The sequence below is a fragment of the Mesorhizobium sp. M1396 genome (assembly GCF_040317725.1).
In the GTDB taxonomy this organism is placed as follows: domain Bacteria; phylum Pseudomonadota; class Alphaproteobacteria; order Rhizobiales; family Rhizobiaceae; genus Mesorhizobium.
In genome coordinates this window covers 1-56,210 of record NZ_JAMYLA010000019.1, presented here as the reverse complement: position 1 = coordinate 56,210, position 56,210 = coordinate 1, and the positions used below count along the sequence as shown (strand labels likewise).

Genomic DNA, 56,210 nt, shown 5'->3' with positions numbered 1-56,210 from the left:
CAAGTTTTTTGCGAGCTGTCGAAGCGGCACATTCGCCATGGCTGGGCAAAGCGCCAGCATGCCTTGGCGATCAGCGGAAACGCCCATCGCTTCGTCATCCTCGGGTCTGCGCCGCCATCGCTTCGCTCCTTGCCCCGCCCGTGGATGACGAAGTGCGGAAGGCTTAGGCTGATCAGGACGTCAGGGATGGTCCAACGGAACGATCTTGGCTGCCAATAGGCCTCGTCTGCTCCGCGCCGCTAGCCGTCGCCACCGCCGCTGCGCCGGCGGCAACGCCAGTTCCAGTCGCGCTCGGGCCCGACATCGACGTGAACCGATTCTGTGTGGCAATAGGTGCCGACGCCGCCGCGGCCGGGCATGGTTCTGATGTAGCTCGCCAGTTCCCATTTCGAAACGCCGGGGACCTGGATGTCGGCTGCGGCGCAATACATGTGCAGCGAATTCTTGGCGCCGTTGGCGCGGCGGTTGCGGGCCGGGTCGCGATAGCCCGAAGTCACCGTCATCTTGCGGCCGTAGTGGCCTTCGATCGTCTTGAGCACGCGGACCAGCGACGGCTTCAGGCAAGCCACATCGACGCTCTCGTTCTGCTTGAGCAGCCCGTTGGGCGCCAACCGGGCCATGCCGGCGGCGGACGCCATCTGATAGGCGCCAGCGCCTGTACCTTCGTCCTCGTTGAGGTCGACGTCGCTTTCATCGTCGAGGCCGGACTTGCGCTTGATTTCGAACAGGGCTGTCTGGCGCACGCCGGGCAGGGCGTCGCTACCGGTGATGTGGCCGGTATCGCCACCAAGCGAAGCCAGTTGCACCGGCTTTGCCGCGGAATTGGCCGAGGCAAGCGTGATGATCGGCTTTGCCGCCGCTGGCGCTTCTTTGGCCTGCACTGTTGGCTGCTCGCCCGACCGGGTGTTGATGAGGGGTGCTGATGTCGCCGAGGCCGGTGTGGTGCCAAACATCGAGGCCAGGAAACCTCTTTTCTTCGGTGCTTCGGGCTGCGGCATCTCGCCAGCCGTCACATAGACCGGATTGTCCATTGCTGGTGCGGCTGCCGGCTTCGGCGCATTCACGCCGGCATCGGCGGCAGCGATCTTTTCGGCGACCGCGTCGCTCTGCTGGGTCGCCGGTGCCTGCTGCTGCAAGGACTGAGGCGTTTGTCCGATAATCGTCTCGGTGCCGGCCGGCGTGGTCAGCGGAAAGGCGGCTTGGGGCTTGGCTATAGGGACATAGGCGACCTTCTCGGGAAGTGCCGTATCGCTCGCCGTCATCACGGTCGTCTGCTCGGTCGTGACCTCGGACGAATCGGCGACCGCGGTCGGCGTGGCGCTGGAGGCGGCATTTATGTCCGATGCCGTGGCGTTATAACCGGGCATTCCAACCGACATTGTCGGGTCACCAGCCGAGGTGCAGGAGGCCAGAAGCAATGAACAGAGCGCTGCCACGATGGCGCGGCGTTCTCCCTTTGCGAGGCTCCATCCTGCTGATTTCAAAGCCAAATTCCCCCTCGATGTCCGGTCGGTATATCCCTGGTGCGGCACCGATACGCCGCGTCAAGGTGACCTTTGTCTCCGATCCGGAAACGAGACCTGTGTCAAATCCGCAAGCCTGGAAGTATTTTTGCGGCGATTGCCGAATTACGGCTGCTTGATGGTTGACTACACCATCTCGCCCGCTTTTGCCGGTGCGTCAACTCACCAGACATTACAGTCCGTTACACACGCACCTTCACATAGGTCCCGGGAGCATCTCCCAAGGTTTTCATATGCTTGCCGGGTTTGCGGGCGGGCACGCGGGTGTTGTCCTTGGTCTCTATCCAGTCTTGCCAGTGCGGCCACCAGGACCCTGGATGCTCGGTGGCCTTGGCAAACCACTGGCCGAAATCGCCCGTCGGCGTATCCCCGGTCCAGTACTGATATTTGTTGGATGCCGGCGGATTGACGACGCCGGCGATATGACCGGATCCGGCCATCACGTATTCGACCTTGCCGCCGAAATATTTCGAGCCGAGGAACACCGAAAGCGCCGGTGCGATGTGATCTTCCTTTGAGGCGAGGTTGTAGACCGGGATGGTGATGTCGCCGAGCGAGACCGTGTGGCCCGCCAGTTCCATCATGCCTCGCGAGAGGTTGTTCTCGAGATAGCAGTTGCGCAGGTAGAAAGAGTGATTGGCCGCGCCCATGCGGGTCGAATCGGCATTCCAGTAGAGCAGATCGAAGGGCAGGGGATCCTTGCCGCGCATGTAGTTGTTGACGACATAGGGCCAGATCAGGTCGCCGGAACGCAGCATGTTGAAGGCGGTCGCCATCTTGGTGCCGTCGAGATAGCCCTTTTCGCTCATCGACTTTTCGACCGCCGCGACCTGCTCTTCGTCGACGAACACTTTCAGGTCGCCGGCATGGGTGAAGTCGACCTGCGTGGTGAAGAAGGTCGCCGACTTGATGCGGTCGTCGCCTTCGCGTGCCATCAGCGCCAGTGCCGCCGCCAAGAGCGTGCCGCCGACACAATAGCCGATCGCATTGACGTCGCTTTCGCCGGTGGCCTTCTCGACCGTGTCGAGGCCGTATTGAAGGCCCTCGCGGATGTAAGCCTCCCAGCCCTTGGTGCCGTGGCGCTCGTCCGGGTTGATCCAGGAGATGACGAAGACGGTATGACCCTGTTCGATCGCCCAGCGGATGAAGGATTTCTGCGGGTTCAGATCGAGGATGTAGAACTTGTTGATCCATGGCGGGCAAATCAGCAGCGGTCGCTTGAGCACCGTTTCGGTCGCCGGATCGTACTGGATGATCTCGGCGACATCGCTGCGGCCAACCACCTTGCCGGGGGTGGTGGCGATGTTCCTGCCGATCTCGAAGGGCGAGTAGTCTGCCTGGCGCAGCTTCAGGTCGCCCTTGCCGGCGGCGATGTCCTCGGCCAGCATTTTCATGCCGCGCACCAGGTTCTCACCGTTCGAGGCGACGGTTTCGCGAAACAGTTCCGGATTGGTCAGGATGAAATTCGACGGCGAGATGGCGTTGGACACCTGCTTGACGTAGAAGCCGGCCTTGTGGCGGGTGTGCTCGTCGAGGCCCTCGGCGTGCTCGACCAGATCGGCCGCCCAGCGCGAGGTGACGAGATAGGCCTGCTTGAGGAAATCGAAGAAGGCGTTGCGGCCCCATTCCGGGTCGAGGAAGCGCTTGTCGCCGCGCTCCGGCTTGACGGCGTCTTCGGTCTCTTCCGCGGCGTTGCTGGTGCGCTGAATGGCGTTGGCCCAGACCGTCATGTAGCCGGAGAACAACCGCGTCTGCGCCTCCAGCGCGCGCTGCGGATCGGACAGCCAGTATTCGCTGAGCTTGGAAAATGTCTTCACCATGTCGACGACCGGCTCGGCGACGTGATCGCGTACCTCGCCTTTTTCACGCGGCTCGGCCCAGGCGGAAGCGGCCTTGCCGGCCTGCTCGATCATGCGCGCCATGTTCAGGGCGAAGCGTTCCGGGTCCTTCACCAGATATTGCTCGACGGTCGAAGGCTCGTCATCTTCCGCTTTGCCCGAATCGGGTGTTTTGGACATGGTTGGCGGGGTTCCTCCCGAGGCCTTTTCTTGACATATTAACATGGGACATCCGACCGGGTCCAATCTCGCTCTACCCCGGCTGCCAAGGAAACAATATGACGATTAATTTTGGCGAGACTGTTTTTTTCGGCGCCGGACGTTTTTGCCGCATCGGCGCGGCGATCGTCCTCATGGGGATTGCCGGGTGCTCGAGCACCAACACCAGTGGCCCGACGCCGGTTGCCGTGAGCGCGGGACCGAAGGATACCGGTACCTTTCCGAACCTGAACATCAAGCCGCAAGTGGCGGCGCCGCAGTTCACCGAAGCCGAGAAGAACGCCAAGCTTGCGCAATTGAAGGCGGATGAGAATTCGCAGGCGGCAAAAGGCGGCGGTCCGAAGGTCGCCAATCAGGCGGCGCTGACGGATCTCGCCAAGAAGCACGGCGACGAAACGCTGAAGCAGATCGAAGCCAAATGCGACCCCGCCCTCGACCCTACCTGCAAATAAGTATATAGCGCGCGCCCAATACCCCTTTGCTGTCTGGAACTGCCATGGAAGAATTTCACAAGGTCCGCCGGCTTCCGCCTTACGTCTTCGAGCAGGTCAACCGGCTCAAGGCCAGCGCTCGTTCGCGCGGCGCCGACATCATCGACCTCGGCATGGGCAATCCGGACCTGCCGACGCCCAAGGCCATCGTCGACAAACTGTGCGAGGTCGTGCGCGATCCGCGTACTCATCGCTATTCCTCGTCGCGCGGCATTCCAGGCTTGCGCCGCGCCCAGGCCAACTATTACGCCCGCCGCTTCGGCGTGAAGCTCAACCCCGACACGCAAGTGGTGGCCACGCTTGGTTCGAAGGAAGGCTTCGCCAACATGGCGCAGGCGATCACCGCGCCGGGCGACGTGATCCTGTGCCCGAACCCAACCTATCCGATCCACGCCTTCGGCTTCATCATGTCGGGCGGCGTCATCCGCTCGTTGCAGGTGGAGCCCGATGACGGCTTCATCCCGGCGCTCGAGCGCGGTGTCAAGCATTCGATCCCGAAACCCCTTGCGCTGATCCTCAACTATCCGTCGAACCCGACGGCGCTGGTCGCCTCGCTCGACTTCTACAAGGATGTGGTGGCGTTCGCCAAGAAGAACGACATCATCATCCTGTCCGACCTTGCCTATTCGGAAATCTATTTCGACGGCAATCCGCCGCCTTCGGTGCTGCAGGTGCCGGGCGCGATCGACGTCTGCGTCGAGTTCACCTCGATGTCGAAGACCTTCTCGATGCCTGGCTGGCGCATGGGCTTTGCGGTCGGCAACGAGCGGCTGATCTCGGCGCTGACCAGGGTGAAATCCTATCTCGACTACGGCGCCTTCACGCCGATCCAGGTGGCGGCGGCACACGCGCTCAACGGCGACGGCGCCGACATCGCCGAAGTCCGCGACATCTACCACAAGCGCCGCGACGTGATGGTCGATGCCTTCGGCCGCGCCGGCTGGACCATCCCGGCACCGGCGGCATCGATGTTCGCCTGGGCGCCGATCCCGGAGCCGTTCAGGCATCTCGGCTCGCTCGAATTCTCCAAGCTGCTGATCGAACATGCCGACGTGGCGGTAGCGCCGGGTGTCGGCTTCGGCGAACATGGCGACGATCACGTGCGCATTGCGCTGGTCGAGAACGAGCACCGGATCCGGCAGGCGGCGCGCAACATCAAGCGCTTCCTGGCAACCAGCGCCAAGCAGCCTAACAATGTCGTGCCGCTCTCCGCTCATCGGTAAGCTTGCCGCAGACAATTTCGAATTTTGAGGGACGTCGCCGGACATGGCTGAAGCATTGCGTGTTGGAATTGCCGGTCTCGGTACCGTCGGCGCGTCGGTGACGCGCGTGCTGCGTGACAAGGCGGCGGAACTGACCCGGCAATGCGGGCGCGATATCGTCGTCACCACGGTCTCGGCGCGCGACCGGAAGCGTGATCGCGGCGTTGATCTCAGTGCCGCAAAATGGTTCGACGATCCGGTCAAGATGGCCCAGACCGCCGAAATCGACGTGTTCGTCGAACTGATCGGCGGCGACGAGGGGCCGGCGCGCCTATCGGTGAAAGCAGCACTCGAAGCCGGCCGTCACGTCGTTACCGCCAACAAGGCGCTGCTCGCCAAGCATGGCGTGGCGCTGGCCGAGATCGCCGAGAAGAAGGGCGTGCTGCTCAACTACGAGGCGGCTGTGGCGGGCGGTATTCCCGTCATCAAGACGATGCGTGAGGCGATGGCCGGCAATTCGGTCACCCGCGTTTTTGGCATCCTCAACGGCACCTGCAACTACATCCTGACCCGCATGGAGGCCGAGGGCATTTCGTTCGACGCTTGCCTGAAGGACGCGCAGCGGCTGGGCTATGCCGAGGCCGATCCGACCTTCGACATCGAGGGCCACGACACCGCGCACAAGCTGTCGATTCTGACCAGCCTTGCCTTCGGGACCAGGATTGCCGCCAACGACATCTACATGGAAGGCATTTCCAACATCACCCAGGCTGACATCCGCGCGGCAGGCGATCTTGGCTACCGGATCAAGCTGCTTGGTGTCGCCCAGCGCACCGAGAGCGGCATCGAACAGCGCGTGCATCCGACCATGGTGCCGACGGCCTCGGTCATCGCGCAGGTGCATGGCGTCACCAACGCGGTGGCGATCGAGACCGACATTCTTGGCGAGCTGCTGCTGTCCGGCCCGGGTGCTGGCGGCAACGCCACCGCGTCGGCCGTCATCGGCGACATCGCCGACATCGCCAAGAGCCGGCCCGGTTTCCAGCACGGTCCGGTCTTCGGCCAGCCGGCGAAGGAGCTGAGACCCTACAAGAAGGCGCAGATGCGCAGCCATGCCGGCGGCTATTTCATCCGGCTGACCGTGCATGACCGCATCGGCGTGTTTGCGGCAATAGCCAAGCGCATGGCCGACAATGACATCTCGCTGGAATCGATCGTCCAGCACGCGGTCAACGGCGAGGCGGCGGCACAGAAGACAGTGATCCTCGTCACCCATGAGACGACGGAGGCAGCCGTGCGCAAGGCCGTCGACGGCATCACCAAGGACGGCCATCTGACCGACAAGCCGCAGGTCATCCGCATCGAGCGGGCAGGGTAGTTTTCCGCCCGGTAGCCGAGCGGGGCCACGAAGCTAGCGGGCGTTGGATGTCGGTCCGATGGCGATGGCCACGACCGGAACGAATTCGCGTCGGAGCCGTTCTCTTGGTCAGCAACCAGAGGGAGCCGCTTCATGGCCGATACCAACAAATCCGATACCCCTGATATCAACGACATCCAGAAGACGCTGGAAAAGCAGATTGCCGAACTGCGCAAGGAGATCACCAAGATCAACAAGAGCATTTCGGCACGGGGCGCGGAAATGCTCGATGACGCCAGCGAGCAGGCTTCCGAGTTCTATGACACGGCGGCTACCCGCGCGTCGCGAACCGCACAGCAGTTGCGTAGCCAAGCTCAGGCTGTCTCGGAAGTAGCGCGCGAAAATCCCGGCACCACGACTGCCCTGGTCGGCGTGATCGGTTTGCTCGGCTTTATGGCCGGCTTCGCCATTGGTCAGTCGACGAACGATACGTCGCGCCGCTGGTATTGACCGCGGCGCGATAGGGCCGGGTTTGCCGGCACATTTCCCTGTTTCAGCAGATCATTTTTAAGGAGGGCACTATGGCTTCATCCGCCTTGATCAGCATCCTGATCACATTCCTCGTCATCATCCTCGTTCTCTATCTGGTTCAGCGCTTGCCGCTCGACGGGCGAATGAGGCAGATCGTCCAGATCATCGTCATCATCATCGGCATCGTTTCATTGCTCAGATATCTCGCGGTCTTCTAGGCCGCAAAGGGCGCCGACTTCCATTTTTTCAACCCGGCCCGGTTCATTGCGATCGGGCCGGCGTCGTTTTGAAATACGGTTTAATCGATTGATATTGCTGGTTATTCGATAATATTCTTGGCGGGTCTTGCCGTTGTCATGCTCGTTTGACAAAACAGGCCCGCCTCCGGCGGGAGGCAGCATTGCCAACGAGGAAATCACCAGATGAATGTGGCCCAGAACATCGTCGCCGGCCTTGACCGGATACTCACCATGGAACTGGTGCGCGTCACCGAGCGGGCCGCCGTCGCGGCCGCCAGGCTACGCGGGCGCGGCGACGAAATGGCGGCCGACCAGGTCGCCGTGGATGCCATGCGCCAGGAGCTCAACCGGCTTGCCATCAAGGGTACGGTGGTGATCGGCGAGGGCGAACGGGACGAGGCACCGATGCTCTATATCGGCGAGGAGGTCGGCACCGGGAAAGGTCCGGCCGTCGATATCGCGCTCGATCCGCTGGAAGGCACGACGATCTGCGCCAAGAACCTGCCCAATGCGCTCGCCGTCATCGCCATCGCCGAGAAGGGCAGCCTGCTGTTCGCGCCCGATGTCTACATGGACAAGATCGCCATCGGTCCGGGCTACGAAGACGGCGTCATCGACATCGATGCCTCGCCGGCCGAAAACATCGCCAATCTCGCCCGCGCCAAGGGCGTCGCCGTGTCGGACATCACCGCCTGCATTCTCGACCGGCCACGTCATGCCAAGCTGATCGACGCCGTGCGCGCCACGGGCGCAGCGATCCGGCTGATCGGCGACGGTGATGTCGCCGGCGTCATCCACACCACCGATTCTGAGGAAACCGGCATCGATATCTATCTCGGCACTGGCGGCGCGCCGGAGGGCGTTCTGGCCGCGGCGGCGTTGCGCTGCACCGGCGGCCAGATGCAGGGCCGGCTGATCCTCGACACGCCGGAAAAGGTCGCTCGCGCGGCGAAGATGGGTATTTCCAATCCGAAACGGGTCTATCGGGCCGAAGACATGGCGCGCGGCGACGTGCTGTTCGCGGCCACCGGCGTCACCGACGGCAACATGCTGGCAGGGGTCAAGTTCGGCCGCAACACCATCACCACCCACACGATCGTGCTGCGCTCGTCGTCGCGGACGGTGCGCGAGATCAAGGCCCGCCATCAGGACCTGGATAAGTTCTAGGTTCACTGTTGTTGGCTCGGGTGCTTGCGGACCGGCATCGCAGTTGTTAGCCCTGGGGCTGCATAGGATGATGCTGGGCGCAGGGATTTGACGATGAAACCGTTCGACTGGCACGCGGATCCGATTTCGCGCGCCACCGCCATCACGAAGTCCTATCGCAACACCCAGAACGTGCGCCGCTTTCTCATCCGGGAATGCGGCGACGCGTTCAGGTTCGACCGGCCTTTCATGGCCTGGCTCAAGGACAGTGCCGACAAGACGATGGGCGATGCGGTCGACGAATGGCTTCGTCGCCAGGCTGAAAAGCGGAAAGCGTAGTTTTCTTGAAATCTCCCGGGACGGCGCGCGAATCGCTTGGCTTTGCCAGCCTCTGGCCTAAAGCGCGTCGCGTTCACGCGACGCGCTTTAGATTGTTGTTTATGCATGTCGTCGTCCCAAAACCGCTGCGCACTTTCGGGGCGACATGCACTATCCTGCGGCCAACCATGAGTTGGCAAACCGTATGACCGGCGAAAAACGCCTCTTCCTCGATGTCAGGCAGTCGGTATCAGGGGTTTCCTGGGAGCACCGGCTGAGCGAGCGCCAGGACATGATCGCGCTCGCGATCGCGCAAGGCCATGGCGTGCCCGACATCGTCGCGCGGGTGCTTGCCGGTCGCGGCGTCACCGCTGAGCAGACCGAGCGATTTCTCGATCCGAGGATCCGCGACCTTCTGCCGGATCCGGCATCGCTGACCGACATGGACAGGGCGGCGGCCCGCATCGCCGCCGCAGTGATGGCCAGGGAAAAAGTGGCGATCTTCGGCGACTATGATGTCGACGGTGCCGCCTCGTCTGCCTTGCTGAAACGGTTCCTCACGCATTTCTCCGTGCCGTCGGAAATCTACATCCCGGATCGCATTTTCGAGGGCTATGGTCCCAATCCAGACGCCATGCGCGAATTGGTTTCGCGTGGCGCAACGCTGATCGTCACCGTCGATTGCGGCACCAACAGCGCCGCCTCCATAGATGCCGCCAACGAGGCCGGGGCCGATGTCGTCGTGCTCGACCACCATCAGGTCGGCGGCGCCTTGCCGGCGGCAATTGCCGTCGTCAATCCCAACCGCGACGACGACCTTTCCGGGCAGGGTCATCTCTGTGCCGCCGGCGTGGTCTTCCTCGCCCTTGTGCAGACCGCCAAAATCCTACGCGGCCGCATGGCCGATGCCACGCCGCCGGACCTGCTTTTGCTGCTCGATCTCGTCGCCCTTGCCACCGTTTGCGACGTGGTGCCGCTGACCGGCGTCAACCGCGCCTTCGTGGTCAAGGGGTTGCAGATGGCACGCCAGCAGAAGAACGAAGGGCTGGCGGCACTCGCACGGGTCTCGCGTATCGGCGAGCCGATCAACACCTTCCATCTGGCCTATTTGATCGGCCCGCGCATCAATGCCGGCGGACGCATCGGCGATGCCGCACTCGGCAGCCGCCTGCTCGCGACCGACGATCCGGTCGAGGCGCGCACCATTGCCGAAACGCTCGACCGGCTCAACCAGGAACGGCAGCTGATGGAGCAGGAGATGCTCGCGGCGGCGCGCGCCGAGGCCGATACCGAGCTTGCCGGCGGCAATGGCCCGGCCATCGTCGTCACCGCCAGCAACAACTGGCATCCGGGCATTGTCGGATTGCTGGCCTCGCGATTGAAGGATCATGCGCGCCGGCCCGCCTTCGCTATTGCCTTCAATGCAAACGGCACCGGCACCGGCTCAGGCCGCTCGGTCTCGGGCTTCGACCTCGGCCGGCTGGTGCGCGAGGCGGCCGATGCCGGGCTGATCGTCAAGGGCGGCGGCCACGGCATGGCGGCGGGCATCACCGTGGAGCGGGCGAAGCTCGGCGAGCTCAGGGCGTTTTTCGAAGAGCGGGCGGCGGCCGATGTCTTCCGGCTGCAAGGCGAGGAAAGCCTAGCGATCGACGGCGCGCTTGCCGCCGAAGGCGCGACGCTCGGCCTGCTCGACGCGCTGGAAAAGGCCGGACCTTTCGGTGCCGGGCATGCAGCCCCCGTTTTCGTGCTGCCGCGTCATCGGCTGGCCGATGCGCGGCCGGTCGGCACCAACCACATCCGCGTCGAGCTGCAGTCGGAAAGCGGCGGCCGCATCCAGGCGATCGCCTTTCGCGCCGTCGATACCGCACTCGGCGAATTCCTGTTCAAGAACCGCGGCAAAACAATCCACGTCGCCGGCTCGCTGTCGGGTAACCATTGGAACGGCAACCGCACCGTACAGTTTCGCATCACCGATGCGGCGCGCGCGTAAGGTTCTTGTGGGGCCATGATCTTCTTTGAACCGCGGGTTAGTGCGGCAAAATCATGGCAGGGGCGGGCATCCGAGAAACGCTATGATCGTATCTGCTTGCGAAATTCGCCCGGCGCCATGCCGGTCGTTTTGGAAAAAGTGCGGCTGAACGAAGCGACATCCTGGTAGCCCACCCGATAGCAGATTTCTGAAATACTCAGCTTTGTTCCCTCAAGCAGCGACCTTGCCAATTCAAGCCGCTTTTCCTGGATCCATTTTCCCGGCGTCGTCTTGAGCTCGCTGGCAAACCTGCGGGATAGCGTACGCGCAGACATGCCAAGTCCCGCCGCGAGAAAGCTCAAATCGATTTCCCGTATCTTGTTTTCCGCGAGTCCACGCAGTTTGTACTCCAGTGGATTTGTCTCTTTCGGTAATTCTTCGAGAGGGAATTCGTAGGGGCTCTGATATTTGCGCGAAGGCGGAAGAACCAAGAGCTTTCGGACAATCCGCTCCTCCTTCGAGAAGCCAAGATCGACCAGCAATGCCTTGGCGAGTTCCAGTCCAGAAAATCCGCCGCCGCAGGTGTAAAGGCGACCGTCGCGAACAAGCATGCGCGACGAGTCCCATTGGACTTGCGGAAATCGGCTGCTTGCGTGGGACTTCAACCACCAGGATATCGTCGCACGCTTGCCATCCAACAGGCCCGTATCGGCGAGCAGATAACATGCGCCGCAATGTGCCGCGATGATCGCTTGCTGTTGCCGCGCGAGCGCGATCAGCGGTTTTGAGTGTTCACTCTCCTCGTCGAGCGAGCGCAGAAGCTCGGGAATCTCGGCGCCCGGCATCGCGATGAGAATCAGCACATCCATTTTTCGGGACGGTTGCGTCTTCGCAGGGAAGGAAATTCCGGCCGTCGAAATTGCAGGCGACGTCCTGGAAACGAACTCGCATGAAAGAACCTGCGAACCGCGGACGTCATTCACGAGCTGAAACATTTCGACCAGCGTCGAGACAACCGCCGAATAGAAATCGGAAGGCAGCCAGATCACAACGTGGAGGGCCTTTGCAGTCATTCGCCGCACTCCGGGTAGCGTTTCTCCGGTTGGCAAGTTTAACACAATCTTTGTCAAAAATGCCAATTCCGAAACGGCCGTGGCGCCTCCAGGGTGGCCGTATGCGGGCCTCCCTGCCGAAGGGCGGCGGAATCGAAAGCTGGGAAAGATGCAAATGCAGAAATCGCCAAATCAAACCGATAAGAACGCGTTGAGTGCGCTGGACGTAACCGGCGTCACGCGACCGCCACGTTGGTCCGGGCTGAGGCTCGCGCTGCTGGCGTTCGCGCAGTTCATAATCGCGATCGACTACAACATCGTCTATGTCGCCCTGCCGGATATCGGCCAGGATCTCGGCTTTACGCCGCAGTCGCTGCAATGGGTGGTAAGTGCTTATGCCGTGGCCTTTGGCGGTTTTCTGTTGCTCGGCGGACGGGCGGCTGACCGGCTCGGCCCACGGCGCATGTTCATCCTGGCCCTCGTGCTCTATGGCGTCTCGTCCTTTGCAGGCGGATTTGCACCTGACGCACTCACGCTGGTGATCGCCCGGGCCGTTCAGGGCCTGGGTGGGGCGCTTCTATTTCCTGCAACGCTGGCGCTGATCAATACGAGCTTCGCGGAAGGTGCCGAACGCAATCGGGCACTGGCGGTCTGGGGTGCCACGGGGAGTGGCGGCCTGGCGGCCGGTGCCATCATCGGAGGCGTCCTGACCAATGGCTGGGGTTGGCAAGCGGTCTTCTTCTTCACCGTTCCACTGGCTCTGGGCGCCGCTCTTATCGCCGCGCCGGCTCTTCTGGCGCCCGATCCGGCAGGTAAAGGCCAGCGGCGGAGTTTTGATCTACCGGGCGCGCTGGTGGTTACCGCAGCAGCAACATTGCTGGTGTTCGGCCTGGCCAGCGGACCCGAGGTGGGGTGGAACACGGTTCGCAGCACCGGATCGCTTGTAATCGGCGTGCTGCTGCTTTGTGCCTTCATTCTCATCGAAAGACGCGTGCGCGATCCGCTCGCGCCACTGCGGCTGTTTGCCAATCGCAGCCTCGCTACGGCCATGGGGGTGAGCTTCTTTCATCACATGGCGCTGAGTTCCGGGTACTACATTCTCACGACCTATTTTCAGAACCTGCTCGGCTACAACGCACTTGCCGCCGGCTTGGCATTCGTCCCGCTCGGGATGCTGGCGATGATCGGTGGAGGGAAGGGCGCTGCATTGCTGCTTACCAATTGGGGGACTCGCGCCACGATGTTCACCGGCATGTCGATCTATGGGATCGGACTGGTGGCGATTGCTCTCGCCTTGTCGCCGGGTGGTTCGTACTGGGCCGTTCTGCCCGGGATCCTCGTCTATGGTTTTGGTGGCGGCATCGCCTTTACGACGCTGTTCGTAGCCGCCGCTTCCGGGGTTGCCGCCAACGAACAGGGGGTCGCGTCGGCGCTGGGGTCGACCTCCTTGCAGATCGGCGCGGCCTTGGGCCTGGCCGCCGTTCTTGTCGTGGCCAATGTTGGTTTGGGTGGCGAGGCCACTGCCGCATCGGATGTCGTCGACGGATTGCGTATGGCCGGATTGTTCGCCGCCGCCGCGGTTTTCCTTGGCGCGGTTCTGGCTCTGATGCTTAGGCAGAATCCGGCAATACCTCAGGATGCCGCTCCGTCCGCCGAAGCTGCGTGCTGATCCGTCATCAGCCACCTGTGCTTGAAGCGCGTCGTGTTGAGTTTAGGCGACGCGCTTCAAGTGGTTGTTTCCTGCATTGGAAAACCTGCATCAGGCGAGGACCGTTTGCAGCCGGGTCAGTTCGCCGATCTGCGCCATCGTCGCCTGATAGCCGAGGTTGATCGCCTCGTCGGCACGGTGGAACTCGGTCAGGCCGATATGGCTGAGCTTCGGCTGCAGCGACATGTCTGGCGGATCGCCCGCAAGCCTGGCGCGCGAAATGCGGTCCTGGATGATGTTGAAGGCCTCGACCATGACGCCAGTGATGCCGAGCCGGGTCTGATGCGACCGGTGCTCGGCGTCGATCTGGCCGGGCCTCGGCGCATCCTTTTCGATGACCAGCTCGCCGGCGCTGTGTTTTATCACCGCGGCGCGCCCGAACAGGTCGTAGTGAAGATTGACCGCCACTACGAGGGGCTGCTCATAGGCGCGGCAGACCGACACCGGAACCGGATTGACCAGCGCGCCGTCAACCAGCACGCGGCCGTTGCAATCCACCGGCTCGAACACGCCGGGCAGCGCATAGGAGGCGCGCATGGCGGTGATCAATGAGCCGCTCGACAGCCAGATTTCATGGCCGGTACGGATTTCGGACGTGACTGCGACGAACGGCTTGGCCAAGTCCTCGAAACGAATGCCGGCCATGTGCTCGCGCAGCCGGGCGTCGAGCTTCATGCCGCCGAACAGGCCGCTGCCGCGCAGGTTGAGATCGAGCAGGCCGAAGATGCGGCGCTTGGTCAGGCTGCGGGCGAATTCTTCCAGTTCGTCCAGTTTGCCGGCGAGATAGCAGCCGCCGACCAGCGCGCCGATCGAGGTGCCGGCGATCATCGACACTTCGATGCCGGCTTCGTCGAGCGCGCGCAACACGCCGATATGCGCCCAGCCGCGGGCGCAACCTCCGCCCAAGGCGAGCGAAATGCCGGTCTTCCTTGGTGGTTGTGTCCCCGAAGCGCCGCCGGACGAGGACAGGCCGTTGGCCTCCCTGACATCTGGTCTGCTACGCGATGACGCCCACTCGAGCATCACGATCTCCCTTGTCCCACGGCTAATATACTGGCGGGCCGTATCGAAATGATGAATCTGTGTCGCTGGTGTCAGGCAGAAGGTTCAAGCTGGTTTCCGATATGTGTTTTCCGCATCGAACAGCGGCTTGCTGCCATCGTCGGCAAGCGTCCCCTTGCCGTCGATCAGCCCCACAGTCCGATAAAAGCATGAACGCCGGCCGGTGTGACAGGTTGCGTCGTGGCCCAACACTTTGACGCGCAACCATATGGCGTCCTGGTCACAATCCGTGAGCATCTCGACGACATGCTGAAAATTGCCTGACGTTTCGCCCTTTTTCCACAGCGCGTTGCGCGAACGCGACCAATAGTGGGCGATGCCTGTCTCCAGCGTCAGCGCCAGCGCTTGCGCATTCATGTGCGCCACCATCAACAGCATGCCGTCTTCGGCATCGGTGACGACGACTGTGACGTGGCCGGCTGCGTCGAAGCGCGGTGAAAACACCGCGCCTTCCTCCAACGCTTTCTTGTCCGACGGAGCTTTTGGAAATTCCAGTCCCGACATCGCCGGTCCTTATCTAGCGAAGTCGGTGGGGCTATCAGATCCGCCGCCACGCACCATGGTGACGAAACGAACCTGCTCTTCGGGCGTATCCTTGAAGACGCCGGTGAAGGTCGAGGTCAGCGTGGTTGAACCCTGCTTGCGGATGCCGCGCATGGCCATGCACATGTGCTCGGCCTCGATCATCACGGCGACGCCGCGCGGATTGAGCACATCCTGGATGACGCCGGCGATCTGCGCGGTCAGGGCCTCCTGCGTCTGCAGGCGATGGGCGAAGATATCGACCACGCGCGCGATCTTGGACAGGCCGACGACCTTGCCGTCGGGCAGATAGCCGACATGCGCCTTGCCGATGATCGGCACCATGTGGTGTTCGCAGTGCGAGTGGAATGTGATGTCCTTGACGATGACCAGGTCGTCGTAGCCGGCGACCTCCTCGAAGGTGCGGCCAAGCTCCTCGGCCGGGCACATATCGTATCCGCCGAACATTTCGCGAAAGGCCTTGGCCACCCGCTTTGGCGTGTCGATCAGCCCTTCGCGGTCCGGATTGTCGCCGGTCCAGCGCAAAAGCGTGCGCACGGCGGCTTCGACTTCGGCTTCGCTCGGCCGGTCGGTAACCGGCTTCTCCATATAGGCTGACTGGGGCATGAGTTTCTTGATGACGGCATCCATAAAGGCGTCTCCCGTAGTTCCTCTCGGCGGAGGAACGAGTTGAACGGACCACGACCTTTCGGTGTCGGAAACTCGCCCCGTTTCCAGCCCCGCAAGTGGCGTGAACTTCCCGGCAAGAACACTGACTTTCGTTGTCTTGTCGATACCGGACTGCCAGCATTATATAAGATCGTGACGAGCGAAAGGAAGACACGTCAGCGGCAATCGCTGTTCGCTTGGCGGCGACGGATTGGAAAATAATGATAAACGATGTCTACAATGCGAAAATTCTGGGTTTCGCCGGAAACATCGCCCGCATCGGCCGTCTCGATCATCCCGACGCGACCGCCAAGGCGCATTCCAAGCTGTGCGGCTCGACCGTCACGGTGGACCTCAAGATGCAGGACGGCGTGGTCACTGACTTCGCCCATGACGTGAAGGCTTGCGCGCTCGGCCAGGCATCGTCCTCGATCATGGCGCGGCACGTCGTCGGCGCGAATGCCGAGGAACTGCGTGCGGTGCGCGAAACGATGCTGAAAATGCTGAAGGAAAATGGCGCGCCGCCTGACGGCCGCTTCGCGGATTTGAAATATCTGGAGCCGGTGCGCGACTACAAGGCGCGCCACGCCTCGACCATGCTGACTTTCGATGCCGTCGTCGATGCCATCGGCCAGATCGAGAAGAAGCGCGCCGAAGAACAAGCGGCCTGAGGGCCGATGATCGACCGCCGGCGACCGTTTCGCCGTTTCCGTCCGTGACAGGAGGGGATTGCGTTCTCCAGTGGAAGCTCACATCTATCGCCTGGGAAACGCGATCGTATGAGCATGGTCTTTGACAAACGGTTTCCGTTCGTCGGAGAAAACCGGTTTCCACTTTTCGGGATCATGCTCTGGAACGGAGACTATGGTGCGCGACCAGCATGGACATGCGCGTAGCGCCGGACCGCCAAAGCGCGGTCGCAACTGGCCCGGCCCGTGGCGCAAGACGCCAGGTCGTCTCCTCGGCACGTCGATTGTGCGCCTTTACCAGCTGACACTGTCCGGCTTTGTCGGCAATTCCTGCCGGCATCTGCCGACCTGTTCCGAATACGCTCATGAGGCGATCGCCCGCCATGGCCTGTGGGCCGGCGCCTGGATGGGATTTTTTCGCGTGCTGCGCTGCGGGCCATTCGGCACGCATGGCATCGACCGCGTGCCGGAAACCTTGGCTGAGCGCTATGTCTGGTTCACGCCATGGCGCTACTGGCGGATCGGCAGCAAGCCCGGCGAAGCGCAAGGCTGATCGAGCCGGTCACGCTCCGGCGGCTCTGCGAGTTTACGATCTGGTAGGGTTAACGCCAGCCTGCACAAAGACTGCGCATTTGAGACAAAATCGAGACAAGAGACCTCGCTAAGCCGCTCGAACACCCGTTCTGGAGCGAGCAAAAATGCGTAATTTCGACCGTCTTCCCTTCATCTTTGCCGGGATCCTTTTCCTGCTCGCCTGGCTGCTGGGATTTCCGCTGCGCGCGCAATCGGCGCCGCTGAAGGACGTCCAATGCACGGTGATCGCCGATGCGGCGAGCGGCAAGACGCTCTACCGGGATGGGGTGTGCGATCAGCGGTTCAGCCCGGCGTCGACGTTCAAGGTGCCGCTGTCGCTGATCGGTTATGATAGTGGGATCCTGGGTGACGAGCACACGCCGAGCTGGGACTACAAACCTGAATTCAAGGCGGTGAAGCGGGACCAGAAGACCGTCGATCCGGTGATCTGGGAGCGGGATTCGATCCTGTGGTTCTCCAGGGAAATCACCCGCCGGCTTGGGCCGCAAAGCTTTGCCGGCTATGTGTCGAAGTTCGACTACGGCAACGCCGACGTTTCCGGCAACCCCGGCAAGAATGATGGCCTGACCCAGTCCTGGGTGAACTCTTCCCTGAAGATCACCCCGGTCGAGCAGGTCGATTTCCTGCGCAAGCTTCTGACCCGCAAGCTGCCGGTCTCGGCCAAGGCCTACGACATGACATCAGCCATCGTCCCGACATTCCAGGCTGGGGGGTGGACGGTGCAAGGCAAGACCGGCAGCACCAAGCTGGCTAACGATGACGACAAGGTCAGGGATAAGCGCTCGCTCGGCTGGTTCGTCGGCTGGGCGAATAAGGACGGCCGCCAGATCGTCTTTGCGCGGCTGGTGGTCGACACCAACCGCACCGACATGCCCAAGGGCCTCAAGACGCGGGCCGCGTTCCTGAAAGATCTGCCTCAGCTGGTGAAATGAACGCCTGACACCCGAGCCGGGCTTTACGGCGGCGGAAACTGTCCATAAAAGACAGCCGCCGCCGGACGCATCCGGCTTTTCCCTATGCATGTCGTAACTCCAAAACCGCCATACACTTTTGGGGGGCATGCATTTTAACCACCCGCGCTCGTTTGCGGGACTGGATAGGAGATACATGATGCTGAATTCCGTTTCCCTGACATTTCCCGATGGCTCTATCCGCGAATACGACGCGGCGATGACCGGTGCTGGGCTGGCCGAATCGATCTCCAAATCGCTAGCCAAGAAGGCCGTCGCCTATGCCATCGACGGCACCGTGCGCGACCTCAGCGACCCGCTCGGCAAGTCCGGCAAGGTCGAGATCGTCACCCGCGACGATCCGCGCGCGCTGGAACTGATTCGCCACGACGCGGCGCATGTGCTGGCGGAAGCCGTGCAGGAACTGTGGCCGGGAACGCAGGTGACCATCGGGCCGGTGATCGAGAACGGATTCTATTACGACTTCGCCCGCAATGAGCCGTTCACGCCTGATGATTTCCCGGTGATAGAGAAGAAGATGCGCGAGATCATCGCGCGCAACAAGCCGTTCACCAGGGAAGTCTGGTCGCGCGACAAGGCGAAAAAAGTGTTTGCCGACAAGGGTGAGCGCTACAAGCTGGAGCTGATCGACGCCATTCCTGAGGACCAGGACCTCAAGATCTATGCGCAGGGCGACTGGTTCGACCTTTGCCGCGGCCCGCACATGGCCTCGACCGGGCAGATCGGCAACGCCTTTAAACTGATGAAGGTGGCCGGCGCCTATTGGCGCGGTGACTCGAACAACCCGATGCTGACGCGCATCTACGGCACCGCCTGGGCCGACCAGGCGCAGCTTGAAGCCTACCAGACGATGCTGGAGGAGGCCGAGAAGCGCGACCACAGGAAGATCGGCCGCGAGATGGACCTGTTCCATTTCCAGGAAGAGGGGCCGGGCGTCGTCTTCTGGCACGCCAAGGGCTGGAAGATGTTCCAGAACCTGGTGAACTATATGCGCCGCCGACTCGACGAGCAGGGCTACCAGGAGGTCAACGCGCCGCAGGTGCTCGACAAGAGCCTGTGGGAGACGTCAGGCCACTGGGGCTGGTATCGCGACGCCATGTTCAAGGTGACAGTCGCCGGCGACGATACCGATGACGACCGGGTCTTCGCGCTGAAACCGATGAACTGTCCGGGCCATGTGCAGATTTTCAAGCATGGGTTGAAGTCTTACCGCGATCTACCCGTAAAACTTGCGGAATTCGGCAATGTGCATCGCTATGAGCCGTCGGGCGCGCTGCACGGGCTGATGCGCGTGCGCGGCTTCACGCAGGACGACGCGCACATCTTCTGCACCGAGGAACAGCTGGCGTCGGAGTGCCTGCGGATCAACGATTTGATCCTGTCGACTTATGCCGATTTCGGCTTTGACGAGATCAGCGTCAAGCTGTCGACACGGCCGGACAAGCGCGTCGGCACCGACGAGGCGTGGGATCACGCCGAGGCGATCATGGGCAGCGTGCTGGAAGCGATCAAGACGCGTTCCGGCAATCGCATCAAGACCTCGATCAATCCAGGCGAGGGCGCCTTCTATGGGCCGAAGTTCGAATATGTGCTGAAGGACGCCATCGGCCGCGAATGGCAATGCGGCACGACGCAGGTCGACTTCAACCTGCCGGAGCGGTTTGGTGCCTTCTACATCGGCTCGGATTCGGAGAAGAAGCAGCCGGTGATGGTGCACCGCGCCATCTGCGGCTCGATGGAGCGCTTCCTCGGTATCCTGATCGAGAACTATTCCGGCCATTTCCCGCTGTGGTTCGCGCCGCTGCAGGTGGCGGTGGCGACGATCACGTCGGACGCCGACGGCTATGCGACAGAGGTCGTGGCAAAGCTGAAGGCCGCCGGCCTGTTGGCGGAAGCGGATCTGCGCAACGAGAAGATCAACTACAAGGTCCGCGAACACAGCCTAGCCAAGGTTCCGGTCATCCTCGTTTGCGGCAAGCGCGAGGCTGAGGAGCAGACCGTCAACATGCGCCGGCTGGGTTCACGCGACCAGGAATCGCTTGGTCTTGACCAGGCGATCGCGCAGTTGGCCGAAGAAGCTGTTACACCCGACCGCAGGCGCAAACGCGCGGCCTGATCGGCACAGTTCCGACCAAATGGCGGTGGAGCGATCCACCGCCATTTTCATATCCTTGTCACGCCGACCTTGTAATGAGCCCATATGCTCAAGCTGAAATTGCGCGAACGACCTTTTCCCGAGCTTTCCTATGCCAATCCGCGCCAGCCGGCGCTGACGCGCTGGTTCATTCATTCGGTCGAAGGTCTGTCGGGCCGCGACCGTTACACCGCGCTTTACGATTTCTGGCGCCGTCAGGTCGTACCGACCGGCGAACGCGTGTTCAGCCGCATGCTCGACCTGATCGATGTGCGGGTACGAGCCGCCGATCAATGGCCACCCGCACAATTGCCGGATACGCCGCTGGTGATCGTCGCCAATCATCCGTTCGGTATCGGTGACGGCATTGCGGTGCTGTCGTTGGCCGAACAACTCGGACGCCCGTTCCGGGTGATGATCCACAAAGACCTGCTCAAGATCCGCGAGATGGAGCCTTACTCGCTGCCGATCGACTTTTCCGGGACCAAGGACGCGCTGAAGAGCAACATGGCCGTGCGCCACGAGGCGGTGCGGCTGCTCAAGGAAGGCGTCACCATCGTGGTGTTTCCGGCCGGCGGCGTCGCCACCGCGCCAAAAGGTTTTGGCCGGGCGCGCGACCTGCCGTGGAAGATGTTTCCGGCGCGTCTCATTCAGGAGGCAAAGGCATCGGTCATTCCGATGCATTTTTCCGGGCAGAATGGCAGGCTGTTCCATCTGGTCAGCGGGCCGATGAACATGGCCGAACGCGACGGCCGGGTGGCGAAATTCGTCGGCAAGGCGTCGCTGACATTGCGCACGTCGCTGCTCATCCACGAATTCGCGCGGCTGTCCGGCAAGGCGATCGAGGTGCGTGTCGGCGAGGTGCTGAGCTGGAGCGAACTGGAGCCGTTGCGCGACCGCAAGGCGTTGCTCGATCGCCTTTATCGCGGTGTGTTCGACCTGGCGCCAGTCGTGGCGCGTCGCCGCATTCCGTTCCTGCCGGCGCGGACCAAGCTGGCTGCCTGAAATCAGGAAACGAAGGGCTAGTCCGCGCCTTCCTCAGGGTCCATCGCCGCGGCCTCGGTGGCCAGAACCTCGATCTCCTGGTTCTGGCCGGCCACGACCGTGAAATCCTTCTGGTAGATGCGGTCGCGGTTCTTGGCGATGATGGTGTAGTCGCCCTCGGCCAGAACCATCGAGGCGAAGGCGCCGACGGTTTCCTTGATCGGATCGCCGGATTCGTTGAGCAGCGACCAGGACGTGTCGGCGATCGCCTCGCCACCGGTTTCGCGCACCAGCTTCATCGTGATCTCGGCGGCGTGGTGCTCGACGGTGGCTTCGGTCAGCTTGCCCGCCTCGACGCGGATGTCGGAGCGGATGACCGCGTTGACCGCGCCATAGGTCGAGACGACATGGTAGATGCCAGCGTTAAGCCGCACGACGCTGTTTGGCTCGACATCGGGAATGATCAGCGCGCGGTCGCCATTGGCCTCGGCGGTGCCCTCGTAGATCGAAAAGCGCAGTTTTTTCGCCGGAATGCGCACGCCGCCAGACAGCACGGCGTCGAGCTTGAGGCCGCCGGCATCGAGCACGAGGCTCTCGCGCTTGGCGTCCTTGCCGACAGTGATACGCTTGGTGGCGCCGGCCCGGCCGTAGGAGGCGTGAACCAGATAGCTGCCAGGTTCGAGTTGGAAGACGGCGGTGCCGCCATGGGCGGAGGCGACCATCGGCAATTTGCCGTTGACGGCTTCGGGCCTGAAGACCCGCCAGACGATGCCGCGGGTGATATCCGAACCCTTGTCGGTCAGTTGGGCGGACAGCGTGATGGCGCCGCCGCCGCTCAGCGCCAGCGACCTCTCGCCTTTCGGCGTCGCATAGCTCGAGATTCCCGGGAGCTTCAGGTCGCTTACGCCATCGACGTTCTGCGCCATGGCGAACGAAACCGGCGCCATGAACAGCAGGGCGCCGAGCCAGACCAGGAAAAGACGGATAGTCCCCTCAAACATGCCTTGCGTTGAAGCTCATGGCGGTGGCAATTTCAAGGCTTAAGAGTCCGATCGATACGACTCTTCCGTCCGGCGTATACTACGCCAATGCCCGAGCCGCCCGAATTCCCGATGGTGCGCTTCAGCTCAAAACAGAATGTTTAGGAGACTTGCGCCCATGGCGTCGCCGATCATCGACTTCCTGCTGACCCGAAACTCCGCGCCGATCCCTGATTTGAAGGAGCCGGCGCCGAGCGATGCGGAGATCGCGACGATGATCGCCGCCGCCTCGCGGGTGCCCGATCATGGCCGATTGGAGCCATGGCGCTTTATCCTGTATCGTGGCGACGCTCGTATCGAGATCGGCAGACAGTTGGCCGCGCTTGCCGAGCAGCGGGAGGGACCCTTGCCGGAAGGCCGCCGTAACCAGGAACTGGCGCGGTTCTCGCGCGCGCCGCTGGTGATCGGCGTCGTGTCGATCCCCAGGGAGAATCCAAAAATCCCGCAATGGGAAATGTTCCTGTCGGGCGGCATGGCGGCGATGAACCTGATGATATCAGCCAACGCGCTGGGTTATGGCACCAACATGATCAGCAACTGGTATTCGGATGTGCCGGAGGGCAGGGCTCTGCTCGGGCTGGCGCCGCAGGAGCGCGTCGTCGGCTTCATCCATATAGGCTCCTATGCGGGGCCGGCGCCGGAGCGGCCACGGCCAGATCCGGCAACGCTTTACCGCGACTATTCGGGGCCGTGGGCGGACTGAATGTTCTACGAACCTTCAAAGGGCCACGGTCTGCCGCACGACCCTTCGAAGGCGATCGTGGCGCCGCGTCCGATCGGCTGGATTTCAACGCTGAACAAGGCCGGTGAGGTCAATCTCGCGCCGTACTCCTTCTTCAATGCCGTTTCGACACGGCCGTTCATTGTCTGGTTCTCCTCCGAGGGCGAGAAAGACAGCGCCTCCTTCGCGCAGGAAACCGGTGAGTTTGTCGCCAATCTGGTCAGCCGCGATCTCGCCGACAAGATGAACCGCACATCGGTCAGTGCACCGCGCGGCTTCAATGAATTCATTTATGCCGATCTTGCCATGGCGCCGTCGCGCCTGGTCGCGCCACCGCGGGTGGCGGCGGCGCCGGCGGCACTCGAATGCCGGGTGACGGAGGTCTTTCGGCCAAAGGCGCTGGACGGATCGCCGACAAGTGCTGTCGTCGTCGCCGGCGAAGTGGTCGGCGTATACATCGACGACGCCTTCCTGACAGACGGTCTGTTCGACATCACCAAGGCGGGCAACGTCGCTCGCCTCGGCTATATGGACTATGCCAGCGTCGACGAGGTGTTTTCGATGCGCCGGCCACGCTGGGACAAGGACTAACCGTTGGAGTCGGCCGCCGTCTGCCGCGTCGGCGGATTCCCTGCCGTGAGCACGCGAATGCGATTCCCCTTTATTTGAACACAGGCTAAGAGAGCGGCTTCGGCGATGCGCTGGCATTGGCGCATCGACCTTGGGGATATTGCGGGGCATCGGCTACATGAAGAAACGAGACTCGCTGGGAACCCGGCTGCGCTACGGGTTTGACAAGAGCATGGCCGCCGGCCCGATCGCGCTGATTGGCTGGCTTGCCGTGGTTTCCCTGCTGATCATCATCGCCGCCGCGGGTTTCCTTGCGGTGACCCGCATCGCGCCTGAAGGCGGCGAGCCGCTGAACTTTGTCGAAGCGTTCTGGGAATCACTGATGCGCACGCTCGATTCCGGTACGATGGGCGGCGACGCTGGCTGGGCCTTTCGTCTCGTTATGCTGTTTGTCACGCTTGCCGGCATCTTCGTCGTGTCGGCCCTCATCGGCGTGCTGAGCGCCGGCGTCGACAGCAAGCTCGATGAATTGCGCAAAGGCCGCTCGCGGGTGCTGGAGACCGATCACACCATCATCCTCAACTGGTCGCCGTCGATCTTCGACGTCATCTCCGAACTCGTCATCGCCAATGGCAGCCGCCGCCGTCCGCGCATCGTCGTCATGGCCAATATGGACAAGGTCGAGATGGAGGACGAGATCGCGGCCAAGGTCGGCAAACTAGGCAACACGCGCATCATCTGCCGCAGCGGCGACCCGACCGATCTCTACGACCTGGCCATCGTCAATCCGCAGACCTCGCGGTCGGTCATCGTGCTGTCGCCGGACGGTGACGATCCGGATTCGCAGGTCATCAAGACGGTGCTGGCGCTGGTCAACGACCCGAACCGGCGCACCGCCCCCTACAACATCGCCGCCGAGATCCGCGATGGCAAGAACGCCGAGGTCGCGCGCGTCGTCGGCGGAGCCGAGGTGCAGCTCGTGCTGGCCGATCAGCTGATCTCGCGCATCGTCGTGCATTCGAGCCGGCAGTCGGGCCTCAGCGGCGTCTATTCGGAGCTGCTCGATTTCGACGGCTGCGAAATCTACACGACCGAGCAGCCGGACCTCACCGGCAGGACGTTCGGCGAGGCCGTGATGGCGTATGAACACTGCGCGCTGATCGGGCTTTGCGACCAAAAGGGGCGCGTCAATCTCAATCCGCCATCGGACCTGGTGATCGGCAAGGACATGCGCGCCATCATCATCGCCGAGGACGATGCGGCGATAAAGCTGCGGAGCGCTGGGATCAAGATCGACGCGGCGGCGATCCTCGAGCCGCGGCCCGTCGAGACGAAGCCGGAGCGCACGCTTGTCCTCGGCTGGAACCGGCGCGGTCCGATCATAACCTACGAACTGTCGCGCTACGTCGCGCCTGGTTCGATCCTGACCATCGCGGCCGATACGCCCGGCCTCGAGCAGGAAGTTGCCGGCCTGCCCGTCGCCGGCGACAATCTGTCGGTTTACTGCCGCGTCACGGACACGTCGAGCAGCACCGCGCTGGCAAGTCTGGACGTGCCTTCCTACGACCACGTGCTGGTCCTCGGCTATAGCGAAACCATGGCAGCGCAGCCCGCCGATACGCGCACGCTGGTAACGCTGCTGCATCTGCGCAAGATCGCGGATGATGCCGGCATGCACATCAGCATCGTCAGCGAGATGATCGATGTGCGCAACCGAGAGCTTGCGGCAGTGACCAAGGCCGATGATTTCGTCGTCAGCAACAGGCTGGTCAGCCTGATGCTGGCGCAGGCGTCCGAGAACCAGCACCTTGCCGCGATCTTCGATGACCTGCTCGACGAGAAGGGCTCCGAAATCTACATGCGTCCGGTCGCCGACTATGTCGCCATCGATCGGCCGTTGACCTTCTGGACGATCGCGGAATCGGCGCGGTTGCGGGGCGAAATCGCCTTAGGTTACCGGCGCATTCGCGCCGGAGAGGCCGACCAGCGGGCGCTGGGCGGCGTCACCGTCAACCCGCTGAAGTCGGAAACGCTGGCCTATCTGCGGGAAGACCGGATCATCGTGCTGGCGCGGGACTGAGACCAGAGCGGTTCACCGTTTCACGAAAACGCCGAACCGCTCTAATTCCCTTTTTGACGCAGTTTCGGACAGAAAACCGTTTCACACGTTTCCTGGAGATTGCTCTAAGCGGAAACGCCGGCCGCCCTGGCCCGCGCCAGCAGCCGTTCGGCCAGTCGCAGATGCGGGCGGTCGTACATCTTGCCGTCGATGCCGACGACGCCGGGATTTCCCGCCGCCTTGAACGCCGCGACGATTGCCGCCGATTGTCTCACCGCCTCGACCGACGGCGTGAAGGCGGCGTTGATGATCGGCACCTGATCGGGGTGGATCGCCATCTTGCCGGTGAAGCCATCGCGCTCGGCTTCAGTGCATTCCGCTTCGAAGGCCGCCATGTCGCGAAAATTCGGAAAGACGGTGTCGATCGCCGCGACCTCCGCCGCACCGGCGGCGAGTATGGTCATGATGCGAACGTGGCGGAACACGTCGGTGTAGCGGCCGCGCTCGTCGCGGGCCGTGCGCGCGCCGATCGCCGCCGACAGGTCCTCGGCGCCCCAGGTGAGACCGGCAAGCCGCGCGCTTGTCCCGGCATAGGTCGCCGCCGCCAGCACGCCCGCCGGGGTTTCGGTGATGATCGGCAGGATCTTGATCACGCCGTCGGCGAGACCGTTTTCGGCCTCGTGCACCCTGAGTTTTGCCGAGAGATGCTGCACATCCTGGCCGCTGTTCGACTTGGGCAGCATGATACCGTCGAGTCTTGCCGGCACCAGAGCGGCTAGATCGTCATCGGTCAGCCCGGTCGACAGATCGTTGACCCTGACATAGATGGCCGAACTGGTTTGCGCCCTGCGCTTGGCGAGGAAGCGCGCCGCCACCTCGCGCGCCAGCGCCTTGTTGTGCGGCGCCACGGAATCCTCAAGATCGACGATGACGACATCGGCGCCGGCACCAAAACCCTTTTCCAGCTTCCTCTCGGAATCGCCGGGGACGAACAGCAGCGAACGCATGCTTCAGGCCGCCTTCTTCAGCATCATCGCTTGCCTCGTGCATTTGGCGACGAGATCGCCATGCTGGTTGTAGGCGCGATGCTCGAATTCGACGATGCCGCGATCGGGTTTCGACCTGGATTCGCGCACTGAAATGACGGTGGTTTCGACCCGGATGGTGTCGCCATGGAAGACCGGATGCGGAAACACGGTTTCCTTCATTCCGAGATTGGCCACCGTGGTGCCGACGGTAATGTCATTGACCGAGATGCCGATCATCAGGCCGAGTGTGAACAACGAGTTGACCAACGGCTTGCCCCATTCGCTCCTGGCGGCAAAATCGAAATCGATGTGCAGCGGCTGCGGGTTCAGCGTCATCACCGAAAACAGCATGTTGTCGCTTTCGGTAACGGTCTTGCGCAGCGTGTGCTGGAAGACCTGGCCGACAACGAACTCCTGGAGATAAAGCCCGGCCATATCCTGCTCCTCTGCTGCCATGGGGTTGATAAGCGCTGCATTCGGTGCTCGCAAGCCAGTTAATGAACATGGTGAACCGTTCGTAAACCATTTCTGCCTACCGTCCTGACCGGGGCCAGAAACCTTCTGGCAAGGGGCTTAAGCAGACGGGCATGGTTGTTGTTTCGCATTTCCTGAAATGGATCTACACGGCCAGGGTGTCGGAACGCGCCGCCGCCGCCAGCGCGTTGGCCCGAGCCTATGTCAATTCCGACCTGCCTTTCGAGGATCGTTGCGCCGCCGAAGCGGCGCTGACCCTGCTGCTCGACGATGCCTCGTCGAAGGTGCGTCTGGCGATGGCCGAGGCGCTGTCCATGAGCCACTACGCGCCATTGCAGATCATCAGCGTGCTGGCGTCCGACCAGCCGGAAGTCGCCGGGGTAGTGCTGGCGCGCTCGCCGCTGCTCACCGACGCCGACCTGATCAACCGCGTGGCCTCAAGTCCGAAGGCGACGCAGAAACTGATCGCCGACCGGCCGGTCGTCTCGATGGCGCTGTCGGCGGCCATCGCCGAGATCGGCGAGGCGGAAGCCTGCGCCGTGTTGCTTGCCAACAGCGGCGCCGACATCGCCTCGCTCAGCTTTCGCCGCATGGCCGAACGCCACGGCCATCTGCCTCTGGTTCGTGAGGCGCTGATCTCGGACGCCCGGCTGCCTGCCGACTGCCGGCATATGCTGCTCGTCAAGCTCGGCGAGATGCTGAAAACATCGCCGCTGGTCATGGCAATGATGGGCGCGGCGCGCGCCGATCGCGTCATGCGCGACGCTTGCGTCAAGGCTTCGGTGACGCTGATCGAGGGCACGCGCCAGGAAGAACATGCCGCACTGATCGAGCATCTCAGGCTGCGTGGCGATCTCACCGCCAGCTTCCTCATCCGCACCATCGCGCATGGCAAGGTCGATTTCTTCGGCTCGGCGCTGGTCGCGCTCAGCCAGCAGTCCGAACAAAGGGTGAGGGCGCTGCTTGCTGGCGGGCACGATGTCGCCTTGCAGGCGCTGTTCCGCAGCGCCGGCCTCGCCGCCGCAACGCACGCCATCATCCTGCGCGCACTGAAGATCTGGCGCGAGGTCGCCAACGGCAAGCGCGTCGCCGGTGTGCAGGAGGTCAGCTGGCTGATGCTGAAGGAGGTGGGTGGACAGTCGGCGGAAGGCGATCTGGCCGCGCTGGTCAAGTCGATCCATCTCGATGCGCTGCGCGAGAACGCGCGAGGCCACGCGCTGGCGATCGCCGCCGCCTAGCTTTGGATCCATTTGACGGCTGGACGGTTTCGATGCCATTGCGTTGTCGAAGTAAAGAATTGGTATTATGTTTTGAGCATGCGCCATCCATCCTCAAAGCGTCTCGCGGTACCGACCGAGATCAAGCCGCTGATCGATAAAATCCGGGTTCGCCTGAACCCCGATTCTATCTGGCTGTTCGGCAGCCGAGCACGGGGCGACAATCGGCCCGATAGCGACTGGGATATTCTCGTTGCGTTGCCGGATGATGCTAGGCCGGAACTCCTGGACCCGCTCATTGGTTGGGAAATCCAGCACGAAATCGGAATTCCAGCGACTATCCTGTCCACTACATCGAGCGCTTTGGCGGCAAGTTGGGATTCGCGAAATACGATCGCGTATGACGTTGCTCGGGACGGGCGTCGATTGGATGTCTGACCAGTGGACCATCGCCAGCGCTCTTCGATTGGCGAATGGTTGTATCAGGGATGCACGCACTCTGGCTGCATCAGGGTCTCGCAACGCCGCCTATCTCAGCCAACAGGCGATCGAGCATAATCCGGGCGCTGGCGACCTCGGAGGCAATTCACATCGAACGTCACGATGCACATCAGCTGGACAAGATTGTAAGGCGATTTCCGGACGATCACGCCGAGAAAACGGCGTTGAAGTCACTCGTTTGGCTGGAGGCGTATGCGACCACTTTCAGATATACGTTGCCTTCAGGCCAGATACCTCGTGCGCCTGACAAGGCAAAGCTTCAGGAAGCCATAGGCGGTATCTCGAGCCTTATCGCGCGGGTCGCGGAGCACTTCAAGGTCGATCTTGACGATGAATCAAAGCCAGCCGAGAACGGGACGCCTATGCGCAGATCCAGCCAGCAATGACATTCGCTAAGGCCTGTTGCTCGCGAAGAAATCAGGGAAATCCTCCATCGCCGCGGCGATGATGCGCAACGATGCCGCTATCTGCAGCAATTCGCCGGCGCCGTTTCGTTGGGCGATGCTCGCCGCATATTGGCGGGCGACGGCGACGGTCGACGTCCGCGGATCGCCGGGGGCGCGGAAGAGGAGTTCGCGCGCCAGCCCCCGCAGGAAGTTCGTGATCGAAAGCGCGGTCTCGGATGGGATGGCATGGCTTTGGCTTGCTCCGCGCAGCCGCAGGATCTCCAGGCCGACGGTGACGGCGGCGACGCCACCGCCCAGGACCGCATCGCCCTTGCTGCCGGCGTTCTGCACCAGCGGCATCAGTTGATTGATGCGGTCATAGGCGAGGCTCTCGAAGGCCGAGCGCCTCGGCACCCGCTCATGCAGGCAAAGCCGCGCCAAATCCTCGCGCATGGCGCGCACGATGCGGTTGGCCGCAAGCCACGGATCGGCGGGCAGCACGACGATGAAGACGCCGATCGCCAGCAGAATGCCGACTAGGATCGACGCCGAGCCGGCGAAGAAGGGCACGGGATCATAGGTCATCGCCTGATGCGGACTGAGGAAGGCGAGGAAGTTGATAGCGAAGGCCGTCGCCACGCCGACATAGCGTGGATTGGCCATCGCCAGCGCCGTGGGCACCAGGATCGGCACGACAAACAGCATGAACCAGCCGAAGCCGGGCAAAGCGGGCAACGCGATCTGACCGACAAGAAAGGCAAAGGGCAAAGCGAGCAGTGTTCCCTTGAAGAAGCCCCAGGCGACTTGCACGGGATCGGGGCGGGCAGCAAACAGGCTCGATACGACGGCAACGAGAATGACCGTGCCGGCCGCTTCCGACCATTTCGTCGTCAGCCAGAAGGCCGCGACTAGCAAGGTGGCAAGGGAAGCGCGGATAGCGTTGCGCGATGCGCCGGAGTAATCGCGATGCACGACCAGCGCAGGCTGCCTGCTGCCCCGGATCGGGCGCGTCGCAGGCGCGCGCAAGGCGTCGAGGCCGCGCAGCACCTGCTTGAACGCCTCGGCGAAATCGGCGGCGATGGTGAGGCGTGTGATGGTGCCGACCCTGTCGTCACCCTGGTCGATCGAGGCATCGGGCATTTGCCGGGCCTTGGCCGTGATGGCGTCGAGCCGCGCTACCCAGGGCGTGGTGTCGTCCAGCGCGCCGGGCTTTGTCGACAGCTCGCCGACCAGCGACTGCAATTCCGAGCGCACCGGAATGAGTGCGGCGTTCCTGGGGGCGGCGTGCGAATGCAAAGCACGGGCCGCCGAGAGGGCCGAGAGCAGCTGTCCGATGGTGAGCCGGACCGGATGGGCGCGCGGCGCGAAGCTCGGCGCTTCGAGCCTTGCATAGGCGCGCATCTCGCCGAGCGTCTGGGTATCGGCGACCAGCTTTCGATGCAGGCCGGACAGCGTTGCCGGGTCGCCGCCGGAGAACGCACCGGCCGCGTAAGTCGCAAGATCGAGAATGCAGCGCTTCAGGCGCGAGACGATGGCGTTGCTGGCCAGTCTTGGCAGGATCAGCCGGCTTGTCAGGCCGGCGCAGACGATGCCGAGCACGATCTCGGCACAGCGCGCGACCGCGAGGTCGACGACGAGATGCGGCTGTCCGAAGGCGGGCAGGCCGATAATCATCGCGGTGTAGCCGGCAAGGGCGGCACCATAGGCTTCGGGATTGCGCAGCAGCGACGAGACGAAGGTGCAGATGCCGATCCAGATGGCAAGCGCCGTCACCAGCACCCACGGGCCGGTGCCGAACACCGTGGTGATGCCGATCGCCGCGGCACCGCCGACCAGCGTGCCGAGCAACCGGTAGAAGCCTTTCGCCAGCACCATGCCGGCAACCGGCTGGGCGACGATAAACACCGTCATCATGGCCCATTGCGGATGGTCGAGCTTCAGCGCGTAGGCGGCCAGCAGCGCGATCAGGCCGGCCGAAACGGTGCGCAGGGCAAAAATCCAGTCCGAGCGCGTTGGTTGCGTCAACCCCGCCAAACTCGTCTCGAAATAACCCTTCAGCCGCGCCGAGATCACATGCCGGTCTCCGTATCAGAAGCGCAAGCTAGAGCAATTCCAGGAAAAGTGTGAAACGGTTTTCCCGGGAAAAGCGCATAGCGCTTTCCCTTGGGAATTGCGTCAAAACAAGGAGATAGACCGGCTGGCGGCTAGATATCCAGCACTTCCGTCTCGGCGAATTCGGCGCGTTCCTGGATGAAGCGGAAGCGAGCTTCCGGCTTGGTGCCCATCAACGCATCGACGGCGTCCTTGGTCGCCGCCTCGGCGTCGATCACATCGATCCGAAGCAGCGTCCGCTTCCTCGGGTCCATGGTGGTTTCCTTGAGCTGGGCGGCCATCATCTCGCCCAGACCCTTGAAGCGGCCAAGCTCGACCTTGCCGCGCCCGGTGAACTCGGTACGCAGAAGCTCGTCCTTGTGCGCGTCGTCACGGGCATAGGCGACCTTGCCGCCTTGCCGGATCGAGTAAAGCGGCGGCACCGCGAGATAAAGGTGGCCGCCACGCACCAGCGCCGGCATCTCCTGGTAGAAGAAGGTGATCAGCAACGAAGCGATGTGGGCGCCGTCGACGTCGGCGTCGGTCATGATGATGACGCGGTCGTAGCGCAAATCCTCGTCGCGGTATTTCGACCGCGTGCCGCAGCCGAGCGCCTGGATCAGGTCCGAGATCTGCTGGTTGCCGGCGAGCTTGTCGTTGCCGGCGCTGGCGACGTTGAGGATCTTGCCGCGCAATGGCAACACAGCCTGGCTGGCGCGGTCGCGGGCCTGCTTGGCCGAGCCACCCGCCGAGTCACCTTCGACGATGAAGAGTTCCGCACCGGCCGCGGCATTCTGCGTGCAGTCGGCGAGCTTGCCGGGCAGCCGCAGCTTGCGTACCGCGCTTTTGCGCGACACTTCCTTTTCCTGGCGGCGGCGCACCCGTTCGTCGGCGCGTGCGATCACCCATTCGAGCAGCTTCGACGCTTCCTGCGGATTGTCGGCCAGCCAATGGTCGAATGGGTCGCGGATCGCGGTCTCGACGATGCGGATCGCCTCGATCGTCGCCAGCCTGTCCTTGGTCTGGCCGACGAATTCCGGCTCGCGGATGAACACCGACAGCATGCCCGCCGCCGAGATCATGACGTCTTCCGAGGTGACGATGGAGGCGCGCTTGTTGCCGACGAGATCGGCATAGGCGCGCAGGCCCCGCGTCAGCACATTGCGGAAGCCGGCCTCGTGGGTGCCACCTTCGCCGGTCGGAATGGTGTTGCAGTAGGAATTGATGAAGCCGTCGCCGCCGAACCAGGTCACCGCCCATTCGAGCGCTCCATGGCCGCCTTGTTTCTCGCTCTTGCCGGCGAAGATTTCGCGCGTCACCTGGAACTCGTCGCCGAGCGACGCCTTGAGATAGTCCTTCAGGCCGCCGGGAAAGTGGAATTCCGCCTTGGCCGGCGTCTGGTCCTTCTCCTTGATCAGCGACGGGTCGCAGGTCCAGCGGATTTCGACGCCGCCGAACAGATAGGCCTTCGAGCGGGTCATGCGGTAGAGCCGCGCCGGCTCGAACGCCGCGCCCTTGCCGAAAATCTGCTCGTCGGGGTGGAAGCGGGTTTTTGTGCCGCGCCGGTTGTGGACCTCGCCCAAATGCTCCAGGCCGGTCACGGGAACGCCGCGCGAAAAGCGCTGGCGATAGAGTTGGCGGCCGCGCGCGACCTCGACCTCGAGATGGTCCGACAGCGCGTTGACCACGGACACGCCGACGCCATGCAGGCCGCCCGATGTCTCGTAGACCTTGGAGTCGAACTTGCCGCCCGAATGCAGAGTCGTCATGATTACTTCGAGCGCCGGCTTCTTGAACTTCGGATGCAGGTCGACCGGGATGCCGCGGCCATTATCGGTGACGGTGAGATAGCCGTCGGCCGAGAGCTCGACATCGATGAAGGTGGCATGGCCGGCCACCGCTTCGTCCATCGAATTGTCGATGACCTCGGCGAACAGATGGTGCATCGCCTTGTCGTCGGTGCCGCCGATATACATGCCTGGCCGGCGCCGCACCGGCTCCAGCCCTTCCAGCACCTCGATGTCGGCGGCGCTATAGCCCTCGCTGCCATCCTTTGTCGCGGCAGGACGCTTCGTGGCCTGCACCAGCGGATCCGCCGGACGTGCCGGTGTGCGAACCGGCTGCGGCTGCTTATCCATATTGCCGAAGAGATCGTTGTTGTCGTCCATGCCTGCCATAGGGTCCGGTGCTGCGAATCACCTCGCGATACTGCCACGCTTTTCAGCGCCAAGCGACCGAGGTTCCTGTTCCGTTCGGGGATCCGGCCCCTCTTACCCCAAAACCATTCGATAACCAAGCAGACGGAAATAGATCCAATACCGCCACACAAGATTCCTAATTCTTTAACAATGCCGCCTACCCTGAGCCCAACAAAACAAGAAACTGCGGGCATCAGGGGTTTCGGCGTGAGGGGCAAGGCCATATCGATGATCGGCATCGCCGCCGTTTTTGGCGCGATCTCGATCTTCGCCGCGGATTTCTGGATCAAGAGCCAGGCCAAGGCCGATTCCGAGGAGAAGACGTCGTCGATCCCGGCACCTGTTGTGCCCGGGGTGGAGTTCAAGACCATTGTGGTGGCCAATGCGCCGCTGCGTTACGGCATGGAACTCGACCGGGCACAGCTTAGAGAAATCCCGTGGTCGCAAGAGTCCGTGCCGCAGGGTGCCTTCACCACCATCAATGCGTTGCTCGCCGATGGCAGTCGCGTGGTGCTGTCGCCGATCGAGGTCAACGAACCGGTGCTGCTGACCAAGCTGTCCGGACCAAATGGCCGCGCCACGCTTTCCAACATGATGACGCCAGGAATGCGGGCGGTGACTATCCGAACCGATGAGATCGCCGGGGTTGGCGGCTTCATCACGCCGGGCGACAGGGTTGATGTCGTGCTGACACGCGATGCCGGCGAAATCCAGGAAGTGGCCAAGAACGCTCAGGGCGCTGCCGGTTCCACCATCACCTCCGAGATCGTTGCCGCCGACGCCAAGGTGCTGAGCGTCGGGCAGGGGGCCGACGAGCGCCAGACGACGCCGCAGATTTCCAATTCCGTGACCATCGAGGTGACGACCGACGGCGCGCAGAAGGTGGCGCTGGCCCGCACCGTCGGCACCTTGTCCTTGTCGCTTCGGTCCTCCAGCGAGGGCGGCGACGGCAAGAATGGCGTCACCACCATCTCTTCCTTCGGTGGATCGGTAGCCTCGAATGTGCAGGGCGCTGCCGGTTCGCTGTTCGATGCCGTGGTGAAAGAGCCGGAAAAACCGAAGTTCAAGACCGTCATCGTGACGCGCGGCACAAAGGCCGAGGAATACCAGGTTCCTTCGCGGGACCAGAAATAGAAGCCAGTGGGGACTGGGTGAGGGACGGGACAATGCTGGGGCTGATCATATATCGGGTCATGGGGCGGTTGCGCGTTTTGCGCACTGCGGCTGTCGCGGCTTCGGTGGCTGCCGCCGCGATGCTGGCCTTCGGCGCCTCGGCAAGGGCCGACAACGACATCGTTTATGTGTCGTCGACCAAGAACGCGTCGATCAAGGTTGCCAAGGGCAAGCCGAAGACGATCATGACCAGTGCCGCCTTCTACCAGATCGTCATCGGCGATCCGGAGATCGCCAACGTCAATCCGCTGACCGACAAATCCTTCTATGTGCTCGGCAACAATCTCGGCACCACCGGTATTGCGCTGTTCGATGAGAAGAAGCAGCTTGTCGGCACCGTCGACATCGAGGTGACGCTCGACACCGACCAGTTGGCCAGCACCATTCGAGCCAGCGTGCCGGATGCCAGGATCAAGGTCGGCTCGGCCAATGGCCGTGTCGTGCTGTCGGGCGAGGCGGATGACGCGGTCGCCGCCGAAAAGGCAAACAAGATCGCGACGCGCTTTTCCGGCACCGAGGAGGTGATCAACTCCGTCAATATCTCGTCATCGCAGCAGGTCCAGCTCAACGTCCGTTTCGTCGAAATCAACCGGCAGGCGGGCCAGGATCTCGGCGCCAAGTACGCCGCCAATTTTGCCTACGGCATCGGCGGCCGAGATGTAACGATCGATCCGGGTTCGGTGCCGACCGCCGGCACCGGCGAGATTATCGGCCGGCTTTTGTCGAATGGTGTGTCGATCGATATCGCCATCAAGGCGCTGGAAGAGCGCGGCCTGGCGCGGCGGCTGGCCGAGCCGAACCTGATCGCCCGGTCCGGCCAGACGGCGAGCTTCCTCGCCGGCGGCGAATTCCCGATCCCGGTCTCCGAGGACAACGGCAAGATCTCGGTCAGCTACAAGAAATACGGCGTCAGCCTGGATTTCACGCCGACCGTCCTGAAGGACGGGCTGGTCAGCCTGGACATCGCGCCGGAAGTCTCCTCGATCGACGCTTCGGCCTCCTATAATATTGGCACCATTTCGGTTCCCGGCTTCATTGTGCGCCGTGCCAGGACGTCGGTCGACCTGAAGAACGGCCAGAGCTTCATGATCGCCGGATTGCTGCAGTCGCAAAACGACATCACCACCTCGCGCATTCCCGGTCTCGGCAAGATGCCGGTGCTTGGGGCACTGTTCTCCTCGAAATCCTATCAGCGGCGCGAGACCGACCTGGTCATCATCGTCACCCCCTATCTGGTCAAGCCGGTCGATCCGTCGAAGAAGCTCGTCGAGCCGACCGACGGCACGCAGCCGGCCAGCAGCGCCGACTATTTTCTCAACAACACCGAGGAGGTGAAGACGTCCGATGCCAACCGCGCGCTGGCAATGGCCGACGGCAGCGTTGCTCAGCCGGCCGCCGTCACCACGGTCGGGCATTTCCTCGACCTGCCGAAGGACTGAAGCCATGCGTCTGGTCTTGAGATCGAGTATCGCCTTGCTGCTGGCCAGCCTTGCCGCCGGCTGCACCAGCGACGACTACGCGCGCAGCGAGGGGCCGACGACCGGCGCAGGTGAGGCGCAGGCCGCCAACACCGTCATGCAAATGGTCGATCCCTGGAAATATGGGGTCCAGAACACCAGACTTCTGGTGCCCGCCCAGAGAGGCAGCGCGGCGGCGGTCCCCCCCGATCAGGCGGCCGGTGCGAAAGCGTCGCAGTCCACCACGAGCAACTGATTCAACGGGCAACTGGTCAACGGGCGACCTGACAGGCTGAGAGAATGGCAAACGGCATCAAGACCAGGAAGATCCTGCTCGTATCGACCGACAGGACCTTCGTGCAGGACACGCGGACCGCGTTCGCGGCCTCCGAGATCATTCAGCTTTCGACAGTGGAGAAGAATGTCGTCGAGCTGCGCGGCGAGATCCAGGAAGCCGACTTCGGTGCGATCATCGTCGACATGGATGCGGCAAGGCTGGAGGAGGTCGAGTCGCTGCAGCGCATCATGCGCCGGCTGGAGGATAAGGTGCCGGTCGTCGTCGTCACGCAGGAGTTCAACGCGGCCGCGGTGCGCATTCTGGTGCAGCTCAAGGTCGCGGATTTCCTGGTCAAGCCGATCACCACCGCCGATCTCGTGCGCTCCGTGGTGCGTGCGCTGCAGGGCCCCGGGCGCGAGGAAAACACCGAGTCGCAGATCTACACCTTCATGCCGGCAGCAGGCGGCGTCGGCACCACGACGCTGGCGCTACAAACCGCCTTCCAGCTGCATCATTCGGTGACGCGCGGCGCGTCGACTTGCGTGGTCGACCTCAATTTCCAGCAAGGCGCCTGTGCCGAATATCTCGACCTCGAACCGCGCTTCGACATCACCGAGATCGAGAACCAGCCCGAGCGCCTCGACCGGCAACTGCTGGATGTGATGCTGTCCAAGCATGCGAGCGGGCTCTGCGTGCTGGCTGCCCCCACGCATCCATCGGAAATGCGCTCGTTCAAGACCGATGTCGTGGTGCGCATGCTCGATCTCGTCTCGGCCTATTTCGACAATGTCGTCATCGACATGCCGCGCACCTGGTTTCCATGGACGGAGACCGTGCTGCTCGGTTCCAACAAGCTCTACATCGTCGCCGAGATGACGGTGCCGTGCCTGCGCCATACGCAGCGGCTGATCCAGGCGGTCTACGAGACCGCCGGCAAGGAAGTGAAGCCGAACGTCATCGTCAATCGCTTCGAACAGAAGATGTTCGACAACGGCATCAAGCAGGCGGACGTCCAGGAAATCCTCGGCGAGCATTTCGTCGGTGGCATCGCCAACAACTACCGGCTGGTGCGCGAGGCGGTCGATCGCGGCGTGCCGTTGCACGAGATCGATCCGAACGCCAATGTCATCAACGATTTGAAGAAGATCATCCTGCCGGAGGAGGCGATCCCAACCCGAGCGAAATCGCGCTCGCTGTTTGGCATGGGCCGTGGATTGTTGAAGAGGAAGGCCGGATGACCAGCCGCTTTTCCACCCTGCAGAACCGCGACGCGCGTCCGCAGCGCGCGACTGAGCCGATGCCGGTCGCCCATCATGCTGTCGTCATTCCGACGAACCGAAAGGCTTTGCCGGCCAAGCCGGACGCAGCGCCAGCAAAGAATGCCAACAAGGTGCTTGATGCGCGCGTGCGTATCCACAGACTGCTGCTCGAGGAGATCAATCTTGTCGCGCTGGAGCGTTTGCCCAAGGATGAGATGCGCCGGCAAGTGCATGATTTCGTGTCGGAAAAGACCAAACAGGAGCGGATGGCGATCAACACCGTCGAGCTTGACGCGCTGGTCGACGACATCGTCGACGAGATGGTCGGTCTCGGTCCGCTCGAGCCGCTGCTCAAGGACCCCGACATCAACGACATCCTGATCAACGGCCACCTGAACTGCTTTGTCGAAAAGAGGGGCAAGCTGCAGCCGGTCCACATTCCATTCAAGGACGAGGCGCATCTCTTGCGCATCGTCAACAAGATCGTTGCCGCGGTCGGGCGCCGCGTCGACGAATCGCAGCCGATGGTCGATGCGCGCATGCTGGACGGCTCGCGTTTCAACGCGGCCATCCGCCCTGTGGCGGTCGACGGACCGCTGGTGTCGATCCGCAAATTCTCCAAGAACAAGCTCGGCCTGCACAAGCTGGTCGAATTCGGTGCCATCACACAGAACATGGCCGAGGTGCTGGCGGCGGCCGTGCATGCCCGCAAGACGACGATCATTTCGGGCGGCACCGGCACCGGCAAGACGACCATGCTCAATGCCCTGTCGGCCTTCATTCCGGAAGATGAGCGCCTGATCACCATCGAGGACGCGGCCGAGCTCCAGCTGCAGCAACCGCATGTCGCGCGCATGGAGACGCGCCCCGCCAACATCGAAGGCCATGGCGAGCTGAAGCAGCGCGACCTGGTCAAGAACGCGCTGCGCATGCGTCCCGACCGCGTCATCCTCGGCGAGTGCCGCGGCGAGGAAGCCTTCGACATGCTGCAGGCGATGAATACCGGCCACGAAGGCTCGATGGCGACTATCCATGCCAACACGCCGCGCGACGCCATTTCGCGGCTTGAGCAGATGCTTGGCATGACCGGCATGCCGATGACGGTGCAGTCGATCCGCAGCCAGATCGCCAGCGCGCTCGACCTCATCGTCCAGCTGACGCGCCTGTCCGACGGCAAGCGCAAGGTGACCAGTGTCGCCGAGGTGACGGGCATGGAAGGCGACGTCATCCAGATGCAGGAGATCTTCCGCTTCGTGCGCACCGGCATGGAGGCAGACGGCAAGATCCTCGGCCACTACGAGGCGACCGGCATCCGGCCGCGATTCCTCGAGGATCTGCGCGCCATGGGCATCGAGTTCCCCGGACGATATTTCGAACCCGGCCGGCCGCAGGAGTAGCCAAGTGTTCGACAGACTCAGCGCGATTTATGTCGTCTATGCCGCGGCGGCGCTGACCGGCATCCTGATCGCCGAGGCCTGCTACCTGCTTTATGCAGGCCGCAGCGACAAGCGCACCGCCATCAACCGGCGCATGAAGCTGCAGGAAAACAAGATCAGCCAGGAGCAGGTGCTTGTGCAACTGCGCAAGGAGCGCGGCCTTGACGCGGGCACGCCGCTGTTTTCGCCGGACCGGTTCCGCGCTCTGCGAACCCAGTCGGGCATGATCATGCCGCTGTCGAAATTCCTGATGATCACCTGCGGCGTGGCGATGGCCATGGCCTTGGTCGCCATCTGGTACGGCTTGCCGCCGCTGATGGGGCTTGTCCTGTTCGTGGTGCTTGTGCCGGTGCTGCCAGTGCTGACGTTGCGTTTCAAGCGCAAGCGCCGGGTGAAGCGGTTCGGCATGCAATTGCCGGAAGCATTGGAACTGATCACGCGCGGCCTGAAGGCTGGCCATCCGGTGCCGGTGGCGATCGCCATGGTGGCGCGCGAGATGCCCGACCCGATCGGCACCGAATTCGGCGTCATCGCAGACGAAGTGACCTACGGTTCCGATCTGGTTTCGGCATTGAACTCGCTGTTCGACCGGGTTGGCCAGGAGGATCTGCCGCTGTTCGTAACCGCCGTTTCGATCCAGACCAGTTCGGGCGGCAATCTGCGCGAGATCCTAGACGGCCTGGCGACGACGATCCGCGAGCGCGGCAAGCTACGCCGCAAGGTGCGCGCCATTGCGACAGAAGGCCGAATGTCGGCCTACATCCTGACTGCGGTCCCGGTGTTGCTGTTTACCGCCATCATGGCGCTGATGCCGGGATTCTACCGCGACGTCTGGGACGAGCCAAAGACATGGTACCTTATGGGTGGCTCGATCACCTGGCTGATGCTGGGCAATTGGATGATGTTCAAGATGTCGAATTTCAAGTTCTGACATGCAGGGCTTCATCGAATTCCTCGCCTCGCTCGCGCCGACCTCGTTGATGCCGGTGGCCATCCTGCTGCTGGCCGCGGGCGCTGCCGCCGTTGCCTGGCCGATGATGGCGGCGAAGGGCGATCGCAACGAGGTCAAGCGCCGGCTCAAGGTCGATGACGGTCCCGTGGCCGCGAAACCCGAACCTGCACAGAAGAAGAATTCCGGCGTCGTGCGCGAGAAGGCGGTGAAGAGGGCACAGGAATTCTACGCCAAGAGCGATCCGGAAAATGTCGCCCGGCTGCGCATGAAGCTCATCCAGGCGGGATATATGGAGCCGCGCGCTGTCGGCACGTTCTTCCTGATCCGGTTCACCGCGATGATCGGCACGGCAATCGGCGTCTTTGTGCTCAACCGCTGGATGGCCAGCCCGGACGCGACGATGGCCAGCCGCTGGACATTCGTCATCCTGTCAGGAGCGGCCGGCTATTTCCTGCCCGGCCTGGTGCTGAGCCAGAAAGTGCGGGAACGCAGGCGTGAGTACCGCAACGGCTTTCCCGATTTCATGGACCTGATGATCGTCTGCTCGGATGCCGGCATGAGCATGGAGGCCGGCATCGAGCGCGTCTCCAGGGAACTCGCCAAGACCTACCCCGCGCTCAGCCAGAACCTGCAGCTGGTGTCGCTGGAGCTGAGGGCCGGGCGCAGCCTTGACGATGCGCTGAAGGCACTTGCCGATCGCCTCAGCCTGGACGAGGTGCGTTCCTTCGCCACGCTGCTGCAACAGTCCAAGGAACTCGGCACCAGCCTGTCGGGGGCGCTGCGCGTGTTTTCCGACGACATGCGCCACAAGCGCATGTCGCTGGCCGAGGAAAAGGCGCACGCCCTGCCGGCCAAGATGTCGGTGCCGGTGGTGGTATGCATCCTGCCGGTGGTGTTGATGATCGCGGCCATTCCAGTCATCGTCAAAATGACGGCGCACTAGCGAGCGCCCACGAAAGTCCTAGTAGGGGGCTGACAACCCGTTATTCTGCCCGAACTCGGCCCCTGCGACGTGAGAAGCCCATGCGAATGCTGTTGCGCACTCTCTTCCTCTTCGTCGGCCTTAACGCGGCCAGTTTGTCGCCCGCATGGGCTGCGGCCGACGACTGCGGCGATGCTTCCGCCTTGGTGCAGCAGGCCTATCCCAAGGCTCAAAAGAGCGCCGACGGCGCCTCGTTCAAGCTCGAACCCCATATCGGCATCACCCTGACGCGTCCGGATAGCGAGATGCCATTTGGCCTGGTCTGCAAGATCTGGCCCGCCCATGACGACCTGCTGTTGGTTGCGGTGCCGCTGATCGACAGCGCCCAGTCCCGCGACGACGGGCATGTCGGCGATGTCGAGCTTCTGGTCGTCGACAGGAACAGCCTGCAGGTGCGCCAGCGCCTGCTCCAGCCCGGGCTGATCACGGACGATGCCATCGCCATCCGCAAGATCGAATTCGATACCGGCCGCTATAGGCTGGCGTTCGATGTCAGCGCCTTCGGCCTGCGCATCGAAATGGCAAACCATTCGCAGCCCAACCCCTTCAGGGAAACCGACCTGCGGCTTTATGCGCTCGCCGGCGATGCCTTGCGCCTGGTGCTCGACGGCCTCGACGTGGCCGGCTTTGGTGGCGAAGGCGACGCCAGTTGCGCGGGATCCTTTCAGTCGAGCCAGGTCGGCCTGGCGATGAGCCCCGCAAGCCACCATGGCTATCACGACATCACCGTGGCCGAGCGGGTGGATACGGACAATCCGTCCGTCGACGAGAATGGTGAGTGCCAGTCTCATCCCGGCAAGTCCGCGAAGCGCACCTACCGGCTGCGCTATGACGGCAGTCGCTACCAGTTTCCCGAGGGGCTCAAAGCCTTGGAGCCGTGAAGCCTTCGTCTTGTGCCTGGTGGTTAATGGCTGGTGTGCTCGAAACCAGATTTTAGCGGCGTTTCGGCACCGAAGTTTAATCACCGCTAATGTAGTGTGTTTCCTTGAGAACGACCCGGCAAATCGGGCGATGAGGCAGGGGCATGCGTCACAATAACTTCACGGCAATGGCCGCTATGGCGGCCGTCTTGATGATGTCTGGCTGCACGACGGGCGGCGTCGACACCACCAAGACCACCGCCATCCAGCCGGCGGCAAAGGACGTCGACACCTCCGATCTGGCGCAAGGCAAGGCGCAGTTTCGCGACGCCAATTACGGCCTCGCCGAAAAGCACTTCCGCAAGGCCGTCGAGTTGAAGGCGGACAATGCCGAGGCCTGGATGGGGCTCGCCGCTTCCTATGATGAGCTCGGCCGCTTCGACTTCGCCGACCGCGCCTACGGCCAGCTTTTGAAAGTCGCCGGCCGCAAGCCTCAGATCGTCAACAACATGGGCTATTCGCAACTGCTGCGCGGCAATCGCAAGAAGGCCAAGGCGTTGCTGCTCGAGGCGAAGGCGGGCATGGTCGATCCCACCGTCGTCAACGCCAACCTCGCCTTGCTGAACAAGGGCTGATCTGGCCGTTGCGTCCTGGGTCCGGTTTCGGGACACAGGGCATCGACGCTTTGTAAACCCTATCGGCAGGTTGCGTCGAAAGATCGGCTGAAAACTCGTATCTGACGGCTGCCGCTGACCTAGGATGCAGCGCAACCCGCCGACGCTGGAGAGGCCTTCGCCCGATATGCTGGACTTCAGTTCGCTCCTGCTCGCAGCCGCGCTGTCGGGCATCTGCCTTAGCGTCACCATGTTCGCGATCTGGTTCACCGCGCCCAAGGCGGGCTTCGTCCTGACGGCGGCGTGCGGCATTCTGATGCTCGTCGCGCATGTGATCCTGTTCTGGCGATGCACCAAAGATCCCGATCCGCTGCTTTGCCAGATCGTGCTTGCGCTGCTCACTCTGGGGTTCCTGATCCTCTGCGTGTCAGCCATGCAATATCTGGGCGTGCCCGGCTACAGACGTGCCGTTGCACCGTCGCTTGCCGCCATGGCTGTCTGTGCCGTGGTGACGTTCCTGGGCCTTGACGGCGTCGGCTTCATCGTCACCTACATCACGGTGACGGCGCTGCTGTCGGCGATCGGCGCCATGTTCTGGATCAACGGCAGTCACGATCGCCGCATCCTGCTTGTGGTTTCGTTTCTGAGCGGCACCTGCGCGGTGTCGTTCGCGCTTTGTGGCGCGGTTCTGCTGGCCAAGGGGCAATGGACGCTGGCGGTCGCGCCAGACAACTGGGCAGAACGATTGAATTCCGTCGTGGCGGTGGCCTGCATGACCGGGCTCGGCGCCTTGACGCTCTCCCTCCACCATCTGCAGGCACAGATCGAGCTGAAGGCCGAGACCATGACCGACCCGCTAACGGGTTTGTTGAACCGCCGGGCGTTGACGTCGCTCTACGGCGAGCGGAGTTTCGGTCCGTTCATGTCCGTCGTCATGTTCGACCTCGATCATTTCAAGCGGACGAACGATGTCTATGGTCACCCGGTCGGGGACCAGGTTTTGTGCCGCTTCGCCGCGGTGATCAAGAAATATGCCAGGACGGGTGTCGACGCCTTTCGCCTGGGCGGCGAGGAATTCGCCGTCGTCATGTCGCGAATGACGGAAGAGAAGGCCCATGATCTCGCCAGCAAGATCTGTGTGGCCTTCGGCACCGAGATCGTCGCCACCCAACTCGGCAAGTTGCGCAGCACGGTCAGCGGCGGCCTCGGCTTTGGCGAGGCCGACGGCAGCAGCCTCGATAAGGTGCTGACCGAGGCCGATACGGCGCTCTACGCCGCCAAGCACGCCGGTCGAAATTGCGTCGTCAGCCGCAACCGGATGGGCGAGGCCGATCCGATCAAGCCGGCCTTGCGCTCAGCGTAGTCTGAGGGCTATTCCGCCGCGCCCAGATAGTCCGACAGGGGCGGGCACGAGCAGACCAGGTTGCGGTCGCCGGCGACATTGTCGATGCGTGAGACAGGTGGCCAGTACTTGGCTGCCGTGTCGGCGTCGCCGGCGGGATAGGCCGCCTCCAGGCGCGAGTAGGGATGGGTCCACTGGCCGGCCAGCACCTCGGCGGCGGTGTGCGGCGCGTTGACCAGCGGATTGTCGGCCAAAGGCCATTCGCCCCTGGCGACTTTCGCTGCCTCGCCTGATATGGCGATCATAGCCTCGCAGAAGCGGTCGAGCTCGCGCTTGGGCTCGGACTCGGTCGGCTCGACCATCAGCGTGCCGGCGACCGGGAAGGACATGGTCGGCGCGTGGAAGCCGTAGTCGATCAGGCGTTTGGCGACGTCGTCGACGCTGATGCCGGCGCTGTCCTTGAGCACGCGGGTGTCGAGGATGCATTCATGCGCGATGCGATCGTGCCTACCCTTGTAGAGAAGCGGGAAGTGCGGCGCGAGCCGTGTCGCCACGTAGTTGGCCGAGATGATGGCGGTCTCGGTCGCTTGCTTCAGGCCGGAGGCGCCCATCATGCGAATGTACATCCAGGTGATCGGCAGGATGGAAGCGCTGCCGAACGGCGCGGCCGACACGGCGTGCGCGGAACCCTCGGTGACATGTCCCGGCAGATAGGGCTCCAGATGCGCCTTGACGCCGATCGGGCCGATGCCCGGGCCACCGCCGCCATGAGGGATGCAGAAAGTCTTGTGCAGGTTCATATGACAGACGTCGGCGCCGATATCGGCGGGCCGCGCCAAGGCGACCAGGGCGTTGAGGTTGGCGCCATCGAAATAGACCTGGCCGCCATGCTCGTGGATGAGGGCGCAGAGGTGGCGTGCACCTTCCTCGTAGACGCCATGCGTCGAGGGGTAGGTGAACATCAGCGCCGCGAGATTCTTGGAATGCTCGTTGGCCTTGGCCCTCATATCGTCCATGTCGATATTGCCGTCCTCCAGGCAGCGCACGACGACAACGCTCATGCCGGCCATCGCCGCGCTCGCCGGATTGGTGCCATGCGCGGAGGAAGGAATCAGGCAGACGGTGCGATGGCCTTCGCCGCGCGAGCGATGATAGGCGCGGATTGCGAGCAGGCCGGCATACTCGCCCTGGCTGCCGGCATTGGGCTGCAGGCTAACGGCGTCGAAGCCGGTGATCTCCGACAGCCATCCTTCCAGTTCGTCGATCATGGCGCGATAGCCGGCCGAATGGCTTGCCGGCGCGAAGGGATGCAAATTGGCGATTTCAGGCCAGCTTACCGGCATCATTTCCGCCGCCGCGTTGAGCTTCATGGTGCAGGATCCGAGCGGGATCATGGCGCGGTCCAGCGCCAGGTCCTTGTCGGCCAGCCGGCGAAGGAAGCGCATCATCTCGGTTTCCGACTTGTTTTCGTGGAAAACAGGCTGGGTCAGAAACTCCTTGCCGCGCGGCTTGCCGGGCACTGTGCTGCCGGCTGAGGAACCCGCCTTGGCGCCGAACAGGGCCGCGATCGCCTCGAGATCGACATCGGTCGAGGTTTCGTCGAAGCTGATGCCGACATGGTCGGCATCGATGACGCGCAGCAGCCGGCCGGTCTTTTCAGCCGCGGTGGCGATCTGCGCCGCCTTGCCCTTGGTCTCCACCGTCACCGTGTCGAAACGGCTGGCGCCGATCAACGACACGCCTGCCGCTTCGAGGCCGCTTGCCAGACGATTGGCCAGCGCGTGGATACGCCCGGCAATCCCCTGCAGCCCGGCGGGGCCGTGCCAGATGGCATAGGCGGTCGCCATGTTGGCAAGCAGCGCCTGCGCGGTGCAGATGTTGGATGTCGCCTTGTCACGGCGGATATGCTGCTCGCGTGTCTGCAAGGCAAGCCGGTAGCCGGGCCGGCCTTTGCTATCGGTGGATTGGCCGACCAGGCGGCCGGGCATCAGCCGCGTCAGTCTGTCGGAGACGGCGCAATAGGCGGCGTGCGGCCCGCCAAAGCCCATCGGCACGCCAAAACGCTGCATCGGGCCGACGGCAATGTCGGCGCCGAGCTTGGCCGGCGCGTCGGTCAGCGTCAGGCCGAGCGGGTCGGCGATGAAGACGACGATGGCACCGGTCGCCCGGGCCTTTTCGATGGCTGCCTTGTGGTCGCCATAGACGCCTAACGTATCCGGCCAGGAGACGAGCAGGGCGGCGGTGTTGTCGTCGATCGTGTCGCCATTGATCTCGATGCCGAGCGGCTCGGCGCGGGTGCGCACCACATCCAGCGTCTGCGGATGCGGCGTGCCGGCAAATGCGATCTTGGTGCGCTTGTCGCGGTGGTGGCGCAAGGCGATGCCGACGGCTTCGGCGACCGCGGTCGCTTCATCGAGCAAGGAGGCCGATGCCACCGGCAGGCCGGTCAGTTCAGTGACCAGCGTCTGGAAGTTGAACAGCATCTCGAGCCTGCCCTGGCTGATCTCGGCCTGATAGGGCGTGTAGGCCGTATACCAGGCTGGATTCTCGAACAGGTTGCGCTGGATCACCGGCGGCACATGGACGCCGTGATAGCCGGCGCCGATGAAGCTCTTCAGCACCGTATTCTTGGCCATGGTCGCCGACAATTCGGCCAGCGCCTCCGCTTCGCTGGCCGGCGCGGGCAGGGTCAGCGGCGAGTCGAGGCGGATCGACTGCGGCACGGCCTGGCTGATCAGCGTCTCGACGGACGGAACGCCGATCACGGCAAGCATGGCTCTGACATCGTTTATATCAGGACCGATATGGCGGGCCGAGAAGGGAGTGAGTGCTGCGGTCATGTCAATACTTCCTGATATCAGCCGATACGAGCTTTGTAGGCGGCTTCATCCATGAGGCCGGCGAGCTGGCCTTCGTCGGCAAGCTTCATCTTCCACAGCCAGCCGGCCCCGGTTGCCGCCGAGTTGACCAGTGATGGATCCGACGACAGCGTGCCGTTGGCTTCGGTGATCTCGCCATCGACCGGCGCATAGACATCGGATGCCGCCTTGACGGATTCGACGACGACGGCGGTATCGCCCTTGCTCAGCTTCTTTCCGGTCTCCGGCAGTTCGACGAAAACGAGATCGCCGAGCTGCTCCTGCGCGTAGTCGGTGATGCCGACAGTGGCGATGCCGCCCTCGACGCGGAGCCATTCGTGATCTGATGTGAAATAGGTCGTTGCCATTGAAATCATCCTTTGCGGTAGCGATGCGGTGTGAAGGGCAGGGAGCTAATATCGACGGGGATCTTCGTGCCGCGAACATCGGCGAAAACCCGTGTTCCGGGCTTGGCCAGTGATGCCGTGACATAGCCCATGGCGACCGGATGGCCGGCTGACGGGCCGAAGCCGCCTGACGTGACATGGCCGGCGGGATTGCCGTCGGCGTCAAAGAGCGCGGCACCGGCGCGCACCGGCTGGCGACCTTCCGGCTTCAGCCCGACCCGCTTTTGCGCGGGTCCCCGTTCCACGGCGGCGCGCAGCGCATCGGCGCCGATGAAAGCGCCGGTGGCACGGATCTCCTTCGGGATCGCCCACATCAGTGCGGCGCTGGCCGGGTCGGTCTCCGGCGTGATGTCCTGGCCGTGCAGGCAGAGGCCTGCTTCCAGCCGCAGGCTGTCGCGGGCGGCCAGCCCGATCCACAGCACGCGTTCATCGCCGAGCAGCTTCGCAACGAGATCGCGCGCATCGGCCTCCGGCAGGCCGATTTCAAAACCGTCCTCGCCGGTATAACCGGAGCGGCTCATGAACCAGTTCTTCCTCGGTTCGACCCCATGCATGAACAGCAGCGAGCCGGTCTCGATGCCGGCGCGGGAAAGGGCCGCCCACGCTTCAGGACCCTGGATGGCAAGGAAGACGCGGTCGAGCGGCTCGACTCTGACGTCGAAATCCGCGGCAAGCGCACGCAAATGCTTTTCGTCGGCGACGGCGTTGCCGGCGTTGGCGACCACCATGAACCTGATATCGCCCAGCCTGGTGACGATCAGATCGTCCAGAATGCCGCCGGCTTCGTTGAGGAAGAAGGACAATTTGGATTGCGAGATTTCGAGCGCGCCGGCGTCCAGCGGGCAGGCGCGGTTGAGCAGTGAAACCACCTCCGGCCCGCTGACCTCGAACAGTTTCATATGCGAGATGTCGAACAGGCCGGCCCGTTCGCGGGTGTGAAGGTGTTCCTTCATGACGCCGGCCGGATAGGTCAGCGGCATCGACCAGCCGGCAAAGGCGCCAAAGCGCGCACCTGCGGCCACATGGATATCTTCGAGGGGAAGGTGTTTTGTGTCGTCGCCCGTCATGTCATCTCCAGAGTCGCACGCAATCGGTCGCGAATGGCGACCAGTCCGTGCCCCTCTGTCTGAAGCCTGAGAGACTTGCGCAGCCGGAACTCTGTCAGCGGCGCTTACACCTTCGGCGCGGGGGCAAGCCCCGACTTTCCAGAGTGTCTTTCCCGTCTACGGTTCTTTTTGCCTGAGAGATTTCGGGCGATTTCCCCTTCGGCGGCAGCTTTCGCTGCTCTCTCCCGCAAACAGGTAGGACTCAGACCCTGAGTCCTCGACGCGCCATCCATAGCTTGTGCGCGACGGCTTGTCACCTGTCGGCGACATCTAAAGCGCGTCGCGCTGGCGATGCGCTTTAGATCCTTGTTTTGATGCCTGTCGTTCTCCCAAAACCGCGGCATACTTTTGGGCGACATGCATTGGCCGACAAGTCTTCACTAACCACGCCGTTTGCCGGTTTTTCAAGACACTGCTGATATGTTGGCGGGCATGACGCTTTGGGGCCGGCATTGGACGGCGGCGGACGGGGACGACAAATGGGCGAATTGATCATGAGTGCGCCGGTGGCCGGGCTGACCTCGAAAAGCCGCATCGCCGCGGAGGACGTGGCGATGTTGCGCCATGAGGTGTTCGGCGACGGTGTGGTGACGCGCGGCGAGGCCGAGGCGCTGTTCGCGCTCGATGCCATGGCGAAGGACAAATGCCCGGAATGGCCGCTTTTCTTCATCGAGGCGGTCACCGACTACATCGTCCACCAGGAAAAGCCGTCGGGCTATATCTCGCAGGACAATGCCGACTGGCTGATCCGTACGATCTCGCGCGACGGCATGGTCGACAGCCGGGCCGAACTCGAATTGCTGGTGCACGTGCTGGAAGCGGCGAGATCGTCACCGGGCCAGCTTTGCGTCTATGCGCTGCAACAGGTCGCCCACGCCGTTATCGACGGCAAGGGGCCGCTGATGCTCGGCGGCGCACTGGTTCCCGGGCTGATCGCCAAGGCCGAGGTCGAACTGCTGCGCCGTATCCTCCACGCCCACGGTGGCGACGGCAACATTGCCATCACGCGCGCCGAGGCAGAGGTGCTGTTCAAGATCAACGAGCGGACCGCCCAAGCCAGCAACGATCCGTCGTGGAACGACCTGTTCGTCAAGGGGATCGCCAATTTCGTCATTTGCTCGGTCGGTTATGAAGCGCCGACGCGCGATGTGGCACTACGCCGTGATGCCTTCCTCGAACACGCCGATCCGGAAATCGGCGGCTTCTTCAGCCGGATGGTCTCCGGCGGCCTTGCCGGCATCATGGAGGCCTATCGGTCCCCTGATGACATCGAAGCGGAGTGGGAAGCCAAGAACAGGGCGGCCGAGGCCCTGGCGCGCCGCGCCGAGACGATCGATGCCGGTGAAGCCGGCTGGCTGATCGAGCATATCGGCGTGGACCGGCCTCTGTATGAGAACGAACGCGCGCTGCTGACGCTGATCAAACACGCCTCGCCGGAAATCCATCCGGTGCTGAGGCCGCTGCTCGACAAGATTGCCTGACCGGTCAAGGGTCGAATGATCAAATCTGGGTTGCCTGATCAGATCTGGTCGGCGTCGATGTATATCCGGGCCAAACCTTCCCGAACGGTCGACATGGCATCGGCGACACTGATGGCGATGTGGTCATGCATCAGCCTGGCGGCCCTGTCGGCATCGCGGGTCACCATGGCTCGGGCGATCTCGCTGTGTTCGGTGTAGGTCGTCGACAGTCGCCGGTGCTTCTCCACTTCGATCTTGCGAACGAAATGGATGCGCGTGTTGATGCCTTCGAGCATGCGCGCCAGTTCGGGATTGCCCGACAGCCTGGCGATGCGGATGTGAAATTCCTCGTCCCTGGCGGTCAGTTCGGCGCTGGAAAATGAGTCGGCGCGCGCCATGGTGAGCGCCCACCAGTCGACGAGCGCGGCGAGTTCCTCATTGGTTGCGCGCTCAATCGCCAGCCTGACGGAGCGCTCCTCGAGCACGGCCCGCACGTCGGAAAGATTGACGATCTCGTCGACATCGAAGCCGCGGCAAAAGAAGCCGCGATTGGTCTGAAAGGTGATGAGTTCCTCCGTGACCAGCCGCTGGAGGGCCTCCCGGATCGGGCTGCGGCTGACATTCAGCCTCGCGGCAAGCGCCACTTCGTTGATGCGTTCGTTCGGCTTGAAGCGATAATCCATCGCCATGCGACGGATTTCTTCATAGACACGCGGGCCGGTCTTCATCGGCTTGGATGCCAACGCGGCGCTGTTGTCCTGGTTGGTTTGCCTGATGGGTCGGAGCATGGCGTCTGTCATGCCTTTGCGGCACTCGGTTCGGTGAACCGGGCCTGTGTGGGAAGGATACCATCGAGGGCGATCGGCGCGGACCGGCCGGCGATCAGATCGGCGACGATGCGGGCCGAGCCATGCGCCATGGTCCAGCCGATGTGGCCGTGGCCGGTGTTCAGCCAGAGGTTTTTGATGTTGCGCAGGCCGAGGACCGGCAGGTTGTCGGGCGTCATCGGTCTCAGGCAGGCCCGCATTTCGGCGCGATCATAGGCGATGCCGCGCGGGAACAGGTCCTGCGTCACGCGCTTCATGAAGGCGAAATCCGAGGGTTTGTGGCTGCGATCATAGCCCGCGAACTCAGCGGTCGCGGTGACGCGGATGCGATCGCCCATCGGCGTGATGGCAACGAGATTGTGCTCGTCGATAACGGGAAGTTTTGGAGCCAGGGCGGGGTCGACGATTGGAATGGTCAGCGAATATCCCTTGACCGGATAGATCGGCAGACCAAGGCCGATCTTGCGGGCGAGGATCGGGCTCTCCGCGCCCAAACACAGAACGTAGGCGTCGGCCAGAAACTCTCCCTTGTCGGTGACGACCCGCGCGATCACGTCGTTTCTGCGTTCGATCCCGACGATCCTGGTGCCGGTCAGGATATTGCCGCCCCTCGTTTCGACGATGGCCGCCAGCGCGCGCGTGAACTTTGCGGCATCGCCGGTTTCGTCGGTCGGACACAATATGCCGCCGGCAATGCTGCCGCGCGACGAAGCCAGCGCCGGCTCGCGGTGAACGATTTCCCGCGCGTCGACAATGCGGATCTCCTGGCCGTCGGCTTCCAGCAGTCGCATGTTGGCGACGCCCTTGTCGAGCGCCTGACGGCTGCGGTGGAAGTAAAGAATGCCGGCCGACGTCCTGTCGTATCGGATCGCCTCCTCCCTGACGACCGCCTGCAGGACCGATTGGGAATGGACCGCAAGCCGATGTTTGAGGAGGGTGTTGCGGCGCGCCCTGGCGGCCGTGCATTGCATGAGGAAGCGCAGCGACCAGCTGTAGAGATGCGGGTCGGCGGAGAGTTTGAAACGAAGCGCCTGGTCTTTCAGGAAAAGCGACTTCAGCAGGGTTTTGGGGGCGGACGGCGATGACCAGACGAAGGAGTGGCCGGGCGCGATCATGCCGGCATTTGCCCAGCTTGCGCCCTCGGCCACCCGCGGTGCCTGCTCGAGAACGGTGACGGCGTGGCCGTCCTTTTGCAACTGATAGGCCGTGGTGATCCCGACCACGCCCCCGCCCAAGATCAATACGCGCATTGCCGTCCCGAATGGCTGTCGTTCTATTGTCGACAATTCAATAGGAAGACGCCGGTCCTTGTCAACGGCGCATGGACAAGCGGTCCACTCAAACGCATAATGCAAGCATTTCCTGGTGCCAAATCTGCGCGGAGCCCTTGACACCTCTGGCATTGTTGCCGTTTCTATTGTCGACAATTCTGATTGGGATCAGGAAAAGGGGACTGTACCATGGACGCCCCGGGTACCCGCGCCGACAACGCGCTTGTCCTCGACAAGGAACACATTCCCTTCAAGACCGACGACGGTATCGGCACCCGCGCCAATCTCGGCCTGCTCGTGCTGCGGACCGACCAGACCATCGAGGATGAATTCCGCTACGCGCTGCCCGCGAACGACATCGCGCTGTACGAGGCTCGTCTTTACAGCGATGTCGAGATCACGCCGGAAAACCTGATGAAGATGTCGGCCGTCATCCCCGCAACGGTTGGCCTGTTGCCCGACGTCAAGTTCGATGTGATCGGCTTTGCCTGCACGTCGGGAGCGCTTGTCATTGGTGAAGACAAGGTTGCCGCGCGCGTTCACGAGGTGCTGCCGGGCGTGCAAGTGACCAACCCGGTGACGGCGGCGCGGGCCGCGCTGAAGGCCCTGGGCGTCTCGCGGATCGCGCTGCTCACCCCTTACCTCGCGAAAATCAATCACTCGCTACGGGCATCGCTGATGGTGCGGGGGATGGATATTCCGGTCATGGGCTCCTTCAACGAAGCGGACGACAATGTCGTTGCGCGCATCACGCCGGCATCGGTCAAGCAGGCCATTTTGGAGATCGGCGCGTCGAGCGACTGCGAGGCCGTGTTCGTTTCCTGCACCAGCATGCGCGTTGCCCGGGTCATCGAGGAGGTCGAGAAGGAGCTGAAGAAACCGGTCACATCGAGCAATCATGCACTTGCCTGGCATATGCTGCGACTTGGCGGCATTAGCGAGCAGATTGCCGGAAAAGGCGAGCTGTTTCGCCGCTCGCTGTAAGCGCGGTCATTTCAAGCCGAGGCGCTTGCGGTGTGCGGTTCATATCCCGCCGTACCAGTCGTAGCCATTGTCTTCCCAATAGCCGCCCCTGCCGCCGCCGATAGTGGCGAAGCCGTCGACCAGCTCGATCTTATAGAGATATTTCGGCATCTTATAGCCGAGCTGGCGTTCCACACGAACGCGCAGCGGCGCGCCGTTCTCGACCGGCAGCGGCTTGCCGTTCACGCCATAAGCGAGGATCGTCTGCGGGTGATGGGCATCGATCAGGTCGATGCTGCCGTAATATTTGATGTCTCCGGAGAGGCCGCGGTCGATCGTGTCGAGGCAATGGAACATGACGTAGCGTGCCTGCGGCTTGACCATCGCCTGGTCCAGCACCAGTGACAGCGGCGTGCCGGTCCATTTGGCGATGCAGCTCCAGCCTTCGACACAGTCATGGCGCGTGATCTGGGTGCGGCTCGGCATGTTCATCAATTGCTCACGGCTGAGCGACAGCGGCTTTTCGACCAGGCCTGAAACTTCCAGCCGCCAGTCGGCGAAGTTGTTGGCGAGCAGGCCTTTGTAGACATCATCATCGGGAGCGGTGACACCGTTCGGCCGCTGCGGCTGGCGGATGTCGGCTTCGGTGAATTCCGGCGCCAGGGCGTCACGTCCGGCGAGCAGGCGCTGTGCCCGATATGTCAGGTCATTGGCGTTTTCGAGGAAACCGCGCAAGCCGCTGCCAACGCTCAACTGGCTGTCGAAGGCATCGCAGCCCGACAGCATGATACCGGAGGCGCCGAGACTGGCACCCGTCAGGAATTTGCGGCGACTGATCTCAAACTTCGCCATGTCACGCACTCCTCTCGGTTGTCTTGTCGTCCTGTGCGGATGGATCGGTGCGGTACCAGCCGGTGATGATCGAACGCAGTTCGTTTATCGGGCCGGCGGCGAGGATCATCAGGATATGAACGACGAAGAAGGCGACCAGCAGCACCATGACGGTGAAATGGATGGTGCGTGCCGTCTGCCGGCCACCGAGCAGATCGTTGAGATACGGCAGCACTGAATTCATGCTTGGTGACATCGCCAGGCCGGTGATGATCATAAGCGGCAACAGCACGAACAGCACGCCGCCATAGGCCATCTTCTGCAGCGTGTTGTATTCCCGCGTATGATGGAATTTGAGCTTCGCGTGGTCGACGATGTCCCGCGGCAGGCGCTTGAGATCATCGAGGCGTGGCGTGAGATCGCGGCGCAGATGGCCGTTCACAGTGCTGGCGACCAGCCAGACGATCAAGGTCGTGGTCAGTATCCAGGCAAAGAAGAAGTGTACGACGCGGGCGGTGCCGAGGTCATAATAGGACGGTATGGTCGCCCAGGAAGGAAAGGCGCGGGACGTCTCCTGGCCCGCCGGCCCCGACCAGCCGAGTACGCCCGTGGTGTCGAAGCGATACCCAAGGATTTCGGTGTAGCCACGCGGTCCGGCGTCGGTGTTTTCGGCACCGATGGCGAAGATCGTATTGTTGTAGCCGAAGCCTGACTCCTTGCCGATATAGAGCTGCGGACGGGCATTGAAGATCTGCAAGCCTGACAGCAGCATGAAGAACAGCGAGATGGCCCAGAGCCAATGCGTCAGCCGCGTCCAGCGCGACTGCCGGTAGATCAGCGGTTTTTCGTTCGACGCCGAAGCACCGGGATCGGCGGCGGATTGGCTTCTGGCAACGGATTCCATCTTGTCTCGTCTCCGGGCCTCACGGCGTGGCCTGCGCGTTCATTGTCCTCCTGATACGTCGCGATCCAAACCAATGTTTCATCCGATCACGGATTTATTACGACTAGCGTAGATTGATGGCGAGATTGACGGCGGCGGCGACGATGACCGTATTGAAGAAGAAGGAAAGGATCGAATGGATAAGCACGACACGTCGCATATGCGTGGTCGTGATGTTGGTGTCGGCGGTTTGTGCCGTCATGCCGATAACCGTCGAGAAGTAGAGGAAATCCCAGCCTTCCGGCCGTTTGTCGCCCGGAAACAGCAGTCCTCCGACGGGGATATTCTTCTTGGTCTCGGCGTCGACCGCATCGCCGTCCATCCAGTAGACATGGGCATAGTGGAGCGCCGCCATGGCATGGATGGTGAACCAGCCGAGCGGGATCGAGAGCAGCGCGAAGATGAGTTCGATGGGATGGGCGCTGCCTTTCTGATTGATCAGTTGGAACAGCGAGAAGGTGGCAACGCCGACGACGACAAGCGTCACGGCGAAGATGACCAGCACCGGCTGGTCGGTGGCGCGCGCATTCTTGCTCAGATATCTGCCGGTGAATTTTGGCATATGGGCAACGACAAGACTGACGTAGGCGGCAAAGAATGCGTTGGCGCCGATCGAATAGGCGAGCGAGGCATGAAGCAGCAACGCCACGGCAAGCGCCACGACGCCGAAGCAGGCCGACACCGCGAACAGCATGTGGCGCTGCAAGGGAGACTTCATCGGGGTTTCGGCAGCCATGGCGGTTCCAACCTTGGAATGGCGCTCGGTTTCTATTGCGGTGTGACGGATTTAAGCGCCCGCCGCAAGATGCGGTCGAGTTCGCCGAGAAAGCGCGAACGGTCCTGTGGGGCGAAGCTGGCGTTGTAGCCCTTGCTCTCGCCGGTCTCTCGCAGGTGCTGTTTGAGGTCGCGCATCGCCACCGCCATGCCGATCGTTTCCGGCGTGAAGGGACGTCCGGTCGGCCCGAGCACATGCGCGCCGAGCGCCACCGCGCGGGCGGCCAGCGGAATGTCCGCGGTGATCACGATGTCGTTGGTCCGCGCATTGTCGACGATCCAGTCGTCGGCGGCATCGGCGCCCTTGGACACAACGACGTTGCGGATCATCGAGTCGCGGGAAGGGCGCAAGCCCCCATTGGAGACGTAGGTGACGACAACGCCATGGCGCTCGGCGACCTTTTCGACCTCGGCCTTGACCGGGCAGGCGTCGGCATCGACGTAGATGGCAGGTATGGGCATCGCTGGTTCCAATGAGCATGGGGCCAGACGATTTCGTCCGGCCCCATGGATACAATCCGATCGGTTGCTAAGCCGGCAAGGCGCCGGACTTCTTCGCCGTCCAGGTGGCGATATAATCCATCAAGCCGGGGTTGAGGCAGTCATAGGGTTCGAGACCGATCGACTTGAGCTGTGACCGGATGCCGTCCATGCGGCTCGGGTCGACACCGGACTCGATGATCGAGGAGACGAAGGCGGTGAAGCCCGGCGGCGACCAGCCGTCCTCCTCGAAGCGTTCGGGATGGATGAAGGACAGGCCCTTGAACGCGTGGTCGCGCTCGACCGGTCCGTGCAGGTGAACACCGCAGCCGGTGCAGGCATGGCGCTGAATCAGCGCGCTCGGATCGACCACCTTCAGCTTGTCGCCGTTTTCGGTCACGGTCACGTCGCTCGTACCGGCAACCGCCACGACCG

The 56,210-nt window shown here is 62.8% G+C and carries 52 protein-coding genes and 1 riboswitch; of the genes, 31 read left to right on the top strand and 21 right to left on the bottom strand.

Features of this window, described 5'->3' with window-relative positions:
- Positions 1 to 239: 239 nt before the first annotated feature.
- Complete coding sequence (locus tag NKH02_RS14825; protein ID WP_352872139.1) at positions 240 to 1,490, bottom strand: YcbK family protein; 1,251 nt, start codon at positions 1,488 to 1,490, stop codon at positions 240 to 242.
- A 215-nt stretch (positions 1,491 to 1,705) separates the two neighbouring features.
- On the bottom strand, positions 1,706 to 3,541 hold the full coding sequence (locus NKH02_RS14820; protein ID WP_352879652.1) for a PHA/PHB synthase family protein: 1,836 nt from the start codon (positions 3,539 to 3,541) through the stop codon (positions 1,706 to 1,708).
- Between the two features lie 98 nt (positions 3,542 to 3,639).
- Between NKH02_RS14820 and NKH02_RS14815 the strand changes: the two genes are divergently transcribed.
- The 8 genes from NKH02_RS14815 (at position 3,640) to recJ (ending at position 10,854) form a co-directional block, all read left to right on the top strand.
- The gene (locus NKH02_RS14815) at positions 3,640 to 4,032 is read left to right on the top strand and encodes a hypothetical protein (RefSeq protein ID WP_352879651.1); all 393 of its coding nucleotides are present in this window, start codon (positions 3,640 to 3,642) and stop codon (positions 4,030 to 4,032) included.
- Between the two features lie 44 nt (positions 4,033 to 4,076).
- Positions 4,077 to 5,294 (top strand): LL-diaminopimelate aminotransferase, encoded by a 1,218-nt coding sequence (locus NKH02_RS14810; protein WP_352607046.1) that lies wholly within the window; start codon positions 4,077 to 4,079, stop codon positions 5,292 to 5,294.
- 43 nt (positions 5,295 to 5,337) lie between these two features.
- The gene (locus NKH02_RS14805; protein WP_352879649.1) at positions 5,338 to 6,651 is read left to right on the top strand and encodes a homoserine dehydrogenase; all 1,314 of its coding nucleotides are present in this window, start codon (positions 5,338 to 5,340) and stop codon (positions 6,649 to 6,651) included.
- A 132-nt stretch (positions 6,652 to 6,783) separates the two neighbouring features.
- The gene (locus NKH02_RS14800) at positions 6,784 to 7,140 is read left to right on the top strand and encodes a hypothetical protein (RefSeq protein WP_352872143.1); all 357 of its coding nucleotides are present in this window, start codon (positions 6,784 to 6,786) and stop codon (positions 7,138 to 7,140) included.
- A 71-nt stretch (positions 7,141 to 7,211) separates the two neighbouring features.
- Positions 7,212 to 7,379: a Thivi_2564 family membrane protein gene (locus NKH02_RS14795; RefSeq protein WP_352872144.1), complete on the top strand. Its 168-nt coding sequence runs from the start codon at positions 7,212 to 7,214 to the stop codon at positions 7,377 to 7,379.
- Positions 7,380 to 7,583: 204 nt separating this feature from the next.
- On the top strand, positions 7,584 to 8,567 hold the full coding sequence (gene glpX / locus NKH02_RS14790; RefSeq protein ID WP_352879647.1) for a class II fructose-bisphosphatase: 984 nt from the start codon (positions 7,584 to 7,586) through the stop codon (positions 8,565 to 8,567).
- 93 nt (positions 8,568 to 8,660) lie between these two features.
- Positions 8,661 to 8,885 carry a DUF6434 domain-containing protein gene (locus NKH02_RS14785; protein WP_352879645.1) on the top strand — a complete coding sequence of 75 codons (225 nt, stop codon included), beginning with the start codon at positions 8,661 to 8,663 and terminating at the stop codon, positions 8,883 to 8,885.
- Between the two features lie 184 nt (positions 8,886 to 9,069).
- The gene (gene recJ, locus NKH02_RS14780; RefSeq protein WP_352879643.1) at positions 9,070 to 10,854 is read left to right on the top strand and encodes a single-stranded-DNA-specific exonuclease RecJ; all 1,785 of its coding nucleotides are present in this window, start codon (positions 9,070 to 9,072) and stop codon (positions 10,852 to 10,854) included.
- A gap of 80 nt (positions 10,855 to 10,934) precedes the next feature.
- Here the strand turns inward: recJ and NKH02_RS14775 are convergent, their stop codons facing one another.
- A complete protein-coding gene (locus NKH02_RS14775; protein ID WP_352879641.1) occupies positions 10,935 to 11,906 on the bottom strand; it encodes a GlxA family transcriptional regulator in 972 nt (323 codons plus the stop codon).
- A gap of 154 nt (positions 11,907 to 12,060) precedes the next feature.
- Between NKH02_RS14775 and NKH02_RS14770 the strand changes: the two genes are divergently transcribed.
- The gene (locus tag NKH02_RS14770) at positions 12,061 to 13,554 is read left to right on the top strand and encodes an MFS transporter (protein WP_352879639.1); all 1,494 of its coding nucleotides are present in this window, start codon (positions 12,061 to 12,063) and stop codon (positions 13,552 to 13,554) included.
- A 90-nt stretch (positions 13,555 to 13,644) separates the two neighbouring features.
- Here the strand turns inward: NKH02_RS14770 and NKH02_RS14765 are convergent, their stop codons facing one another.
- The 3 genes from NKH02_RS14765 to folE all read right to left on the bottom strand — a co-directional run bounded on the left by NKH02_RS14765 (position 13,645) and on the right by folE (position 15,828).
- On the bottom strand, positions 13,645 to 14,616 hold the full coding sequence (locus NKH02_RS14765; RefSeq protein WP_352879637.1) for a patatin family protein: 972 nt from the start codon (positions 14,614 to 14,616) through the stop codon (positions 13,645 to 13,647).
- A gap of 84 nt (positions 14,617 to 14,700) precedes the next feature.
- On the bottom strand, positions 14,701 to 15,159 hold the full coding sequence (hisI, locus tag NKH02_RS14760; protein ID WP_352872153.1) for a phosphoribosyl-AMP cyclohydrolase: 459 nt from the start codon (positions 15,157 to 15,159) through the stop codon (positions 14,701 to 14,703).
- Between the two features lie 9 nt (positions 15,160 to 15,168).
- A complete protein-coding gene (folE, locus tag NKH02_RS14755; protein WP_352872154.1) occupies positions 15,169 to 15,828 on the bottom strand; it encodes a GTP cyclohydrolase I FolE in 660 nt (219 codons plus the stop codon).
- 239 nt (positions 15,829 to 16,067) lie between these two features.
- Here folE and NKH02_RS14750 point away from each other — a divergent pair, with 239 nt between their 5' ends.
- The 5 genes from NKH02_RS14750 (at position 16,068) to NKH02_RS14730 (ending at position 21,239) form a co-directional block, all read left to right on the top strand.
- Positions 16,068 to 16,517, top strand: coding sequence for an iron-sulfur cluster assembly scaffold protein (locus tag NKH02_RS14750; RefSeq protein ID WP_352872155.1), 450 nt, complete (start codon positions 16,068 to 16,070; stop codon positions 16,515 to 16,517).
- 193 nt (positions 16,518 to 16,710) lie between these two features.
- Positions 16,711 to 17,088: a membrane protein insertion efficiency factor YidD gene (yidD, locus tag NKH02_RS14745; RefSeq protein ID WP_352872156.1), complete on the top strand. Its 378-nt coding sequence runs from the start codon at positions 16,711 to 16,713 to the stop codon at positions 17,086 to 17,088.
- A 145-nt stretch (positions 17,089 to 17,233) separates the two neighbouring features.
- On the top strand, positions 17,234 to 18,061 hold the full coding sequence (gene blaOXA / locus NKH02_RS14740) for a class D beta-lactamase (RefSeq protein WP_352879636.1): 828 nt from the start codon (positions 17,234 to 17,236) through the stop codon (positions 18,059 to 18,061).
- Between the two features lie 178 nt (positions 18,062 to 18,239).
- Complete coding sequence (gene thrS / locus NKH02_RS14735; RefSeq protein WP_352879761.1) at positions 18,240 to 20,216, top strand: threonine--tRNA ligase; 1,977 nt, start codon at positions 18,240 to 18,242, stop codon at positions 20,214 to 20,216.
- 84 nt (positions 20,217 to 20,300) lie between these two features.
- Positions 20,301 to 21,239 carry a lysophospholipid acyltransferase family protein gene (locus NKH02_RS14730; protein ID WP_352879634.1) on the top strand — a complete coding sequence of 313 codons (939 nt, stop codon included), beginning with the start codon at positions 20,301 to 20,303 and terminating at the stop codon, positions 21,237 to 21,239.
- Positions 21,240 to 21,256: 17 nt separating this feature from the next.
- On the opposite strand, the gene NKH02_RS14725 is transcribed toward NKH02_RS14730, so the two are convergent.
- Positions 21,257 to 22,219: an RgsD C-terminal domain-containing protein gene (locus NKH02_RS14725; protein ID WP_352879632.1), complete on the bottom strand. Its 963-nt coding sequence runs from the start codon at positions 22,217 to 22,219 to the stop codon at positions 21,257 to 21,259.
- 157 nt (positions 22,220 to 22,376) lie between these two features.
- Here NKH02_RS14725 and NKH02_RS14720 point away from each other — a divergent pair, with 157 nt between their 5' ends.
- From NKH02_RS14720 to NKH02_RS14710, 3 genes are all read left to right on the top strand, one after another.
- Positions 22,377 to 22,961: a nitroreductase family protein gene (locus NKH02_RS14720; protein WP_352872160.1), complete on the top strand. Its 585-nt coding sequence runs from the start codon at positions 22,377 to 22,379 to the stop codon at positions 22,959 to 22,961.
- The gene (locus NKH02_RS14715) at positions 22,962 to 23,570 is read left to right on the top strand and encodes a flavin reductase family protein (protein ID WP_352872161.1); all 609 of its coding nucleotides are present in this window, start codon (positions 22,962 to 22,964) and stop codon (positions 23,568 to 23,570) included. It begins immediately after the preceding gene.
- A gap of 157 nt (positions 23,571 to 23,727) precedes the next feature.
- Positions 23,728 to 25,629 carry a CASTOR/POLLUX-related putative ion channel gene (locus tag NKH02_RS14710; protein ID WP_352879631.1) on the top strand — a complete coding sequence of 634 codons (1,902 nt, stop codon included), beginning with the start codon at positions 23,728 to 23,730 and terminating at the stop codon, positions 25,627 to 25,629.
- Positions 25,630 to 25,733: 104 nt separating this feature from the next.
- On the opposite strand, the gene NKH02_RS14705 is transcribed toward NKH02_RS14710, so the two are convergent.
- Positions 25,734 to 26,615: an HpcH/HpaI aldolase/citrate lyase family protein gene (locus NKH02_RS14705; protein WP_352879630.1), complete on the bottom strand. Its 882-nt coding sequence runs from the start codon at positions 26,613 to 26,615 to the stop codon at positions 25,734 to 25,736.
- Between the two features lie 3 nt (positions 26,616 to 26,618).
- Positions 26,619 to 27,071, bottom strand: a complete 453-nt coding sequence (locus NKH02_RS14700; protein WP_352879628.1) for a MaoC family dehydratase — start codon at positions 27,069 to 27,071, stop codon at positions 26,619 to 26,621.
- A 152-nt stretch (positions 27,072 to 27,223) separates the two neighbouring features.
- On the opposite strand from NKH02_RS14700, the gene NKH02_RS14695 reads away from it, so the two are divergent.
- Entirely contained in the window at positions 27,224 to 28,348 is a 1,125-nt protein-coding gene (locus tag NKH02_RS14695; RefSeq protein WP_352879627.1) for a DUF2336 domain-containing protein, read from the top strand.
- A gap of 78 nt (positions 28,349 to 28,426) precedes the next feature.
- Positions 28,427 to 28,765: a nucleotidyltransferase domain-containing protein gene (locus NKH02_RS14690; protein ID WP_352872168.1), complete on the top strand. Its 339-nt coding sequence runs from the start codon at positions 28,427 to 28,429 to the stop codon at positions 28,763 to 28,765.
- A gap of 455 nt (positions 28,766 to 29,220) precedes the next feature.
- On the opposite strand, the gene NKH02_RS14685 is transcribed toward NKH02_RS14690, so the two are convergent.
- Positions 29,221 to 31,287 (bottom strand): FUSC family protein, encoded by a 2,067-nt coding sequence (locus NKH02_RS14685; protein WP_352879625.1) that lies wholly within the window; start codon positions 31,285 to 31,287, stop codon positions 29,221 to 29,223.
- A gap of 131 nt (positions 31,288 to 31,418) precedes the next feature.
- Positions 31,419 to 33,473 (bottom strand): DNA topoisomerase IV subunit B, encoded by a 2,055-nt coding sequence (gene parE / locus NKH02_RS14680; RefSeq protein ID WP_352879623.1) that lies wholly within the window; start codon positions 33,471 to 33,473, stop codon positions 31,419 to 31,421.
- Positions 33,474 to 33,710: 237 nt separating this feature from the next.
- On the opposite strand from parE, the gene cpaB reads away from it, so the two are divergent.
- The 10 genes from cpaB to NKH02_RS14630 all read left to right on the top strand — a co-directional run bounded on the left by cpaB (position 33,711) and on the right by NKH02_RS14630 (position 43,876).
- Positions 33,711 to 34,637 (top strand): Flp pilus assembly protein CpaB, encoded by a 927-nt coding sequence (gene cpaB / locus NKH02_RS14675; protein ID WP_352879621.1) that lies wholly within the window; start codon positions 33,711 to 33,713, stop codon positions 34,635 to 34,637.
- Between the two features lie 32 nt (positions 34,638 to 34,669).
- Positions 34,670 to 36,115: a type II and III secretion system protein family protein gene (locus NKH02_RS14670; RefSeq protein WP_352879619.1), complete on the top strand. Its 1,446-nt coding sequence runs from the start codon at positions 34,670 to 34,672 to the stop codon at positions 36,113 to 36,115.
- A 4-nt stretch (positions 36,116 to 36,119) separates the two neighbouring features.
- Positions 36,120 to 36,389 carry a hypothetical protein gene (locus NKH02_RS14665; protein WP_352872176.1) on the top strand — a complete coding sequence of 90 codons (270 nt, stop codon included), beginning with the start codon at positions 36,120 to 36,122 and terminating at the stop codon, positions 36,387 to 36,389.
- A gap of 44 nt (positions 36,390 to 36,433) precedes the next feature.
- The gene (locus NKH02_RS14660; RefSeq protein WP_352879617.1) at positions 36,434 to 37,648 is read left to right on the top strand and encodes a CpaE/TadZ family protein; all 1,215 of its coding nucleotides are present in this window, start codon (positions 36,434 to 36,436) and stop codon (positions 37,646 to 37,648) included.
- The gene (locus NKH02_RS14655) at positions 37,645 to 39,066 is read left to right on the top strand and encodes a TadA family conjugal transfer-associated ATPase (RefSeq protein ID WP_352872178.1); all 1,422 of its coding nucleotides are present in this window, start codon (positions 37,645 to 37,647) and stop codon (positions 39,064 to 39,066) included. Before NKH02_RS14660 ends, NKH02_RS14655 begins: the two co-directional genes overlap by 4 nt.
- 4 nt (positions 39,067 to 39,070) lie before the next feature.
- Positions 39,071 to 40,036 carry a type II secretion system F family protein gene (locus NKH02_RS14650; RefSeq protein WP_352879616.1) on the top strand — a complete coding sequence of 322 codons (966 nt, stop codon included), beginning with the start codon at positions 39,071 to 39,073 and terminating at the stop codon, positions 40,034 to 40,036.
- Position 40,037: 1 nt separating this feature from the next.
- Complete coding sequence (locus tag NKH02_RS14645; protein ID WP_352879614.1) at positions 40,038 to 41,000, top strand: type II secretion system F family protein; 963 nt, start codon at positions 40,038 to 40,040, stop codon at positions 40,998 to 41,000.
- A gap of 86 nt (positions 41,001 to 41,086) precedes the next feature.
- Positions 41,087 to 41,920 (top strand): PA3715 family protein, encoded by an 834-nt coding sequence (locus tag NKH02_RS14640; RefSeq protein ID WP_352879613.1) that lies wholly within the window; start codon positions 41,087 to 41,089, stop codon positions 41,918 to 41,920.
- 143 nt (positions 41,921 to 42,063) lie between these two features.
- Entirely contained in the window at positions 42,064 to 42,534 is a 471-nt protein-coding gene (locus NKH02_RS14635) for a hypothetical protein (RefSeq protein WP_352879612.1), read from the top strand.
- Between the two features lie 166 nt (positions 42,535 to 42,700).
- Positions 42,701 to 43,876 carry a GGDEF domain-containing protein gene (locus NKH02_RS14630; protein ID WP_352879610.1) on the top strand — a complete coding sequence of 392 codons (1,176 nt, stop codon included), beginning with the start codon at positions 42,701 to 42,703 and terminating at the stop codon, positions 43,874 to 43,876.
- 8 nt (positions 43,877 to 43,884) lie between these two features.
- Here the strand turns inward: NKH02_RS14630 and gcvP are convergent, their stop codons facing one another.
- Genes gcvP through gcvT form a run of 3 tightly spaced genes read right to left on the bottom strand, consistent with a single transcriptional unit; the run spans position 43,885 to position 48,187 of the window.
- Positions 43,885 to 46,695: an aminomethyl-transferring glycine dehydrogenase gene (gene gcvP, locus NKH02_RS14625; protein WP_352879608.1), complete on the bottom strand. Its 2,811-nt coding sequence runs from the start codon at positions 46,693 to 46,695 to the stop codon at positions 43,885 to 43,887.
- 17 nt (positions 46,696 to 46,712) lie between these two features.
- Positions 46,713 to 47,081 carry a glycine cleavage system protein GcvH gene (gcvH, locus tag NKH02_RS14620; RefSeq protein WP_352879607.1) on the bottom strand — a complete coding sequence of 123 codons (369 nt, stop codon included), beginning with the start codon at positions 47,079 to 47,081 and terminating at the stop codon, positions 46,713 to 46,715.
- A gap of 5 nt (positions 47,082 to 47,086) precedes the next feature.
- Positions 47,087 to 48,187 (bottom strand): glycine cleavage system aminomethyltransferase GcvT, encoded by a 1,101-nt coding sequence (gene gcvT, locus NKH02_RS14615; RefSeq protein ID WP_352879605.1) that lies wholly within the window; start codon positions 48,185 to 48,187, stop codon positions 47,087 to 47,089.
- 149 nt (positions 48,188 to 48,336) lie between these two features.
- Positions 48,337 to 48,424: riboswitch (glycine riboswitch) on the bottom strand.
- Between the two features lie 281 nt (positions 48,425 to 48,705).
- Here gcvT and NKH02_RS14610 point away from each other — a divergent pair.
- Entirely contained in the window at positions 48,706 to 49,707 is a 1,002-nt protein-coding gene (locus NKH02_RS14610; protein WP_352879604.1) for a hypothetical protein, read from the top strand.
- 38 nt (positions 49,708 to 49,745) lie between these two features.
- On the opposite strand, the gene NKH02_RS14605 is transcribed toward NKH02_RS14610, so the two are convergent.
- Both NKH02_RS14605 and NKH02_RS14600 read right to left on the bottom strand, forming a co-directional pair.
- Positions 49,746 to 50,474 carry a GntR family transcriptional regulator gene (locus NKH02_RS14605; RefSeq protein WP_352872191.1) on the bottom strand — a complete coding sequence of 243 codons (729 nt, stop codon included), beginning with the start codon at positions 50,472 to 50,474 and terminating at the stop codon, positions 49,746 to 49,748.
- An 8-nt stretch (positions 50,475 to 50,482) separates the two neighbouring features.
- A complete protein-coding gene (locus tag NKH02_RS14600; RefSeq protein WP_352879602.1) occupies positions 50,483 to 51,763 on the bottom strand; it encodes a D-amino acid dehydrogenase in 1,281 nt (426 codons plus the stop codon).
- Between the two features lie 210 nt (positions 51,764 to 51,973).
- On the opposite strand from NKH02_RS14600, the gene NKH02_RS14595 reads away from it, so the two are divergent.
- Positions 51,974 to 52,768, top strand: coding sequence for a maleate cis-trans isomerase family protein (locus tag NKH02_RS14595; protein WP_352879600.1), 795 nt, complete (start codon positions 51,974 to 51,976; stop codon positions 52,766 to 52,768).
- A gap of 39 nt (positions 52,769 to 52,807) precedes the next feature.
- On the opposite strand, the gene NKH02_RS14590 is transcribed toward NKH02_RS14595, so the two are convergent.
- The 5 genes from NKH02_RS14590 to NKH02_RS14570 form a co-directional block, all read right to left on the bottom strand.
- A complete protein-coding gene (locus tag NKH02_RS14590; protein ID WP_352879598.1) occupies positions 52,808 to 53,599 on the bottom strand; it encodes a molybdopterin-binding protein in 792 nt (263 codons plus the stop codon).
- A gap of 1 nt (position 53,600) precedes the next feature.
- Positions 53,601 to 54,482, bottom strand: coding sequence for a cytochrome b/b6 domain-containing protein (locus NKH02_RS14585; RefSeq protein WP_352879596.1), 882 nt, complete (start codon positions 54,480 to 54,482; stop codon positions 53,601 to 53,603).
- Positions 54,483 to 54,585: 103 nt separating this feature from the next.
- Positions 54,586 to 55,257, bottom strand: a complete 672-nt coding sequence (locus tag NKH02_RS14580; protein WP_352879595.1) for a DUF1345 domain-containing protein — start codon at positions 55,255 to 55,257, stop codon at positions 54,586 to 54,588.
- Between the two features lie 32 nt (positions 55,258 to 55,289).
- Positions 55,290 to 55,757, bottom strand: a complete 468-nt coding sequence (locus NKH02_RS14575) for a YaiI/YqxD family protein (protein ID WP_352872198.1) — start codon at positions 55,755 to 55,757, stop codon at positions 55,290 to 55,292.
- 67 nt (positions 55,758 to 55,824) lie between these two features.
- Positions 55,825 to 56,210, bottom strand: a 386-nt coding sequence (locus tag NKH02_RS14570) for an aldehyde-activating protein (protein WP_352879593.1), incomplete at its 5' end; no start/stop codon positions are given.

Bases quoted from the DNA above. Each gene is read 5' to 3' on its own strand.
- NKH02_RS14770 (WP_352879639.1), top strand. From the start codon at position 12,061: ATGCAGAAATCGCCAAATCAAACCGATAAGAACGCGTTGAGTGCGCTG.
- NKH02_RS14720 (WP_352872160.1), top strand. From the start codon at position 22,377: ATGGCGTCGCCGATCATCGACTTCCTGCTGACCCGAAACTCCGCGCCG.
- NKH02_RS14710 (WP_352879631.1), top strand. From the start codon at position 23,728: ATGAAGAAACGAGACTCGCTGGGAACCCGGCTGCGCTACGGGTTTGAC.
- NKH02_RS14725 (WP_352879632.1), bottom strand. From the start codon at position 22,219: ATGTTTGAGGGGACTATCCGTCTTTTCCTGGTCTGGCTCGGCGCCCTG.
- NKH02_RS14630 (WP_352879610.1), top strand. From the start codon at position 42,701: ATGCTGGACTTCAGTTCGCTCCTGCTCGCAGCCGCGCTGTCGGGCATC.
- NKH02_RS14575 (WP_352872198.1), bottom strand. From the start codon at position 55,757: ATGCCCATACCTGCCATCTACGTCGATGCCGACGCCTGCCCGGTCAAG.
- NKH02_RS14640 (WP_352879613.1), top strand. From the start codon at position 41,087: ATGCTGTTGCGCACTCTCTTCCTCTTCGTCGGCCTTAACGCGGCCAGT.
- folE (WP_352872154.1), bottom strand. From the start codon at position 15,828: ATGGATGCCGTCATCAAGAAACTCATGCCCCAGTCAGCCTATATGGAG.
- NKH02_RS14585 (WP_352879596.1), bottom strand. From the start codon at position 54,482: ATGGAATCCGTTGCCAGAAGCCAATCCGCCGCCGATCCCGGTGCTTCG.
- NKH02_RS14645 (WP_352879614.1), top strand. From the start codon at position 40,038: ATGCAGGGCTTCATCGAATTCCTCGCCTCGCTCGCGCCGACCTCGTTG.
- NKH02_RS14810 (WP_352607046.1), top strand. From the start codon at position 4,077: ATGGAAGAATTTCACAAGGTCCGCCGGCTTCCGCCTTACGTCTTCGAG.
- NKH02_RS14600 (WP_352879602.1), bottom strand. From the start codon at position 51,763: ATGCGCGTATTGATCTTGGGCGGGGGCGTGGTCGGGATCACCACGGCC.
- NKH02_RS14595 (WP_352879600.1), top strand. From the start codon at position 51,974: ATGGACGCCCCGGGTACCCGCGCCGACAACGCGCTTGTCCTCGACAAG.
- NKH02_RS14635 (WP_352879612.1), top strand. From the start codon at position 42,064: ATGCGTCACAATAACTTCACGGCAATGGCCGCTATGGCGGCCGTCTTG.
- yidD (WP_352872156.1), top strand. From the start codon at position 16,711: ATGGTGCGCGACCAGCATGGACATGCGCGTAGCGCCGGACCGCCAAAG.
- NKH02_RS14775 (WP_352879641.1), bottom strand. From the start codon at position 11,906: ATGACTGCAAAGGCCCTCCACGTTGTGATCTGGCTGCCTTCCGATTTC.
- recJ (WP_352879643.1), top strand. From the start codon at position 9,070: ATGACCGGCGAAAAACGCCTCTTCCTCGATGTCAGGCAGTCGGTATCA.
- NKH02_RS14660 (WP_352879617.1), top strand. From the start codon at position 36,434: ATGGCAAACGGCATCAAGACCAGGAAGATCCTGCTCGTATCGACCGAC.
- glpX (WP_352879647.1), top strand. From the start codon at position 7,584: ATGAATGTGGCCCAGAACATCGTCGCCGGCCTTGACCGGATACTCACC.
- parE (WP_352879623.1), bottom strand. From the start codon at position 33,473: ATGGACGACAACAACGATCTCTTCGGCAATATGGATAAGCAGCCGCAG.
- blaOXA (WP_352879636.1), top strand. From the start codon at position 17,234: ATGCGTAATTTCGACCGTCTTCCCTTCATCTTTGCCGGGATCCTTTTC.
- NKH02_RS14805 (WP_352879649.1), top strand. From the start codon at position 5,338: ATGGCTGAAGCATTGCGTGTTGGAATTGCCGGTCTCGGTACCGTCGGC.
- hisI (WP_352872153.1), bottom strand. From the start codon at position 15,159: ATGTCGGGACTGGAATTTCCAAAAGCTCCGTCGGACAAGAAAGCGTTG.
- NKH02_RS14580 (WP_352879595.1), bottom strand. From the start codon at position 55,257: ATGGCTGCCGAAACCCCGATGAAGTCTCCCTTGCAGCGCCACATGCTG.
- gcvH (WP_352879607.1), bottom strand. From the start codon at position 47,081: ATGGCAACGACCTATTTCACATCAGATCACGAATGGCTCCGCGTCGAG.
- NKH02_RS14750 (WP_352872155.1), top strand. From the start codon at position 16,068: ATGATAAACGATGTCTACAATGCGAAAATTCTGGGTTTCGCCGGAAAC.
- gcvP (WP_352879608.1), bottom strand. From the start codon at position 46,695: ATGACCGCAGCACTCACTCCCTTCTCGGCCCGCCATATCGGTCCTGAT.
- thrS (WP_352879761.1), top strand. From the start codon at position 18,240: ATGCTGAATTCCGTTTCCCTGACATTTCCCGATGGCTCTATCCGCGAA.
- NKH02_RS14800 (WP_352872143.1), top strand. From the start codon at position 6,784: ATGGCCGATACCAACAAATCCGATACCCCTGATATCAACGACATCCAG.
- NKH02_RS14655 (WP_352872178.1), top strand. From the start codon at position 37,645: ATGACCAGCCGCTTTTCCACCCTGCAGAACCGCGACGCGCGTCCGCAG.
- NKH02_RS14665 (WP_352872176.1), top strand. From the start codon at position 36,120: ATGCGTCTGGTCTTGAGATCGAGTATCGCCTTGCTGCTGGCCAGCCTT.
- NKH02_RS14785 (WP_352879645.1), top strand. From the start codon at position 8,661: ATGAAACCGTTCGACTGGCACGCGGATCCGATTTCGCGCGCCACCGCC.
- NKH02_RS14705 (WP_352879630.1), bottom strand. From the start codon at position 26,615: ATGCGTTCGCTGCTGTTCGTCCCCGGCGATTCCGAGAGGAAGCTGGAA.
- NKH02_RS14700 (WP_352879628.1), bottom strand. From the start codon at position 27,071: ATGGCCGGGCTTTATCTCCAGGAGTTCGTTGTCGGCCAGGTCTTCCAG.
- NKH02_RS14795 (WP_352872144.1), top strand. From the start codon at position 7,212: ATGGCTTCATCCGCCTTGATCAGCATCCTGATCACATTCCTCGTCATC.
- NKH02_RS14690 (WP_352872168.1), top strand. From the start codon at position 28,427: ATGCGCCATCCATCCTCAAAGCGTCTCGCGGTACCGACCGAGATCAAG.
- NKH02_RS14610 (WP_352879604.1), top strand. From the start codon at position 48,706: ATGGGCGAATTGATCATGAGTGCGCCGGTGGCCGGGCTGACCTCGAAA.
- NKH02_RS14815 (WP_352879651.1), top strand. From the start codon at position 3,640: ATGACGATTAATTTTGGCGAGACTGTTTTTTTCGGCGCCGGACGTTTT.
- NKH02_RS14695 (WP_352879627.1), top strand. From the start codon at position 27,224: ATGGTTGTTGTTTCGCATTTCCTGAAATGGATCTACACGGCCAGGGTG.
- NKH02_RS14605 (WP_352872191.1), bottom strand. From the start codon at position 50,474: ATGCTCCGACCCATCAGGCAAACCAACCAGGACAACAGCGCCGCGTTG.
- NKH02_RS14765 (WP_352879637.1), bottom strand. From the start codon at position 14,616: ATGCTCGAGTGGGCGTCATCGCGTAGCAGACCAGATGTCAGGGAGGCC.
- gcvT (WP_352879605.1), bottom strand. From the start codon at position 48,187: ATGACGGGCGACGACACAAAACACCTTCCCCTCGAAGATATCCATGTG.
- NKH02_RS14590 (WP_352879598.1), bottom strand. From the start codon at position 53,599: ATGGCGAAGTTTGAGATCAGTCGCCGCAAATTCCTGACGGGTGCCAGT.
- NKH02_RS14730 (WP_352879634.1), top strand. From the start codon at position 20,301: ATGCTCAAGCTGAAATTGCGCGAACGACCTTTTCCCGAGCTTTCCTAT.
- NKH02_RS14820 (WP_352879652.1), bottom strand. From the start codon at position 3,541: ATGTCCAAAACACCCGATTCGGGCAAAGCGGAAGATGACGAGCCTTCG.
- NKH02_RS14670 (WP_352879619.1), top strand. From the start codon at position 34,670: ATGCTGGGGCTGATCATATATCGGGTCATGGGGCGGTTGCGCGTTTTG.
- NKH02_RS14715 (WP_352872161.1), top strand. From the start codon at position 22,962: ATGTTCTACGAACCTTCAAAGGGCCACGGTCTGCCGCACGACCCTTCG.